At 41.7% G+C, this 56,609-nt stretch carries 70 protein-coding genes and 2 other annotated features (1 of these 72 running past the window's edge); of the genes, 68 read left to right on the plus strand and 2 right to left on the minus strand.

What is annotated here, in order from left to right:
• Positions 1–638: 638 nt before the first annotated feature.
• The 64 genes from ABRT01_RS09780 (at position 639) to rpsI (ending at position 52,135) form a co-directional block, all read left to right on the plus strand.
• The gene (locus ABRT01_RS09780) at positions 639–1,106 is read left to right on the plus strand and encodes a CtsR family transcriptional regulator (RefSeq protein ID WP_269410853.1); all 468 of its coding nucleotides are present in this window, start codon (positions 639–641) and stop codon (positions 1,104–1,106) included.
• A gap of 119 nt (positions 1,107–1,225) precedes the next feature.
• Entirely contained in the window at positions 1,226–1,768 is a 543-nt protein-coding gene (gene mcsA, locus ABRT01_RS09785; RefSeq protein ID WP_367746947.1) for a protein-arginine kinase activator protein McsA, read from the plus strand.
• Positions 1,765–2,832, plus strand: a complete 1,068-nt coding sequence (mcsB, locus tag ABRT01_RS09790; protein WP_367746949.1) for a protein-arginine kinase McsB — start codon at positions 1,765–1,767, stop codon at positions 2,830–2,832. The genes mcsA and mcsB overlap by 4 nt, the downstream gene beginning before the upstream one ends.
• A 12-nt stretch (positions 2,833–2,844) precedes the next feature.
• Positions 2,845–5,271: an ATP-dependent protease ATP-binding subunit ClpC gene (gene clpC / locus ABRT01_RS09795; RefSeq protein WP_269410856.1), complete on the plus strand. Its 2,427-nt coding sequence runs from the start codon at positions 2,845–2,847 to the stop codon at positions 5,269–5,271.
• Positions 5,272–5,640: 369 nt separating this feature from the next.
• On the plus strand, positions 5,641–7,014 hold the full coding sequence (radA, locus tag ABRT01_RS09800) for a DNA repair protein RadA (protein ID WP_367747000.1): 1,374 nt from the start codon (positions 5,641–5,643) through the stop codon (positions 7,012–7,014).
• A 178-nt stretch (positions 7,015–7,192) separates the two neighbouring features.
• Positions 7,193–8,290: a PIN/TRAM domain-containing protein gene (locus tag ABRT01_RS09805; protein ID WP_269410857.1), complete on the plus strand. Its 1,098-nt coding sequence runs from the start codon at positions 7,193–7,195 to the stop codon at positions 8,288–8,290.
• A 212-nt stretch (positions 8,291–8,502) separates the two neighbouring features.
• Positions 8,503–9,972, plus strand: a complete 1,470-nt coding sequence (gene gltX, locus ABRT01_RS09810) for a glutamate--tRNA ligase (RefSeq protein ID WP_367746951.1) — start codon at positions 8,503–8,505, stop codon at positions 9,970–9,972.
• 52 nt (positions 9,973–10,024) lie between these two features.
• Positions 10,025–10,238, plus strand: a binding site (T-box leader).
• Positions 10,239–10,292: 54 nt separating this feature from the next.
• Complete coding sequence (gene cysE, locus ABRT01_RS09815; RefSeq protein ID WP_269410858.1) at positions 10,293–10,961, plus strand: serine O-acetyltransferase; 669 nt, start codon at positions 10,293–10,295, stop codon at positions 10,959–10,961.
• A complete protein-coding gene (cysS, locus tag ABRT01_RS09820) occupies positions 10,942–12,342 on the plus strand; it encodes a cysteine--tRNA ligase (RefSeq protein ID WP_367746954.1) in 1,401 nt (466 codons plus the stop codon). Before cysE ends, cysS begins: the two co-directional genes overlap by 20 nt.
• Before the next feature lie 2 nt (positions 12,343–12,344).
• Positions 12,345–12,740 carry a Mini-ribonuclease 3 gene (locus ABRT01_RS09825; RefSeq protein WP_367746956.1) on the plus strand — a complete coding sequence of 132 codons (396 nt, stop codon included), beginning with the start codon at positions 12,345–12,347 and terminating at the stop codon, positions 12,738–12,740.
• Positions 12,741–12,746: 6 nt separating this feature from the next.
• Positions 12,747–13,490 carry a 23S rRNA (guanosine(2251)-2'-O)-methyltransferase RlmB gene (gene rlmB / locus ABRT01_RS09830; RefSeq protein ID WP_367746957.1) on the plus strand — a complete coding sequence of 248 codons (744 nt, stop codon included), beginning with the start codon at positions 12,747–12,749 and terminating at the stop codon, positions 13,488–13,490.
• Positions 13,491–13,493: 3 nt separating this feature from the next.
• On the plus strand, positions 13,494–14,003 hold the full coding sequence (locus ABRT01_RS09835) for an NYN domain-containing protein (protein WP_367746959.1): 510 nt from the start codon (positions 13,494–13,496) through the stop codon (positions 14,001–14,003).
• Positions 14,004–14,113: 110 nt separating this feature from the next.
• On the plus strand, positions 14,114–14,764 hold the full coding sequence (sigH, locus tag ABRT01_RS09840; protein WP_269410863.1) for an RNA polymerase sporulation sigma factor SigH: 651 nt from the start codon (positions 14,114–14,116) through the stop codon (positions 14,762–14,764).
• Positions 14,765–15,057: 293 nt separating this feature from the next.
• Positions 15,058–15,207, plus strand: coding sequence for a 50S ribosomal protein L33 (gene rpmG / locus ABRT01_RS09845; RefSeq protein ID WP_269412413.1), 150 nt, complete (start codon positions 15,058–15,060; stop codon positions 15,205–15,207).
• A gap of 101 nt (positions 15,208–15,308) precedes the next feature.
• Positions 15,309–15,482, plus strand: coding sequence for a preprotein translocase subunit SecE (gene secE, locus ABRT01_RS09850; RefSeq protein ID WP_269410864.1), 174 nt, complete (start codon positions 15,309–15,311; stop codon positions 15,480–15,482).
• A 205-nt stretch (positions 15,483–15,687) separates the two neighbouring features.
• Positions 15,688–16,221, plus strand: a complete 534-nt coding sequence (nusG, locus tag ABRT01_RS09855; RefSeq protein ID WP_367746962.1) for a transcription termination/antitermination protein NusG — start codon at positions 15,688–15,690, stop codon at positions 16,219–16,221.
• Positions 16,222–16,366: 145 nt separating this feature from the next.
• On the plus strand, positions 16,367–16,792 hold the full coding sequence (rplK, locus tag ABRT01_RS09860) for a 50S ribosomal protein L11 (RefSeq protein WP_269410866.1): 426 nt from the start codon (positions 16,367–16,369) through the stop codon (positions 16,790–16,792).
• Positions 16,793–17,050: 258 nt separating this feature from the next.
• Positions 17,051–17,743, plus strand: coding sequence for a 50S ribosomal protein L1 (gene rplA, locus ABRT01_RS09865; RefSeq protein ID WP_269410867.1), 693 nt, complete (start codon positions 17,051–17,053; stop codon positions 17,741–17,743).
• Positions 17,744–17,792: 49 nt separating this feature from the next.
• Positions 17,793–17,940 (plus strand) — a sequence feature (ribosomal protein L10 leader region).
• Positions 17,941–17,974: 34 nt separating this feature from the next.
• The gene (gene rplJ, locus ABRT01_RS09870; RefSeq protein WP_269410868.1) at positions 17,975–18,481 is read left to right on the plus strand and encodes a 50S ribosomal protein L10; all 507 of its coding nucleotides are present in this window, start codon (positions 17,975–17,977) and stop codon (positions 18,479–18,481) included.
• A 55-nt stretch (positions 18,482–18,536) separates the two neighbouring features.
• A complete protein-coding gene (gene rplL / locus ABRT01_RS09875; protein ID WP_269410869.1) occupies positions 18,537–18,902 on the plus strand; it encodes a 50S ribosomal protein L7/L12 in 366 nt (121 codons plus the stop codon).
• A gap of 149 nt (positions 18,903–19,051) precedes the next feature.
• Complete coding sequence (locus ABRT01_RS09880) at positions 19,052–19,651, plus strand: class I SAM-dependent methyltransferase (RefSeq protein ID WP_269410870.1); 600 nt, start codon at positions 19,052–19,054, stop codon at positions 19,649–19,651.
• A 477-nt stretch (positions 19,652–20,128) separates the two neighbouring features.
• Positions 20,129–23,665, plus strand: a complete 3,537-nt coding sequence (gene rpoB, locus ABRT01_RS09885; protein WP_269410871.1) for a DNA-directed RNA polymerase subunit beta — start codon at positions 20,129–20,131, stop codon at positions 23,663–23,665.
• A gap of 91 nt (positions 23,666–23,756) precedes the next feature.
• Positions 23,757–27,356 (plus strand): DNA-directed RNA polymerase subunit beta', encoded by a 3,600-nt coding sequence (gene rpoC / locus ABRT01_RS09890; protein ID WP_269410872.1) that lies wholly within the window; start codon positions 23,757–23,759, stop codon positions 27,354–27,356.
• 158 nt (positions 27,357–27,514) lie between these two features.
• A complete protein-coding gene (locus tag ABRT01_RS09895) occupies positions 27,515–27,769 on the plus strand; it encodes a 50S ribosomal protein L7ae-like protein (protein WP_367746967.1) in 255 nt (84 codons plus the stop codon).
• Between the two features lie 139 nt (positions 27,770–27,908).
• Positions 27,909–28,319 carry a 30S ribosomal protein S12 gene (gene rpsL / locus ABRT01_RS09900; protein ID WP_269410874.1) on the plus strand — a complete coding sequence of 137 codons (411 nt, stop codon included), beginning with the start codon at positions 27,909–27,911 and terminating at the stop codon, positions 28,317–28,319.
• 102 nt (positions 28,320–28,421) lie between these two features.
• On the plus strand, positions 28,422–28,892 hold the full coding sequence (rpsG, locus tag ABRT01_RS09905; protein WP_269410875.1) for a 30S ribosomal protein S7: 471 nt from the start codon (positions 28,422–28,424) through the stop codon (positions 28,890–28,892).
• A 160-nt stretch (positions 28,893–29,052) separates the two neighbouring features.
• The gene (fusA, locus tag ABRT01_RS09910) at positions 29,053–31,131 is read left to right on the plus strand and encodes an elongation factor G (RefSeq protein WP_367746970.1); all 2,079 of its coding nucleotides are present in this window, start codon (positions 29,053–29,055) and stop codon (positions 31,129–31,131) included.
• Between the two features lie 117 nt (positions 31,132–31,248).
• Positions 31,249–32,439 (plus strand): elongation factor Tu, encoded by a 1,191-nt coding sequence (tuf, locus tag ABRT01_RS09915; protein ID WP_269410877.1) that lies wholly within the window; start codon positions 31,249–31,251, stop codon positions 32,437–32,439.
• 462 nt (positions 32,440–32,901) lie between these two features.
• On the plus strand, positions 32,902–33,210 hold the full coding sequence (gene rpsJ, locus ABRT01_RS09920) for a 30S ribosomal protein S10 (protein ID WP_269410878.1): 309 nt from the start codon (positions 32,902–32,904) through the stop codon (positions 33,208–33,210).
• Positions 33,211–33,241: 31 nt separating this feature from the next.
• Positions 33,242–33,871: a 50S ribosomal protein L3 gene (gene rplC, locus ABRT01_RS09925; RefSeq protein WP_269410879.1), complete on the plus strand. Its 630-nt coding sequence runs from the start codon at positions 33,242–33,244 to the stop codon at positions 33,869–33,871.
• A 26-nt stretch (positions 33,872–33,897) separates the two neighbouring features.
• Entirely contained in the window at positions 33,898–34,521 is a 624-nt protein-coding gene (rplD, locus tag ABRT01_RS09930; RefSeq protein WP_367746974.1) for a 50S ribosomal protein L4, read from the plus strand.
• Complete coding sequence (gene rplW, locus ABRT01_RS09935) at positions 34,521–34,808, plus strand: 50S ribosomal protein L23 (RefSeq protein WP_269410881.1); 288 nt, start codon at positions 34,521–34,523, stop codon at positions 34,806–34,808. The genes rplD and rplW overlap by 1 nt, the downstream gene beginning before the upstream one ends.
• A gap of 27 nt (positions 34,809–34,835) precedes the next feature.
• Positions 34,836–35,666: a 50S ribosomal protein L2 gene (rplB, locus tag ABRT01_RS09940; protein ID WP_269410882.1), complete on the plus strand. Its 831-nt coding sequence runs from the start codon at positions 34,836–34,838 to the stop codon at positions 35,664–35,666.
• A gap of 52 nt (positions 35,667–35,718) precedes the next feature.
• The gene (rpsS, locus tag ABRT01_RS09945; protein WP_269410883.1) at positions 35,719–35,997 is read left to right on the plus strand and encodes a 30S ribosomal protein S19; all 279 of its coding nucleotides are present in this window, start codon (positions 35,719–35,721) and stop codon (positions 35,995–35,997) included.
• Positions 35,998–36,015: 18 nt separating this feature from the next.
• The gene (rplV, locus tag ABRT01_RS09950; RefSeq protein WP_269410884.1) at positions 36,016–36,357 is read left to right on the plus strand and encodes a 50S ribosomal protein L22; all 342 of its coding nucleotides are present in this window, start codon (positions 36,016–36,018) and stop codon (positions 36,355–36,357) included.
• A gap of 3 nt (positions 36,358–36,360) precedes the next feature.
• Positions 36,361–37,002 carry a 30S ribosomal protein S3 gene (gene rpsC, locus ABRT01_RS09955; protein ID WP_269410885.1) on the plus strand — a complete coding sequence of 214 codons (642 nt, stop codon included), beginning with the start codon at positions 36,361–36,363 and terminating at the stop codon, positions 37,000–37,002.
• An 18-nt stretch (positions 37,003–37,020) separates the two neighbouring features.
• On the plus strand, positions 37,021–37,455 hold the full coding sequence (gene rplP, locus ABRT01_RS09960; RefSeq protein ID WP_269410886.1) for a 50S ribosomal protein L16: 435 nt from the start codon (positions 37,021–37,023) through the stop codon (positions 37,453–37,455).
• Positions 37,445–37,645, plus strand: a complete 201-nt coding sequence (gene rpmC, locus ABRT01_RS09965) for a 50S ribosomal protein L29 (protein WP_269410887.1) — start codon at positions 37,445–37,447, stop codon at positions 37,643–37,645. Before rplP ends, rpmC begins: the two co-directional genes overlap by 11 nt.
• Positions 37,646–37,674: 29 nt before the next feature.
• Complete coding sequence (gene rpsQ, locus ABRT01_RS09970) at positions 37,675–37,938, plus strand: 30S ribosomal protein S17 (RefSeq protein WP_269410888.1); 264 nt, start codon at positions 37,675–37,677, stop codon at positions 37,936–37,938.
• A gap of 41 nt (positions 37,939–37,979) precedes the next feature.
• Positions 37,980–38,348: a 50S ribosomal protein L14 gene (gene rplN, locus ABRT01_RS09975; RefSeq protein WP_269410889.1), complete on the plus strand. Its 369-nt coding sequence runs from the start codon at positions 37,980–37,982 to the stop codon at positions 38,346–38,348.
• Between the two features lie 38 nt (positions 38,349–38,386).
• On the plus strand, positions 38,387–38,698 hold the full coding sequence (gene rplX / locus ABRT01_RS09980) for a 50S ribosomal protein L24 (protein ID WP_269410890.1): 312 nt from the start codon (positions 38,387–38,389) through the stop codon (positions 38,696–38,698).
• 26 nt (positions 38,699–38,724) lie between these two features.
• Positions 38,725–39,264, plus strand: a complete 540-nt coding sequence (gene rplE / locus ABRT01_RS09985) for a 50S ribosomal protein L5 (protein WP_269410891.1) — start codon at positions 38,725–38,727, stop codon at positions 39,262–39,264.
• A gap of 42 nt (positions 39,265–39,306) precedes the next feature.
• Positions 39,307–39,492, plus strand: coding sequence for a type Z 30S ribosomal protein S14 (locus tag ABRT01_RS09990; protein WP_019375521.1), 186 nt, complete (start codon positions 39,307–39,309; stop codon positions 39,490–39,492).
• Positions 39,493–39,521: 29 nt separating this feature from the next.
• Entirely contained in the window at positions 39,522–39,920 is a 399-nt protein-coding gene (gene rpsH, locus ABRT01_RS09995; protein WP_269410892.1) for a 30S ribosomal protein S8, read from the plus strand.
• 31 nt (positions 39,921–39,951) lie between these two features.
• Positions 39,952–40,488, plus strand: coding sequence for a 50S ribosomal protein L6 (rplF, locus tag ABRT01_RS10000; RefSeq protein ID WP_269410893.1), 537 nt, complete (start codon positions 39,952–39,954; stop codon positions 40,486–40,488).
• 30 nt (positions 40,489–40,518) lie between these two features.
• Positions 40,519–40,881: a 50S ribosomal protein L18 gene (rplR, locus tag ABRT01_RS10005; protein ID WP_269410894.1), complete on the plus strand. Its 363-nt coding sequence runs from the start codon at positions 40,519–40,521 to the stop codon at positions 40,879–40,881.
• Positions 40,882–40,901: 20 nt separating this feature from the next.
• On the plus strand, positions 40,902–41,405 hold the full coding sequence (rpsE, locus tag ABRT01_RS10010; protein WP_269410895.1) for a 30S ribosomal protein S5: 504 nt from the start codon (positions 40,902–40,904) through the stop codon (positions 41,403–41,405).
• A gap of 13 nt (positions 41,406–41,418) precedes the next feature.
• Entirely contained in the window at positions 41,419–41,601 is a 183-nt protein-coding gene (rpmD, locus tag ABRT01_RS10015) for a 50S ribosomal protein L30 (protein WP_367746982.1), read from the plus strand.
• A 30-nt stretch (positions 41,602–41,631) separates the two neighbouring features.
• Complete coding sequence (gene rplO, locus ABRT01_RS10020; RefSeq protein WP_269410897.1) at positions 41,632–42,072, plus strand: 50S ribosomal protein L15; 441 nt, start codon at positions 41,632–41,634, stop codon at positions 42,070–42,072.
• On the plus strand, positions 42,072–43,364 hold the full coding sequence (gene secY, locus ABRT01_RS10025) for a preprotein translocase subunit SecY (RefSeq protein WP_367746984.1): 1,293 nt from the start codon (positions 42,072–42,074) through the stop codon (positions 43,362–43,364). Before rplO ends, secY begins: the two co-directional genes overlap by 1 nt.
• Before the next feature lie 36 nt (positions 43,365–43,400).
• Positions 43,401–44,045, plus strand: a complete 645-nt coding sequence (locus ABRT01_RS10030; RefSeq protein WP_269410899.1) for an adenylate kinase — start codon at positions 43,401–43,403, stop codon at positions 44,043–44,045.
• A 179-nt stretch (positions 44,046–44,224) separates the two neighbouring features.
• Positions 44,225–44,560 (plus strand): KOW domain-containing RNA-binding protein, encoded by a 336-nt coding sequence (locus ABRT01_RS10035; protein ID WP_269412414.1) that lies wholly within the window; start codon positions 44,225–44,227, stop codon positions 44,558–44,560.
• Positions 44,538–44,756 (plus strand): translation initiation factor IF-1, encoded by a 219-nt coding sequence (gene infA, locus ABRT01_RS10040; RefSeq protein WP_010095735.1) that lies wholly within the window; start codon positions 44,538–44,540, stop codon positions 44,754–44,756. The genes ABRT01_RS10035 and infA overlap by 23 nt, the downstream gene beginning before the upstream one ends.
• A 33-nt stretch (positions 44,757–44,789) precedes the next feature.
• Complete coding sequence (gene rpmJ / locus ABRT01_RS10045; RefSeq protein ID WP_010095733.1) at positions 44,790–44,903, plus strand: 50S ribosomal protein L36; 114 nt, start codon at positions 44,790–44,792, stop codon at positions 44,901–44,903.
• Positions 44,904–44,948: 45 nt separating this feature from the next.
• The gene (rpsM, locus tag ABRT01_RS10050) at positions 44,949–45,314 is read left to right on the plus strand and encodes a 30S ribosomal protein S13 (protein WP_269410900.1); all 366 of its coding nucleotides are present in this window, start codon (positions 44,949–44,951) and stop codon (positions 45,312–45,314) included.
• A gap of 19 nt (positions 45,315–45,333) precedes the next feature.
• Positions 45,334–45,723, plus strand: a complete 390-nt coding sequence (gene rpsK / locus ABRT01_RS10055; protein ID WP_269410901.1) for a 30S ribosomal protein S11 — start codon at positions 45,334–45,336, stop codon at positions 45,721–45,723.
• Positions 45,724–45,942: 219 nt separating this feature from the next.
• Positions 45,943–46,887 carry a DNA-directed RNA polymerase subunit alpha gene (locus tag ABRT01_RS10060; protein ID WP_269410902.1) on the plus strand — a complete coding sequence of 315 codons (945 nt, stop codon included), beginning with the start codon at positions 45,943–45,945 and terminating at the stop codon, positions 46,885–46,887.
• 107 nt (positions 46,888–46,994) lie between these two features.
• A complete protein-coding gene (gene rplQ / locus ABRT01_RS10065) occupies positions 46,995–47,348 on the plus strand; it encodes a 50S ribosomal protein L17 (protein WP_269410903.1) in 354 nt (117 codons plus the stop codon).
• Between the two features lie 530 nt (positions 47,349–47,878).
• Positions 47,879–48,721: an energy-coupling factor ABC transporter ATP-binding protein gene (locus ABRT01_RS10070; RefSeq protein ID WP_367746989.1), complete on the plus strand. Its 843-nt coding sequence runs from the start codon at positions 47,879–47,881 to the stop codon at positions 48,719–48,721.
• Positions 48,697–49,572, plus strand: coding sequence for an energy-coupling factor ABC transporter ATP-binding protein (locus ABRT01_RS10075; protein WP_367746991.1), 876 nt, complete (start codon positions 48,697–48,699; stop codon positions 49,570–49,572). The genes ABRT01_RS10070 and ABRT01_RS10075 overlap by 25 nt, the downstream gene beginning before the upstream one ends.
• Positions 49,565–50,368 carry an energy-coupling factor transporter transmembrane component T family protein gene (locus ABRT01_RS10080; RefSeq protein ID WP_269410906.1) on the plus strand — a complete coding sequence of 268 codons (804 nt, stop codon included), beginning with the start codon at positions 49,565–49,567 and terminating at the stop codon, positions 50,366–50,368. The genes ABRT01_RS10075 and ABRT01_RS10080 overlap by 8 nt, the downstream gene beginning before the upstream one ends.
• A 16-nt stretch (positions 50,369–50,384) precedes the next feature.
• A complete protein-coding gene (gene truA, locus ABRT01_RS10085) occupies positions 50,385–51,131 on the plus strand; it encodes a tRNA pseudouridine(38-40) synthase TruA (RefSeq protein WP_269410907.1) in 747 nt (248 codons plus the stop codon).
• A gap of 154 nt (positions 51,132–51,285) precedes the next feature.
• Positions 51,286–51,723: a 50S ribosomal protein L13 gene (gene rplM, locus ABRT01_RS10090; protein ID WP_269410908.1), complete on the plus strand. Its 438-nt coding sequence runs from the start codon at positions 51,286–51,288 to the stop codon at positions 51,721–51,723.
• Between the two features lie 19 nt (positions 51,724–51,742).
• Positions 51,743–52,135, plus strand: coding sequence for a 30S ribosomal protein S9 (gene rpsI / locus ABRT01_RS10095; protein WP_269410909.1), 393 nt, complete (start codon positions 51,743–51,745; stop codon positions 52,133–52,135).
• Between the two features lie 36 nt (positions 52,136–52,171).
• Here rpsI and ABRT01_RS10100 read toward each other — a convergent pair whose 3' ends face one another.
• Positions 52,172–52,333 (minus strand): hypothetical protein, encoded by a 162-nt coding sequence (locus ABRT01_RS10100; RefSeq protein WP_269410910.1) that lies wholly within the window; start codon positions 52,331–52,333, stop codon positions 52,172–52,174.
• Between the two features lie 60 nt (positions 52,334–52,393).
• Positions 52,394–52,906, minus strand: coding sequence for a protease complex subunit PrcB family protein (locus ABRT01_RS10105; RefSeq protein WP_269410911.1), 513 nt, complete (start codon positions 52,904–52,906; stop codon positions 52,394–52,396).
• A 341-nt stretch (positions 52,907–53,247) separates the two neighbouring features.
• Between ABRT01_RS10105 and ABRT01_RS10110 the strand changes: the two genes are divergently transcribed.
• From ABRT01_RS10110 to cwlD, 4 genes are all read left to right on the plus strand, one after another.
• Positions 53,248–53,814 (plus strand): NADPH-dependent FMN reductase, encoded by a 567-nt coding sequence (locus tag ABRT01_RS10110; RefSeq protein ID WP_269410912.1) that lies wholly within the window; start codon positions 53,248–53,250, stop codon positions 53,812–53,814.
• A gap of 274 nt (positions 53,815–54,088) precedes the next feature.
• A complete protein-coding gene (locus ABRT01_RS10115) occupies positions 54,089–54,763 on the plus strand; it encodes a hypothetical protein (RefSeq protein ID WP_269410913.1) in 675 nt (224 codons plus the stop codon).
• Positions 54,760–56,019, plus strand: coding sequence for an efflux RND transporter periplasmic adaptor subunit (locus ABRT01_RS10120; RefSeq protein WP_269410914.1), 1,260 nt, complete (start codon positions 54,760–54,762; stop codon positions 56,017–56,019). Before ABRT01_RS10115 ends, ABRT01_RS10120 begins: the two co-directional genes overlap by 4 nt.
• Before the next feature lie 123 nt (positions 56,020–56,142).
• On the plus strand, positions 56,143–56,609 hold the 5' portion of the coding sequence (gene cwlD / locus ABRT01_RS10125) for an N-acetylmuramoyl-L-alanine amidase CwlD (protein WP_269410915.1). 256 nt of this gene lie beyond the right edge of the window; only the first 467 of its 723 coding nucleotides appear in the window; the start codon lies at positions 56,143–56,145; its stop codon lies off the right edge, out of view.

Below are 56,609 nucleotides of genomic sequence, written 5' to 3' on the forward strand. Positions count from 1 at the left end.
CAGTTAAGCTCTCCAGCGCCGATGGTAGTTGGGGCTTTGCCCCTGCAAGAGTAGGACGCCGCCGGGCAATATATCAAACACCATGATACAGTTTCGTATCGTGGTGTTTTTTCATTGGCATACCTAGCAAACCTGTAAGGTCTATTGCAAATACATTGGCATAGGCCTAGAAAACAGTCAAATCCAAAAATGGGAATAGATAAGTATCAATCCATGATATTGTTGGCTACTATGTGGAATTAGGTTTATTGAAACTTTTACAACGAACGAAGGGAATTAATTACATACCGAGGAATGATAAGTGGACTTTATCCAATAAAAAACGAATGGCAAAATGTTTTTTAATATTTTCCGTACATTATCATAAATTTGTAAATACCCCTATAAAATGAAGAATTTGGTATAAGGTTTGAATTTTTCCTAGGCGATGGTTTATCAAAAAGTTGGCGACACCATAAGGATAATCACCATTGTTTAAATTTTGCTGGTAATGTGTTTTGTTTTACGTTAATATTGTCTACAATAAATAGCAAAGATGTATTTGCATCTCTTCCAATTTGTCGTATAATAGAGGTAAAGTCAAAGATAGTCAAAGTCAAAATGAAACGCTGTAGTGCGTTGACTGGAGGAGGGAGCTTATGAGTAACATCTCTGACGTCATCGAGCAGTACTTGAAAAAAATTCTCGAGCAGGCAGCACAAGATGCGATTGAAATTAAGCGTAGTGAGATTGCTGATCAATTTCAATGTGTTCCGTCCCAGATAAATTACGTTATCAATACAAGATTTACAATAGAGAAAGGATATATTGTCGAGAGCAAGCGTGGTGGCGGTGGGTATATTCGAATTATCCGGGTTAAGCATCAGGAGAAGTCCGAGTTAATTGATGAAATCATCGAAATGATTAATCCAACGGTGACCCAACAGGCTGCTGTTGATGTTTTAGAGCGGTTGTTGGAGGAAAAATTAATTACAGCGCGTGAGGCAAAAATTATGTTAAGTGCGATTGGCAGAAATACGCTGGCATTTCAACTGCCGCTTCGTGATGAAGTTCGCGCACGTGTGCTAACAGCCATGCTGACAACTTTAAAATATTTAAATAAATAGTTCGCATTTCAAAAAGGAGGTTAAAAAGGATCGTAGTCGAATAACCCTATGCAAAGGTTATTTTTACCGTGCTTTTCGAACATTCTTTAAATAGTTTGTGTATAAAGGGAGGGAAACAAATGGAGTGCCAGGAATGCCATAAACGACCTGCAACATTACATTTTACCCAGGTTGTTAACGGGAAAAAAATAGAAGTTCATGTCTGTGAAGTGTGTGCGAAGGAAAAGGGATATATGACGTATCCAGAAGACAGTTTTTCCTTTCAAAATTTGTTGACGAGTTTATTTAATGTTGAATCGTCGCCATTGGGGAATAACGGTAATTCTAATTCTGTATTTACACCAGCTGAAGACATCCAATGCGAACAATGCGGGATGACCTTTTCTGAGTTTAAACGGATTGGTAAATTTGGCTGTGCGTCTTGTTATCATACATTTTCGGACCACCTGGATCCCATTTTTCGCCGGGTTCATAGCGGAAATACCAAACATCATGGAAAAATCCCGAAGCGGCAAGGTGGCGATTTACATGCCAAGCGACAATTGGAAGAGTATAAATTAAAGTTAAAAGAATTGATTGATCAGGAGGCATTTGAAGAGGCTGCCAATGTTCGTGATCAAATTAAAGCACTGGAAACAAAAATGCGGGGTGATGATAAATGACCTTACAACATTTCGTTGACGAGGCAACAAGCCCTTGGATGCGTGACGAAGGGCCTGACAATGATATTGTTTTAAGTTGTCGGATACGATTAGCACGTAACTTTGCCAATGTGTCTTTTCCGCTTGCCGCCGAAGAAGGTGAGCTGGAAAAGATTATGCAGTTTTTTCAGCAAGAATATACGCATCAGTCATTTCAGGATTTTCAAGATTTGGAGTTTGTTCCAATCGAGGAGCTTACACCGACAGAAAAGCGTGTATTGGTTGAAAAACATTTGATCAGTCCTCATTTGGCAAAATATACGAAGGCTGCTGCCGCTGTTATCTCGAAAAATGAGCAAGTTTCTGTCATGATTAACGAAGAAGACCATATCCGTATTCAACTATATTTCCCTGGTTTGCAATTGGATAAAGCGTTAAATAAAGCATTTGAATTTGACGATTGGCTGGAAGAGAAAGTTAATTATGCATTTGATGAATCCCGTGGGTATTTAACCAGCTGTCCAACGAATGTGGGTACGGGAATGCGGGCTTCTGTTATGATGCATTTACCATCATTAGTATTAACCAGACAAATAAACCGAATGATTCCGGCAATTAATCAGCTTGGTTTAGTCGTTCGTGGGATTTATGGGGAAGGAAGCGAAGCAATCGGCAACATCTTCCAAATATCCAACCAGATTACATTGGGTAAATCCGAAGAAGATATTGTAGAAGATTTACAAAGTGTTGTAAAACAGTTGATTGAACAAGAGCGCAAAGCACGAACCCGATTAATGGAACAGTCAGGTATGCGTCTTGAGGATCGGGTTTATCGTTCATACGGAGTGTTAAAATACAGCCGGATCATTGAATCAAAAGAAGCTGCCAACTGTTTGTCAAATGTGCGATTAGGGATTGATTTGGGAATGATTGAACATGTTCCAAGAAGCATTTTAAATGAACTAATAATACTGACCCAACCAGGCTTTTTACAGCAATACGCAAAGAAAAACTTAACCGCCAATGAACGGGATGTATTAAGGGCATCACTTATTCGGGAACGGTTAAAATTAGAAAACGAGTAGGAGGACAACAATATGATGTTTGGACGTTTTACAGAACGAGCGCAAAAAGTTTTGGCGCTGTCTCAAGAAGAAGCGGTCAGACTTGGCCATAACAATATTGGTACAGAACATATTCTCTTGGGACTTGTTCGTGAAGGTGATGGTATTGCTGCCAAAGCATTGCAATCCTTAGGCCTTGAGGTAGAGAAGATCCAGCAGGAAGTAGAGGAATTAATTGGTGTTGGCAAGCAGGCCATGCAAACGATACATTATACACCACGTGCCAAAAAGGTAGTTGAGTTATCACAAGATGAAGCAAGAAAGTTAGGTCATTCCTATGTTGGTACGGAACATATTCTATTAGGATTGATTCGGGAAGGGGAAGGTGTCGCTGCACGGGTGTTAAATAACCTGGGAGTCAGCTTGAATAAAGCGCGTCAGCAGGTACTTCAACTGCTCGGTAGTAATGAATCACAAGCGGGCAGACAAGGCCGTGGCCAGTCGGCTAATGCTAATACCCCGACACTGGATTCATTGGCAAGGGATCTTACGGCAACAGCCAAGGACGGCAATGTTGACCCTGTAATTGGCCGTAGTAAAGAAATTGAACGTGTGATTCAAGTACTAAGCAGACGGACCAAGAATAATCCGGTATTAATCGGTGAGCCTGGTGTTGGGAAAACCGCTGTTGCGGAAGGTCTGGCCCAGCAAATCGTTGATAATGAGGTTCCGGAAACATTGCGCGATAAACGGGTGATGACGCTTGACATGGGGACCGTTGTTGCTGGTACCAAATACCGCGGAGAGTTTGAAGATCGCCTCAAGAAGGTGATGGAGGAAATCCGCCAGGCAGGCAATATTATTTTATTTATTGATGAATTGCATACATTAATCGGGGCCGGTGGTGCAGAAGGTGCGATCGATGCATCAAATATCTTGAAACCATCCCTGTCCCGCGGTGAATTGCAGTGCATTGGTGCGACAACTTTAGATGAATATCGTAAATATATTGAAAAGGATGCCGCGCTTGAACGCCGATTCCAGCCAATTCAGGTGGATGAACCAACATTGGAGGAAACGGTCTTGATCTTAAAGGGGCTTCGCGATCGTTATGAAGCACATCACCGGGTAACGATTACTGATGAGGCGATTGATGCGGCCGCAAATTTATCTGATCGCTACATATCAGATCGGTTTCTCCCGGATAAGGCGATTGATTTGATTGATGAGGCTGGATCCAAGGTGCGCCTGCGTTCATATACAGTTCCACCAGATCTAAAGCAATTGGAACAAAAATTGGAAGAAGTACGTAAGGAAAAAGATGCGGCAGTGCAAAGTCAGGAGTTTGAAAAGGCAGCATCTTTACGTGACTCCGAACAACGGTTGCGGGAAGAACTGGAGACAACGAAAAACCAGTGGAAAGAAAAACAGGGGCAAGAGAGTTCCGAAGTCACTGTAGAAGATATTGCCAACGTTGTATCCATCTGGACTGGTGTTCCAGTTGCAAGGCTTACCAAAGATGAGAGCGAACGGTTATTGAACATGGAAGAAATCTTACATGATCGGGTGATTGGCCAGCAAGAAGCAGTAAATGCAGTTGCCAAAGCGATTCGCCGGGCTCGTGCCGGATTGAAGGATCCAAAGCGTCCGATTGGTTCATTTATCTTTCTTGGACCTACAGGGGTTGGAAAAACGGAATTAGCGCGTGCTTTGGCCGAAGTCATGTTTGCCGATGAAGATGCGATGATTCGTATTGATATGTCGGAATACATGGAAAAACATGCAACATCAAGGTTGGTAGGTTCACCTCCAGGATATGTCGGCTATGAAGAAGGCGGGCAGCTAACAGAAAAAGTACGTAGAAAACCATATTCGGTAGTATTGCTTGATGAAATCGAAAAGGCACACCCGGAAGTTTTTAATATTTTGTTGCAAGTACTGGAAGATGGACGGTTAACTGACTCTAAAGGCAGGGTGGTTGACTTTCGTAATACCGTATTAATTATGACTTCAAACGTTGGTGCCAGCGAGTTAAAGCGTAACAAGTATGTTGGCTTTAATCTTGGTGATGAAACCAGTGAATATAAAGATATGAAGTCGAAGGTAATGAATGAGTTGAAAAAAGCTTTCCGTCCTGAGTTTTTAAACAGGATCGATGAAACAATCGTCTTCCATTCATTGGAGAAAAAACATATGCGCAATATTGTCGAACTAATGGTTAAACAATTGCAGCAACGCCTATCTGAACAGGAAATTAATTTCTCACTAACGGATAAGGCACTTGACAAAATTGCCAATGAAGGTTTTGATCCCGAATACGGGGCTCGGCCGTTACGCCGGTCAATCCAAAAAAACGTGGAAGACTTGCTTTCAGAGGAATTATTGAAAGAAACGATAGCCAAGGGACAAAAGGTAAAAATCGGTTTAAACAATAAAGGTGAATTTATTGTATTGACGTAAGGTAAAGATAAAAGAGCCAGTAGGGATACCTGCTGGCTTAAATATTAAAAAGTTAAGTGGTATAAAAATCCAGCCTCTATTCAGCATATGCCAGAATAGGCTCCGTCCGGCTCCAGCGCCCAGCTGCTAGTGTGCTTCCTTTATCTCCTGCGGTAGGAATGTTCGGTTAAAACCGCTGCTTTGCGCAGCAACACCGAACCACCCGTGTTGCACGGGCGCAGCACATACGCCGCTAACCGGGCGCTTGCGCCTTTGCTCTTTGTATGTGGCATTTTTATGGAATGGGAACTGGGGAATTGATAGATTGTTGTAACCTGAAAGATAGGTTTTTCGTGTACAATAGAGGAGAAGCGGAAAGGAATGGATAGTGTGGCAAAACGCAAGACGAAATTTGTGTGTCAGGCGTGCGGCTATGAATCAGCAAAGTGGATGGGGAAATGTCCGGGCTGTAATAGCTGGAATACGCTTGTGGAGGAAGTCGAAATAACCGGCGGCAAAAATGGACATCAAACAGGGCTGGATACCAAACAGGCAAGTAAACCGGAAAGGATAACGACGATTGCATCACAAAAGGAACCACGGGTGACAACATCGTTAAAAGAATTCAACCGGGTATTGGGTGGCGGGATTGTTCCGGGTTCGCTTGTATTGATTGGTGGTGACCCAGGTATTGGCAAGTCCACATTGCTATTACAAATTTCCGCACAGCTTGCTGAAAAAGACCTTCAAGTGCTTTATATCTCTGGAGAAGAATCGGCCAGACAGACAAAACTTCGTGCCGATCGTCTGGGAATAACGGCCGATTCATTATACGTTTTGTCTGAAACCAATTTATTCGATATTTCCAATCAGATTGAGAAAATCAGTCCATCACTTGTTGTTATTGATTCAATTCAGACGATTTTTCGCGAAGAAGTTACCAGTGCACCCGGTAGTGTATCACAGGTCCGGGAATGTACAAGTGAATTGATGAAAATCGCTAAAACCAGTAGCATACCGATATTTATTGTTGGCCATGTAACCAAAGAAGGTGCCATCGCCGGGCCAAGGATGCTGGAGCATATGGTTGATGCTGTACTTTATTTTGAAGGGGAACGCCATCACACATACCGCATTTTGCGTAGTGTGAAAAATCGTTTTGGCAGTACCAATGAAATGGGAATCTTTGAAATGAAGGAGGCCGGTCTGCGTGAAGTGTTAAATCCATCAGAAATCTTTTTGGAAGAACGATCACGTGGGGCATCCGGATCAACTGTTGTAGCCTCGATGGAAGGAACAAGACCTGTGCTTGTGGAGATTCAGGCATTGATATCACCCTCCAGTTTTGGAAATCCACGTCGAATGGCAACAGGAGTGGATGCTAACCGGGTTCCGTTATTAATGGCCGTATTGGAAAAACGGGTTGGATTAATGTTACAGAACCAGGATGCATATATTAAAGTTGCAGGTGGAGTGAAATTGGATGAACCGGCAATTGATTTGGCAATAGCAGTTGCGATTGCTTCCAGTTTTCGGGATCAGTCGACAAAGCCCGATGATATTTTTATTGGTGAGGTAGGATTAACAGGTGAAGTCAGACGTGTGTCCAGAATTGAACAACGTGTCAGAGAGGCAGCCAAGCTTGGTTTTAAACGTGTGATCTGTCCTGACAATAATTTGGACGGGTGGACGGCACCATCGTCCATTGAAGTAATTGGTGTGAAATCGGTGGAAGAGACACTGGAAGTGGGGCTTAAGTACTAAAACAGTCTGTGAATCTAGTTATTTTGGATTGACTTTATTTTCATTTTGTGATAAAATTTTAAATTTATTCAATTGACTCACAGCTGTGCTATTCTATATAATGTTAGTAGCTATAATTTTATTTTCTCGGTTAATTTTTGAAAGAACAGGTAATACTATTGGTTAGGAGGTGACAGTGATGCTGAAAAAAATTGTACATCTATTTTTCATTCTTACAGGTGGTACCATTGGGTATTTATATATACCGGATATCATTAAGTTATTAGATTTTACTAGTGCGAAATGGATCACATCCCCATACCTGGGCTTAATAATTGGTGCAGTAATTTTATTTATTTTCTCCTATTTGGTGGCAGATTATATTGTTAACTTCTTAAGATGGATAGAAGATGCATTGATTAGGATTCCCGTTGGAGATTTGTTGTTTGGAAGTTTAGGATTGATTGCCGGGCTGGTTGTTGCCTATCTTATCAACATTCCATTAAGGTATATTGAGATTAGCCTGGTTTCACAGTTTGTTCCGTTATTTGTAACAATCTTGCTGGGCTACTTCGGTTTTCAAATTGGTTTTAGGCGCAGGGAAGAATTAATGAACCTGTTTAATTTTAACAGAAAAGAAAAGAAGTCGGTGACGCCCCAGAATGAAAAGGCGGCGGAGCAACAGCAGCCAAAAGCAAAGATACTTGATACAAGTGTTATTATTGATGGTCGGATTGCCGATATATGCCAAACGAAATTTTTAGAAGGAACTATTGTGATTCCACAATTTGTTTTAGGGGAGTTGCAGCATATTGCTGATTCATCGGATGCATTGAAGCGAAATCGGGGAAGACGTGGACTTGATGTACTGAACCGTATTCAAAAAGAATTGCCTGTAAAGGTTGAAATCTATGAAGGTGATTTTGAGGACATTCAAGAGGTCGATAGTAAACTGATTAAACTTGCCAAGGTTATTAACGGAATTGTAGTAACGAACGATTTTAACTTGAACAAGGTATGTGATCTGCAAGGTGTACGCGTTCTGAATATTAATGACCTGGCAAATGCAGTCAAGCCGGTTGTACTCCCGGGTGAGGAATTGGTTGTGCAGGTGATTAAGGATGGCAAAGAGCAGAATCAGGGCATCGCTTATTTGGATGATGGTACAATGATAGTTGTAGAAGAAGGGCGTAATTATATCGGCAAAACAATCGAAGTATTGATAACCAGTGTTTTGCAAACATCTGCAGGCCGCATGATTTTCGCCAAACCAAAATTACTTGAAAAAGCATTGTAAAAGAGGTATAACTTATTAAGAGTAGAAAAAGTGATAACATAAGTATAATGTTATCACTTTTTAATTTAAGGTTGTTTTCCAAAAGATATTGCTTCGGAATGAGGGAAAAACCTTTTGGATGCGCTGGCTAAAGAAAAAAGCGAGCATTAGGGTAAGACGTGCTCATACGAGTTAATGGGAATAATGAAGATGTAAAGGAAGGGGTACCATTCATGACCAATCAAGTACGTGTCCGTTATGCGCCAAGCCCAACCGGCCATTTGCATATTGGGAACGCAAGAACGGCACTTTTTAATTATTTATATGCAAAACATTTCGATGGCAAGTTTATTGTTCGTACAGAAGACACGGACGAAAAGCGGAATGTCGAAGGTGGCGAAGAGAGCCAATTTTATTATTTGAAATGGCTTGGTATCGAGTGGGATGAAGGTGCTGATGTTGGCGGCGAATATGGTCCATATCGGCAAATGGAGCGGCTGGATATTTATCAAAAGTATATTGATGAGTTGCTGGAAAGAGGCCTTGCATATAAATGCTATATGACCGAAGAAGAGCTTGATGCAGAACGTGAGGAACAACGGGCAAAAGGACAAGCACCAAAGTACTCCGGGGCGCATCGCGATTTAACTGCGGAACAAATTGCGGCCTATGAAGCCGAGGGTCGCAAACCAAGTATTCGTTTCCGTGTTCCGGATAACAAAACCTATACGTTCCCGGATATTGTTCGAGGAAATATTACCTTTGAATCAAGTGATTTTGGTGACTGGGTGATTGTTAAAAAGAACGGCATACCAACTTATAATTTTGCGGTGGCAATTGATGATCATTTGATGCAAATCTCCCATATACTACGTGGGGAAGAGCATATTTCCAACACACCAAAACAAATGATGATTTATGAAGCGTTTGGCTGGGAGCCGCCACAATTTGGACATATGACCCTGATCTTGAATGAAGACCGGAAAAAGCTGAGTAAACGTGATGAACATATTGTCCAATTTATTGAGCAATATCGTAATCTGGGGTATTTGCCGGAAACTTTATTCAACTTTATTACATTACTCGGCTGGTCACCGGTTGGCGAGGAAGAAATCTTTACAAAGGATCAATTGATAGAGATATTTGACCCGGATCGGTTGTCTACCTCCGCTGCTGTTTTCGACCCGCAAAAGCTAAAATGGATGAACAATGAATATATTAAGGCATTGGATATGGAGACGTTTATTGACCTGACCTTACCGTATTTAGTTAAAGAAGGCAAAATACCGGCTGATATGGATGAAGATACAAGAGTGTGGGCGGAAAAGGTAGTTGCCTTGTACAAGGAACAGTTACGATATGGTGCAGAAATCGTAGAACTAACCGAATTGTTCTTCAGGAAACATATTGACTATGATGAGGCCTGCATGAAAGTATTACGGGAGGAACAGGTTCCGGAAGTACTTCAGGTATTTACCGATAAACTGATTCATCTGGACGATTTTAATAAAGACACGATCAAAGCACAAATTAAAGCTACCCAAAAAGAAACGAAACATCGGGGTAAAAAGTTGTTTATGCCGATTCGCGTAGCAACTACCGGCCAAATGCATGGTCCGGAGTTGCCAATGGCTATTGAGCTATTGGGAAAAGAAGTGGTGCTGGCCCGTCTGGATAAAATTCTTACACAGCTTGGGGCGTAATGTGTTCACATTTAGGTGAAAATATAATATAGTAAAGGTAAGTATAACAAAATATTGAACGTGGATAAGGAGAAGTAAAAAACGTCTTTTTACTCAGAGAGAATCACCATTGGCTGCGAGTGATTTTAAAAACCGTTTTCGAAATGCACCTTGGAGTCCGTTGTGGGGAGACAATCAACATGGCGGCGGTACCTTGCCGTTATCTGGATAGAAGTTGGGAGAGTATATCTCCAAGCAGAGTGGGACCGCGCATTGGCGTCTCTGTGTAGTCGTTTTACACAGAGGCGCCTTTTTATTAGAAAATTAAGGGGGTCGCTCGAATGGGAATTTTTAAACGAATGAAAGAAGATATGGACGTTGTTTTTGAACAGGATCCTGCTGCACGCACTTATTTTGAGGTTTTTCTGACATATTCCGGCTTGCATGCCATCTGGTCCCATCGGATTGCCCATGCCTTATATAAGCGGAATTTAAGGTTTCTTGCTCGGGCGATTTCGCAATTAAGCCGGTTCTTCACCGGAATAGAAATCCATCCAGGCGCAAAAATTGGCCGGCGTTTTTTCATTGACCATGGCATGGGGGTTGTCATTGGTGAGACGTGTGAAATCGGAGATAACGTGACAGTATTTCAGGGCGTCACGTTAGGTGGTACAGGAAAGGAAAAAGGCAAACGCCATCCAACAGTAAAAGATAATGCCTTGATCTCCACGGGTGCCAAGGTGCTGGGGTCCATTACGATTGGTGAAAGTGCTAAAGTGGGCGGCGGATCGGTAGTGTTACATGATGTTCCCGATCATGCAACGGTGGTCGGTATCCCCGGGAAAGTCGTTAAACAAAATGGGGAGAAGGTACGCCGTGATTTAGACCATCATAAAATGCCGGATCCCATTACTGATCGGTGTCAACAATTGCAGGAGGAAATCGACTCATTGCGAAAAGAACTAGCAGAATTGAAGGAAGGGAAACAACATGTCAATAACTCTTTATAATACACTGACACGCAAAAAGGAGACATTTGAACCGCTGGTGCCGGGAAAGGTAAGCATGTATGTTTGCGGGCCGACCGTTTACAATTATATTCATATCGGGAATGCCAGGCCGGCGATTGTTTTTGATACGGTAAGAAGATATCTGGAATATAGCGGGTATGATGTCGACTATATATTAAATTTCACCGATGTGGATGATAAGATTATTAAAGCAGCGAAAGAGGCAGGTGAAGATGTCCCGGAATTGGCAGATCGCTTTATTCAAGCATATTTGCAAGATGTCGGTGCATTGGGCGTAAAACAGGCAACATTGAATCCGCGCGTAACCGAAACAATGGACGATATTATCGATTTTATCGCCACATTAATAGATAAAGGCTATGCCTATAGTGTGGATGGGGATGTGTATTTTAAACCACGTGCATTTGCCGGTTATGGAAAACTATCGCATCAATCCATCGATGAGCTCAGATCCGGTGCCAGAATTCAAATCGGCGAGAAAAAGACTGATCCTCTTGATTTTGCTTTATGGAAAAAGGCAAAATCCGATGAAATTGCCTGGGAAGCTCCCTGGGGGAAAGGGCGCCCTGGCTGGCATATAGAATGTTCGGCAATGGCGAGAAAGTATCTGGGTAACACAATCGATATCCATGCAGGCGGACAGGATCTGACTTTCCCGCATCATGAAAATGAAATCGCCCAGTCGGAGGCATTGACGGGGGAGCCATTTGCGAGATATTGGATGCATAATGGCTATATCAACATTGATAATGAAAAAATGTCCAAATCACTCGGGAACTTTGTTTTAACCAGAGAATTAATTGAGCAGCATGATCCACAGGTTATCCGTTTCTTTATGCTAAGTGTCCATTACCGTAATCCGATTAATTTTAGTGCGGAATTGCTGGAGAGCGCCAAAAACAGTCTGGAACGAATCAAGACCGCCTATCATAACCTTGGATATCGCAAACAAACAAGTATGAATTTAAAACAGGATACAGATCAATGGTTGTTGAAAATAAACGATCTAAGGAAACAGTTTGAAACAGAAATGAATGATGATTTTAATACGGCGAATGCAATTTCGGTATTATTTGACCTGACGAAAGAAGCAAATGTTTATTTGGAATCCAGTCAAACCTCAACAATGGTTATTGATGCTTTTCAAACAACAATAAAAGATTTACTTGGCGTTCTGGGCTTAACAATTGAGGAAGAGGAGGAGCTCCTGGATAATGAGATTGACGCACTTATTCAGGAACGGTCTCAGGCAAGGTTGGATCGCAATTTTAAACGAGCCGACGAAATTCGTGAGACGTTAAAGGCGAAACAGATTATTCTGGAAGATACCCCGCAAGGAACACGCTGGAAAAGGGGCTAATCATGGAGCTTGAAGTAAAACAGTTGAAAAGTTTGGCCCTTGCCTATATGGGTGACGCAGTTTATGAGATGCATATTCGGGAACACCTGCTTCGTTCGGGACAGGTGAAACCGAATCAACTGCATCGCCAAGCGGTCACCTTTGTTTCAGCGAAGGCACAGGCAGCGATTATTTTACATTGGCTGGACATTAAATTGTTGACCGTAGAAGAAGAACGGGTTGTTGCTCGGGGACGTAATGCAAAGTCGGGTTCCACTCCGAAAAACACCAACGTCCAGACTTATCGATACAGCACAGCATTTGAGGCATTAATTGGCTATCAATATTTACTGGAAAACAAGGAACGGCTGCATGAACTGTTATCAAGAGCTGTATTGTTTATCGAGGGAGGGAGCTAAAAATAGATGGGACAGGAAATCATTATTGGTAAAAATCCAGTTATTGAAGCATTGAAGTCTGGCAGACCCGTGAATAAATTATTGCTTTCTGAGCAATTGAATGCAAATCTCCAGGGAAAATTACAGCATCTTGCCAAACAAGCCGATACCATGGTGCAAAAGGTACCGAAAAGCAAACTGGACAAGCTGGTAAATGGCAACCACCAGGGAGTGATCGCCTATGTCGCCGCTTACCAATACGCATCAATCGATGACTTATTCGCCAAGGCTGACAAACAAAATGAAGTACCTTTTTTTATTGTTTTGGATGAACTGGAAGACCCGCACAATCTTGGTTCGATACTAAGGACGGCAGATGCGGCTGGTGCCCATGGTGTGATTATCCCGAAACGGCGTTCTGTTGGTTTGACCGCGGTGGTAGCAAAAACCGCCGCCGGTGCACTGGAGCATGTACCGGTTGCCAGGGTAACCAATATTGCCACAACGATTGAATCATTAAAAGCTAAAAACGTTTGGGTTGTGGGAACTGCGGCAGAGGGGACGGAAGATTATCGTTTGCTTGAAGGTTCGTTACCAATTGCGATTGTCATAGGCAATGAAGGTAAGGGTATGAGCCGTCTGGTGAAAGAAAAATGTGACTGGACCGTCAGTCTGCCAATGACAGGACATGTCTCTTCCTTGAATGCATCTGTTGCTTGCGGCCTGCTTTTGTATGAAGTGTTCAGGAAACGGTATCCGCTCGGTGATTGACCAATGAATGTAATTGTTGTTGATGGCTATAACGTTATCGGCGCCTGGGAAGAACTTAAGCGGTTAAAGGAAAAGGATATGTCACAAGCCAGAGATCGTTTAATCGAAAAGATGGCGGAGTATCAATCATTTACGAATCAGCGGGTCATTGTTGTATTCGATGCTTACTTTGTAAAAGGTCTTGCCAATAAATATAATGAATCCAAAGTTGAAGTTATTTATACAAAGGAGAAGGAAACAGCGGATGAATGTATTGAGCGAATTGTTAAGGATTTAAAGAATGTCGACAATCAGGTATATGTGGCAACCTCTGATTATGCTGAACAACGTACGATTTTTGGACGGGGTGCGTTACGTAAATCAGCCAGGGAGCTGTTTATTGAATTGAAAAATATCGAAATGGAAATTGAGGAAAGTATTGACCAATATATGAAGGAAAAGCCGCAACGAAAAATACTGCTTGAAAAGGATATACTGGAAACATTTGAAAAATGGCGGCGCGGGGATAAATGATCAACGCGTCGTTTTAACTAAACATTCGCTTTCACTTTTCTGTTGAACTCTGCAAGCGGTTACGATATACTAATTTTATATGGACTGTTCAGTCGAGGAGGTCGTACTTGGTGAGTGTCAAGCTAAAAGAAACGTATTATAGCAAACTAGAGATGCTTGATGATGATGCGATCATCCAATTGATCCAGGGTGGAAATGGCCATGCACTTGATTATTTGATTCACAAGTACCGAAGTTTTGTACGCGCAAAGGCACGTACCTATTTTTTAATTGGCGCAGATAAGGAAGATATTGTACAAGAAGGAATGATTGGCCTGTATAAGGCAATTCGGGATTATGATGGGGAAAAACTGTCATCGTTCAAAGGGTTTGCAGAGCTTTGTATAACCCGGCAAATCATTACCGCGGTTAAAACAGCAACAAGGCAAAAGCATATTCCGCTCAATTCCTATGTATCCCTGGACAAGCCAATCTATGATGAAGAATCCGATCGCACCCTGCTTGATGTGATCGCAGGCTCAAAAGCGATTGATCCGCAAGAATTGTTAGTGAATAGAGAACGGTATGGTGATATGGAAGATAAATTATCTGAATTGCTAAGCAGCTTGGAACAGCAGGTATTAAATTTATATTTGGACGGACAAACCTATCAGGAAATTTCAGTGGAATTAAAACGACATGTGAAGTCAATCGACAATGCGCTGCAACGGATAAAACGTAAACTTGAACATTTACTTGACTCAAGTGAACTTAGTTTATAAGTAGTGTTCAAAAGGAGGATAAAAAGGACCGAGGTTTTAGCAGAAGATCCTTTTCCTGGTACATGAGGAGCGAAAAAGCAAGCCAACGAATTTTTTCAAAGGAGGCCGACTAAAAACGGGCTTGCGCTCAGGCGTCGGCATACCCCTTTTGCAGGGGCACGTCATTTTTACCGGGCTTTTTGAACATCCTCTATGAGCAAACATTGACATTGTTTATTAACAGTGCTACATTATTGTGAGGACTTTGTTGCGGGTTTAACAATGTTCCATATCCCTCTGACAGAGGTGAGATGATGAATAAAAAGGTAACATTGGCATGTGCAATATGTTCAAGTCGAAATTATACAACGAGTAAGAATCCATCCGCTCAACCCTTACGCTTGGAAGTACGGAAATATTGCAAAACATGCGGAAAACATACATTACACCGTGAAACGAAGTAAGCTGGAGCCGGACGTGACTTACTTTGGCGCAATCGGAATAGAGAGTGACTTTTTATACTTTCTTCTTTTTTAACGATAGGGATAATTTGGGGGACAAGCACATGAAAATCTTTACTTTTTTTAAAAATGTGACCCGGGAAATGAAAAAGGTTAGCTGGCCAAAAGGAAATGAATTATCAAGCTATACAATAACAGTTGTAGCGACAGTTGTTTTTGTCACTGTTTTCCTTACATTGGTCGATCTTGGGGTAACACAAATACTAGAATTGTTTTAACTGAATAATAATGACATTTTTATGTTATAATGAAAATAAACAGAATAAAGATTCTTTCTTGGAAACCCGGGATTAACGGGTTTTTTAATATTGATTGATAATGGTTTAAAAGTTTCGCCTGGTTTGGGGTGAGGAATGAGTCTTGCCTCCTGCTAATCTATGACAACTAAAAAGGAGGGAAGGACAAGCGGTTTGTCCGGTTCTGATGGAGAAAAAATGGTATGTTGTTCATACGTATTCAGGGTATGAAAATAAGGTAAAAACGAATTTGGAAAAACGTGTAGAATCAATGGGTATGGAAGATAACATTTTTCGTGTAATTGTTCCTGAGGATGAAGAAACAGAAATTAAAAATGGCAAGAAGAAAGTAATGAAGAAGAAATTTTTCCCGGGGTATGTATTAACCGAAATGATTATGACCGATGATTCATGGTATGTTGTGAGAAATACGCCTGGTGTCACCGGGTTTGTTGGTTCAAGTGGTCATGGATCAAAACCAACGCCATTGTTGCCTGATGAGGTTGATGCAGTGTTAAAACGAATGGGGATGGCTGATTCTGCCGCGCAGGTTGATTTTGAAATCAAGGAAAATGTGACAGTTACCGAAGGGCCATTTGAGAACTTTACCGGCACAATTGAGCAAATCGATGCCGATAAACAGAAAGTGAAGGTGCATGTCAATATGTTTGGCAGAGAAACACCGGTTGAATTAGACTTCTCCCAGATCCAAAAACTGTAGAATTGAAAGAATAAGCCTTGCATTATTTGCTGTTTCATGCTAAAATTCTTTTGTTATTCATGACCTCCGTGTTTCATTGGAGGGCGATATGAGTGGGAGGGGAAATCCCTATTACCACATCACGGACTTTAAGGAGGTGTGTCTCGTGGCTAAAAAAGTAATCAAATTAGTAAAATTGCAAATCCCGGCTGGAAAAGCAAACCCAGCACCACCGGTAGGACCGGCATTAGGTCAAGCGGGTGTAAACATTATGGGATTTTGTAAGGAATTTAATGCACGTACGCAAGATCAAGCTGGTATGATTATTCCGGTTGAAATCACGGTTTTTGAGGACCGTTCATTTACATTTGTTACAAAAACTCCCCCTGCAGCTGTTCTGCTGAAAAAAGCAGCTGGAATAGATACTGCATCAGGTGAGCCGAATCGTAATAAAGTCGCCACAGTAAAACGCGACAAAGTAAAAGAAATTGCGGAAACCAAAATGCCTGACTTAAATGCTGCTGATGTAGATGCAGCGATGCGTATGGTTGAAGGAACAGCCAAAAGCATGGGCATTGCGATAGAAGACTAATACAAAAAGCGTAAACGGCCGCTGGAGCTAGACTAACACAAAAAGTTGAATGCTCATCATTTGATAGTACAGGTTGCGATAACGGGTGTTGTTTTGCCCTCGCAGCCTTTTTCGTGAAAGACAGGCATCGTACGGTAAGCCAAGGATAAGGGTCTCAATCAGATGGATCTGGTCTTGGCAAGCGGGGGAACAGGAAGGGTTGTTTTCCCAAGTGGGAGGTATAACCGCTATAAACCACAAACCATAGGAGGAAATAAAATGGCTAAAAAAAGTAAAAGGTATCAAGAAGCAGTAAAGCTTGTTGATCGTTCAAAATCATATGAACCACAAGAAGCGATTGCATTAGTAAAACAAACGGCTAAGGCCAACTTTGATGAAACGGTTGAAGCTGCATTTCGTTTGGGTGTAGATCCGAAGAAAGCTGACCAGCAAATTCGTGGTGCTATGGTACTACCACACGGAACCGGTAAAACACAACGTGTACTGGTTTTTGCAAAAGGTGACAAAGCAAAAGAGGCAGAGGCCGCTGGTGCAGATTATGTAGGAGATCAGGATCTCATCAATAAAATCAACCAAGGATGGTTTGATTTTGATGTTATTGTTGCAACACCAGACATGATGGCTGAGGTTGGTAAATTGGGACGTGTGCTTGGACCAAAAGGTTTAATGCCTAACCCTAAAACTGGTACAGTTACTTTTGAAGTGGAAAAAGCCGTTAACGAAATTAAAGCTGGTAAAGTAGAATACCGTGTTGATAAATCAGCAAACATTCATGTACCAATCGGCAAAATTTCATTTGATAATGAAAAATTGGTTGATAATTTCGCGGCAATCACCGAACAACTGATCAAGGTTAAGCCACAGGCAGCAAAAGGTGTTTATATGCGTAATGCCAGTGTAACATCAACAATGGGTCCTGGAGTTCGCGTAGATATCTCCAGTTATCGTTAAATCGAGGATTGACTTTTTGTTTGCAAAACGTTATACTAAGTTGCGTTATTAAATCGAATACGTTATACCGTAGACAGCAGGTGCGAGATAATCGCTTAATTTCCCGCCGAGGTGGTTAAAGACAAATATATTATCATTGATAACTATTTTTGTTGGAAAAGCCTTCATGTCTACATGAAGGCTTTTCCTTTGATGTCCGGTATGATGGAGAACATTACAGGAGGTGGAATAATGGCAAACACAAATGTTATTGAGCAAAAGAAACAACTTGTCCAAGATATAGCTGACAAATTTAGTGCCAGTCAATCAACGGTATTAGTTGATTATCGCGGCCTTGATGTTGCTGAAGTGACCGAGTTACGTAAACAACTTCGCGATGCAAACGTTGAATTTAAAGTTTACAAGAACTCCATGGCCCGCCGTGCTGTTGAATCTGCGGAACTTGGAGAACTAACTGATGTACTGGTTGGTCCGACCGCCATTGCATTTAGTAATGAAGATGTTATTGCACCAGCCAAAATTTTGAATAGCTTTGCCAAGGAACATGACGCATTGGAAATCAAAGGCGGCGTTATTGAAGGCGAAATTGCCACGCTTGAACAAATCAGCGAACTTGGTAACCTGCCAAACTACGAAGGTATGGTCGCTATGTTGCTTAGTGTATTACAAGCTCCGATCCGCAACTTTGCATATGCTGCAAAATCGGTTGCTGATCAAAAAGAAGAACAAGGTGCTTAAACCACAACCTATTCTGGAATAAACGAATAATTAAATGAAATTAGGAGGAAAAATCATGACAAAAGAGCAAATTATTGATGCTATTAAAGAAATGTCAGTTCTAGACTTGAACGATCTTGTTAAAGCAATTGAAGAAGAATTTGGAGTAACAGCTGCAGCACCAGTTGCAGTAGCAGGTGGCGCTGGCGGCGGAGAAGCTGCTGAGGAGCAAACAGAATTTGATGTTGTACTTGAAAGTGCCGGAGATTCTAAAATTAAAGTTGTTAAAGCAGTTAAAGAAATCACTGGCCTTGGCTTGAAAGATGCAAAAGATTTAGTAGATAACGCTCCAAAAGCTATTAAAGAAGCTGTATCTAAAGATGAAGCTGAAGAATTAAAAGGTAAACTTGAAGAAGTTGGAGCAACTGTTGAACTGAAGTAGTTAGATAAGAAAGCCTGCTGGATTCCAGTGGGCTTTCCATCTGTTTGGTAAAGCGAGGATGCCGGATCCAGACATTGAACATCCTCTAAAGTGATTCTTTTGGTTTCACTTTTTCTTCCTTAGTACACTATAAACAAAGTGGGTGCAAAATGGCCGAGCAATACTTTTCACAACAACCCCAATCTGAAAGTTCACCCAAGACATGGAGCTATCAATTAAAAGGCAAATTGTATACATTCACAAGTGATCATGGCGTATTTTCGAAAAACGAGGTTGATTTTGGTTCGCGGTTATTGATCGAGGAATTTAAAGAACCGGATCAACATGGAGATTTGCTCGATCTTGGCTGCGGATACGGACCAATCGGTATTTGCGTTGCCGACCATTTATCAAATCGGCGTGTAGTAATGACTGACATTAATGAACGTGCCTTAAAATTGGCTCGTGAGAATGCGGCTATGAACCATGTTAATAATGTAGAGCTTTTCCACAGTGATCGATTTGCCAATTTATTGGATCGAAAATTCGCTGCCATCCTTACTAATCCACCGATAAGGGCCGGCAAAAAAACCGTTCATGCCATGTTGGAAGAAAGCAAACTCGCCTTATTAGACCAAGGTGAATTATGGGTAGTCATGCAAAAGAAGCAAGGAGCACCATCAACGAAAGACAAATTACAAACATTATTTGGAAATGTAGAGGTGGTCGCGCGTTCGAAAGGCTATTATATTATGCGCGCTAAAAATTAGAGTAATGTTATTACCATGCTTGATTAAATCTAAAGTGTAACGTTTGACCTTGTATTTCTACTATGGTATTATAATAAAATGCTAACATGGAAATGCTTTGTCAAGGGGAATTTTTGTGGAAATCAAACGTATATTTCATTGGTGAACGGAGACAATGATAAAATGGGAAACTTATCTAATTAGAGAAGCCGCACGTTTTTTATTTTAATGCTTCTCGCTATAGGCTCCCTGTTGATGGTTTATGCAGCGGTTAAGTTTTGTTGATATCCGCTCATCACGAATTGATTTTATCATTCCATCAAGACCACCTTACATTTATAGTAGCATGTTTAGCAGATTTTAGTAAGAGTTTATTTTATGTTTATGATTCGAGGAACAGAACCGAAATGGCAAATCGTTTTGGTTATGTTTTTCTAATATAATAGTTGTTTTTCAAGTTTGTGTGATGAAAAATGATGGATTTGAGAGGTGAAGCAGTTGACAGGTCAATTAGTTCAATATGGACGGCACCGCCAACGCAGGAGCTATGCGCGCATTAGTGAGGTTTTGGAACTACCTAACCTAATCGAAATCCAAACCGCTTCTTATCAATGGTTTTTAGAAGAAGGATTGCGGGAAATGTTTCAGGACATTTCACCGATTGAGGATTTTACTGGAAACCTATCATTGGAATTTGTCGATTATAGTTTAGGTGAACCCAAATACCCTGTCGATGAATCGAAGGAACGAGATGTTACGTATAATGCTCCGCTTCGTGTGAAGGTTCGTTTAATTAATAATGAAACCGGTGAAGTAAAAGAGCAGGAAGTATTTATGGGTGACTTCCCGCTTATGACTGATACAGGCACATTTATTATCAATGGAGCCGAGCGTGTTATCGTGTCACAGCTTGTTCGCTCTCCAAGTGTCTATTACAACGAAAAAATTGATAAAAATGGGAAAAGGGGCATCACTGCAACAGTCATCCCAAATCGTGGGGCATGGTTGGAGTTTGAAACAGATGCAAAAGATGTTGCCTATGTCCGGATTGACCGAACACGTAAACTGCCAATTACCGTGTTATTACGTGCGCTTGGATTTGGAACAGATCAGGAAATCATTGACCTGATCGGTGAAAATGAATACTTGAAAAATACATTAGATAAAGATAATACAGAAACAACGGAAAAGGCACTCCTTGAAATTTATGAGCGTTTACGTCCTGGTGAACCACCAACCGTAGACAACGCCAAAAGTCTATTAATTTCCCGTTTTTTTGATCCTAAACGGTATGATTTAGCACATGTTGGCCGATACAAGATGAACAAGAAACTGCACATAAAAAATCGTTTGTTTAATCAGGTCCTGGCTGAACCGGTTGTTGATCAGGAGACTGGAGAAGTGTTGGCGCAAAAAGGGGATCGACTAGAACGGAAATTACTAAACAAACTGCTCCCTTATTTGGAAAAAGACGAAGAAATGCTGGGCGAACAAATCCTTGAACCACATGACGGTGTGTTGGAAGAGCCGATTCGGATTCAGTCGATTAAAATTATGGATCCAACTGACCCTAGTGGAGAACGGGAATTAACAGTTATCGGTAACGCAGGGATTGAAAACAGTGCGAAAAACATCATGCCTGCAGATATATTATCAGCAATTAGTTATTTCTTTAACCTGCTGTACAAAGTTGGCGATACGGATGATATCGACCATCTTGGTAACAGAAGGTTGCGTTCCGTTGGTGAATTGCTGCAAAACCAATTTCGCATTGGGCTATCCCGTATGGAACGTGTTGTGCGTGAAAGGATGTCTATTCAGGACACATCCAGTATTACACCACAGCAACTAATTAATATTCGCCCGGTAATTGCTTCTATCAAAGAATTTTTTGGCAGTTCGCAGCTGTCACAATTTATGGATCAAACCAACCCACTGGCAGAGCTTACTCATAAGCGGCGTTTATCTGCATTAGGACCTGGTGGATTAACGCGGGAACGTGCCGGAATGGAAGTTCGTGACGTACACTATTCACACTACGGTCGTATGTGTCCGATTGAAACTCCTGAAGGTCCTAATATTGGTTTGATTAACTCGTTATCCAGTTATGCCAAAGTAAATAAGTTCGGCTTTATCGAAACACCATATCGTCGGGTTGACCCGGATACTGGCAGAGTAACTGCACAAATTGATTATCTGACCGCTGATGAAGAGGATAATTATGTTGTTGCTCAGGCAAACGCACCTTTAAACGAGGATGGAAGCTTTAGTGAGGAAGAGGTTATTGCTCGTTTCCGCGGGGAGAACACAGCCGTACCGAGAGAACGTATTGATTATATGGACGTATCACCAAAACAAGTTGTTTCGGCAGCGACAGCATGTATTCCGTTCTTGGAAAATGACGACTCCAATCGTGCGTTGATGGGTGCGAACATGCAACGTCAAGCGGTGCCATTGATGAATCCGGAAGCACCGATCGTCGGAACAGGCATGGAGTATGTTTCCGGAAAAGACTCCGGTGCAGCAATTATCTGTCGTCACGCCGGCATTGTGGAACATGTAGAAGCCAAAGAAGTACACGTGCGCCGAATTGCAGAAGTTGACGGAAAAGAAGTTAAAGGTGACCTGGATCGTTATAAATTGCAGAAATATATCCGTTCCAATCAGGGGACATGTTACAACCAGCGTCCAATTGTCAGTGCTGGAGACCGGGTAACTAAAGGTGAGATCCTTGCTGATGGTCCTTCGATGGAAAAAGGTGAGCTGGCACTTGGAAGAAATCCGCTCGTTGCCTTTATGACCTGGGAAGGATATAACTATGAAGATGCGATCATTATGAGTGAGCGTCTTGTAAAAGATGATGTTTATACATCCATTCACGTGGAGGAATATGAATCAGAGTCGCGGGATACCAAGCTCGGACCGGAAGAGATTACAAGGGATATTCCGAACGTTGGTGAAGATGCCTTAAAGAATCTCAACGAACAAGGGATCATCCGTATTGGCGCTGAAGTTACTGATGGCGATATTTTGGTCGGGAAAGTAACACCAAAAGGCGTCACAGAGCTATCCGCAGAAGAACGTCTGCTTCATGCCATTTTTGGTGAAAAAGCGCGTGAAGTTCGTGATACATCACTACGGGTACCGCATGGCGCTGGTGGAATTGTTCTGGATGTCAAGATCTTTAACCGTGAAGACGGCGATGAACTGCCTCCTGGAGTAAATCAGCTTGTACGTGTTTATATTGTACAAAAACGTAAAATTCATGAAGGCGACAAAATGGCAGGCCGCCACGGTAACAAAGGGGTTATCTCGAAAATCTTGCCAGAAGAGGATATGCCGTTTTTACCAGATGGTACCCCAGTTGATATTATGCTTAACCCATTAGGTGTTCCGTCACGAATGAATATTGGACAGGTGTTCGAATTGCACTTGGGTATTGCAGCAAGACGATTAGGTATTCATGTGGCAACACCGGTATTTGATGGTGCAAGGGAAGAAGACGTGTGGGAAACCCTGGAAGAGTCCGGTATGCCGCGGGATGCTAAAACAATACTGTATGATGGCAGAACCGGGGAACCGTTTGATAACCGTGTTTCTGTTGGGGTCATGTATATGATCAAACTGGCACACATGGTTGACGATAAGTTACATGCCCGTTCAACCGGGCCATATTCACTCGTTACACAACAACCGCTCGGTGGTAAAGCACAATTTGGCGGTCAGCGCTTTGGTGAAATGGAAGTTTGGGCGCTTGAAGCATATGGTGCTGCCTATACCTTGCAAGAAATTCTTACTGTTAAATCAGATGATGTTGTTGGTCGTGTGAAAACGTACGAATCGATCGTCAAAGGTGATAATGTACCTGAACCTGGTGTACCAGAGTCATTTAAAGTATTAATTAAAGAACTACAAAGTCTTGGGTTAGACGTCAAGGTTCTATCAAGTGACGAAGAAGAAATTGAAATGCGGGAAATCGAGGAAGAGGATACCGAATCTGCAAGCAAACTTAACCTGGAAGTTGAACAAAGTTAATTACAACCAAAGATGTTGGCATGGAACTTGCCAACATCTTTAGGTTTTAGCATAATGAGGAAATCGGACACTAAAAAGGGAGGTAGGCCCCTTGCTAGATGTAAACAACTTTGAGTATATGAAAATTGGTTTAGCATCATCAGAGAAAATCCGCTCATGGTCATATGGTGAGGTTAAAAAGCCGGAAACGATTAATTATCGTACATTAAAGCCGGAGAAGGATGGGCTTTTTTGTGAGCGTATTTTTGGACCCACGAAGGATTGGGAATGTCATTGCGGAAAGTATAAACGAGTGCGCTACAAGGGTGTTGTATGTGACCGTTGTGGTGTGGAGGTAACCAAGGCAAAAGTTCGTCGTGAGCGGATGGGACATATTGAGCTTGCCGCACCAGTTTCACATATTTGGTATTTTAAAGGAATCCCGAGCAGAATGGGACTCGTACTGGATATGTCACCACGTGCATTGGAAGAGGTTATTTATTTCGCGGCATATATTGTCACTGATCCCGGCAGTACGCCATTGGAGAGGAAGCAATTATTATCCGAGAAAGAATACCGTGCCTATTATGATAAATATGGGAAAACGTTCAAGGCACAAATGGGCGCCGAGGCAATTCGCAAACTTCTTGAGGATATTGACCTCGACAAAGAGGCGGATATACTAAAAGAAGAACTCAAAACGGCGCATGGTCAACGACGCACCCGTGCAATTAAACGATTGGAAGTACTGGAGGCATTCCGTCATTCCGGTAATGAACCGTCCTGGATGGTTATGGATGTGTTGCCGGTTATCCCGCCGGAAATCAGGCCGATGGTTCAATTGGACGGCGGACGTTTTGCAACCTCTGATTTAAATGATTTATATCGTCGCGTTATTAACCGCAATAATCGTTTGAAGCGCCTCCTGGATCTTGGTGCACCAAGTATTATTGTGCAAAATGAGAAACGAATGCTGCAGGAAGCAGTCGATGCTTTAATCGATAACGGTCGCCGCGGCCGCCCAGTAACCGGTCCAGGTAACCGGCCGTTAAAATCATTGTCACATATGCTAAAGGGAAAACAAGGTCGCTTCCGTCAAAACTTATTGGGTAAGCGGGTTGATTATTCCGGCCGTTCTGTTATCGTTGTTGGACCACACTTGAAAATGTACCAGTGTGGCTTGCCAAAGGAAATGGCTTTGGAACTGTTTAAACCGTTTATCATGAAAGAACTTGTGGAAAAGGGATTGGCGCATAACATTAAATCAGCCAAACGTAAAATTGAGCGGGTTCATCCTGAGGTTTGGGATGTTTTAGAAGATGTTATTAAAGAACATCCGGTATTGCTTAACCGGGCTCCAACCTTACACCGACTTGGGATTCAGGCTTTTGAACCGACATTGGTTGAAGGTCGTGCGATTCGTTTGCATCCACTTGTTTGTACAGCATACAATGCCGATTTTGATGGAGACCAAATGGCGGTACACGTACCGTTGTCAGCTGAAGCGCAGGCGGAAGCACGAATTTTAATGCTTGCTGCCCAGAACATCTTGAACCCGAAAGATGGCAAACCAGTTGTTACGCCGTCTCAGGACATGGTGTTGGGAAACTATTATTTAACGCTTGAACGGGAGAATGCAATTGGTGAAGGCTCTGTTTTTAACGATATCAATGAAGCGTTAATTGCTTACCAAAATGGTTATGTACATTTGCACACACGAATAGCTGTTAAGGCATCTAGTGTAAACAATGAGACCTTTACCGAAAAACAGCAAAATCAATTGTTACTAACAACGGTAGGGAAATTAATATTTAATGAGATTTTATCTGATTCGTTCCCATATATTAATGAACCAACCAAGACCAATCTTGAGGTTCGCACACCGGAGAAATATTTCGTGGAAAACGGAACGAATATAAAAGAGGAAATTGAAAAACGTGAGCTGATCAAACCATTCAAAAAAGGGTTTTTGGGCGATATTATTGCGGAAGTATTCAAGAAATTTAAAGTCAGTGAAACTTCCAAAATGCTTGACCGCATGAAGGACCTTGGCTACAGCTTTTCTACCAAGGCTGGTATGACAGTTGGGGTATCCGATATTGTGGTATTGAAAGAAAAAGAGGATATTCTGGAAGATGCACAGCAAAAAGTAGATAAGGTATTGAAACAATTTCGTCGTGGTTTAATCACGGAGGAAGAACGCTATGACCGTGTTATTGCGGTATGGTCACAAGCGAAGGATACCATTCAGGATAAATTGATGGGGTCGCTGAATGCTCGTAACCCAATTTTCATGATGAGCGATTCCGGAGCACGTGGTAATGCTTCCAACTTCACGCAGCTTGCTGGTATGCGCGGTCTAATGGCTAACCCATCTGGACGTATTATTGAGTTACCGATTAAATCAAGCTTCCGTGAAGGGCTAACTGTATTGGAATACTTTATTTCCACACACGGAGCCAGAAAAGGATTAGCCGACACGGCATTGAAGACAGCTGACTCTGGTTACTTAACGCGTCGTCTTGTTGATGTTGCTCAAGATGTTATTGTCAGGGAAAACGATTGTGGAACAGATCGAGGCTTAACTGTTGAGGCGTTAACAGATGGTACTGAAGTGATCGAACCGCTTGTGGACCGACTCATTGGCCGGACCGCATTTGAAACAGTGCGTCATCCGGAAACAGGTGATACAATCGCTGAATTTAACACGTTAATCACGGAAGATCAGGCAAAACAAATCGTTGAAGCAGGTATTGAGCAGGTTACTATTCGTTCCGCATTTACATGTAACACGAAACACGGGGTATGTAAGAAATGTTATGGCCGTAACCTGGCAACTGGTGATGAGGTTGAAGTTGGTGAGGCAGTTGGAATCATCGCAGCCCAATCAATTGGTGAACCTGGTACACAGTTAACTATGCGTACTTTCCATACAGGCGGAGTTGCTGGTGATGATATCACACAAGGTCTCCCTCGTATTCAGGAATTGTTTGAGGCGCGTAATCCAAAAGGTCAGGCCGTAATCACAGAAATTTTTGGAACGGTTAAAGAGATTAAAGAAGTAAAAGACAAACAGGAAATTGTCATCCAGGGTGACGTAGAAGAGAAGTCATACGCTGTTCCGTACAATGCACGGCTTAAAGTATCACTTGATGATCAAGTCATTGCCGGACAGGAATTGACTGAGGGTTCTGTGGATCCGAAAGAATTACTGCGCGTACAAGGTGTAGATGGCGTACAGAATTACCTCCTGCGTGAAGTGCAGCGTGTATATCGCATGCAGGGTGTTGAAATTGGCGATAAACACGTGGAGGTTATGGTACGACAAATGCTTCGTAAAATCCGCATTATGGATGGCGGTGATACGGATGTTCTGCCTGGTTCATTACTGGAAATACACCAGTTTAAAGAAGCCAATCAGGAAGTCCTTCATGAAGAAAGACAGCCGGCTGTTGGCAAACCGGTATTACTCGGTATCACAAAAGCATCGTTGGAAACAGATTCATTCCTGTCTGCTGCGTCCTTCCAAGAAACAACGCGTGTCTTAACGGATGCTGCTATAAAAGGAAAACGGGATGAGCTGCTTGGTTTGAAAGAAAACGTCATTATTGGTAAGCTGGTACCTGCTGGAACAGGTATTGACAGGTACCGGAAAATTGAAGCAGCTATTGATGAGCCACAGGAAGATGAACAAGAAGAAGTAGTGCAATAAACAGCAAAAAAAGAAGTAGAGATAAAGAAAAAGTATAGTAAGTAATCGGAAGCACCTTATATGAGTTTCATCTAAATTTGTGTTGACATTAAAAAAAGACAATGGTACTATATTCAAGGTGCTTCCGATTATACTTGTTTGCTTTGGAGGATATTACGATGTCTTATGAAAAAGTAACTCAGGTTCGCTCACGATTAATAATCGGTATAAAGCAGACGCTTAAAGCCATGGAAAAAGGCGTCATCAGTGAAGTAGTTGTTGCGAACGATGCAGATCAACAAATGATTGAAGAGGTAGTGCGTTTGGCTGATGAACTAAATATTTCCATAGATCGTGTTGATTCAATGAAAAAGCTTGGCGCAGCTTGTGGAATAGATGTTGGTGCATCAACTGTAGCAATTAAACATGATTAGTTTTGGCGAGGGCCCTCGTGAAAGCTTTGTTTTTTGTTTAAAAATGAACCACCTGGGTACGTGGTATTACAAATTGCTGTGGCACCAGGTGGTACAAGACGATATTTTTACAGTTTATACTTGAAGGGAGGATAATAAAGTGCCTACAATTAACCAACTTGTACGTAAAGGCCGTGTCAGCAAAACAAAACAATCTGACTCACCTGCATTAAACAAAGGGTACAATAGTTTTAAAAAATCATTCACCGATCTTTCATCTCCGCAAAAACGTGGTGTTTGTACCCGTGTAGGAACATTGACACCGAAGAAGCCTAACTCGGCACTTCGTAAGTATGCCCGTGTTCGTTTGTCAAACAACATTGAGGTAACAGCTTATATTCCTGGTATTGGCCACAACTTGCAAGAACATAGTGTTGTGCTTATCCGCGGCGGACGTGTAAAAGACCTGCCGGGGGTACGGTACCATATTGTTCGCGGTGCACTTGACACAGCCGGTGTTGAAGGACGTGCACAAGGACGTTCAAAATATGGAACAAAGAAAAAGAAATAATAACAGCCAGGTATAAAGCGTTCAAAAAGGCAATTAAAGGGAATCGTTCTTTTTTCGTGCCTTTTGAACTTCAACCAAGATTCTGAGAAAGGAGGGGGACATATGCCACGAAAAGGACCAGTACCTAAACGCGATGTCTTACCGGATCCATTATACAATTCAAAATTAGTAACTCGTTTAATCAATCAAATCATGGTTGACGGCAAACGAGGCAAAGCACAAAAAATTCTTTATAAAGCATTTGAACTTGTTGGCGAACGAAGCGGTCAAAACGCAATGGAAGTTTTTGAACAAGCAATGAAAAATGTTATGCCAGTACTTGAGGTGCGTGCCCGCCGTGTTGGTGGATCAAACTACCAGGTACCAATGGAAGTGAGACCTGAACGACGTCAAGCATTGGGGCTTCGTTACATTGTTAACTATTCTCGACTCCGCGGAGAGAAAACAATGGAAGAACGCCTTGCAAACGAAATTCTGGACGCATCAAACAACACAGGTGCATCTGTTAAAAAACGCGAAGAAATGCACAAGATGGCAGAAGCAAACAAAGCATTTGCTCACTATCGTTGGTAAAATTTCAGGCGTGTTCAAAAGAAAAATAAAAGAACCGGGGTCGGCTAAGATTTTTGTCGTTCTGTTGTAATGCCAATACTATATCCGAAATTCGGAGTTCATTTTATACTTTTTGAACAGCTTATACACTAAATGTTTTCACAAGAAAGGAGAAGAATACATGCCGAGAGAGTTCTCCTTGGAAAAGACGCGCAATATTGGTATTATGGCGCATATTGACGCAGGTAAAACCACTACAACTGAGCGTATTCTTTTCTATACAGGACGTATTCATAAGATTGGTGAAACACATGAAGGTGCCTCTCAAATGGACTGGATGGAGCAAGAGCAGGAACGCGGAATTACGATTACTTCCGCTGCAACGACTGCCCAATGGAAGAACCATCGTATTAACATCATTGACACACCGGGCCACGTAGACTTCACAGTTGAGGTGGAACGTTCATTGCGTGTCCTTGATGGTGCTGTAACAGTCCTTGATGCACAGTCGGGTGTTGAACCACAAACAGAAACAGTGTGGCGCCAAGCAACCACATATGGCGTGCCACGTATTGTGTTTATTAACAAAATGGATAAGATCGGTGCTGACTTCATGTATGCGACCGGTACACTAAAACAACGGTTAGGTGCCAATGCCCATCCGGTTCAATTGCCAATTGGTGCAGAGGATAATTTTGAAGGTCTCATTGATCTAGTCACGATGGAAGCTTATTACTATGAGGACGATTTAGGAACTCGTGCAGATGCCCGGGAAATTCCTGATGAGTATAAAGACAAAGCTCAAGAAATGCGCGATTCATTAGTTGAAGCTGTTGCCGAACTTGATGAAGATTTGATGATGAAATATTTGGAAGGCGAAGAGATTTCCGAAGAGGAACTAAAAGCCGCCATTCGTCAGGCAACATTGAATGTTGAATTCTACCCAGTGTTTGGTGGATCAGCATTTAAGAACAAAGGTGTTCAATTAATGCTTGATGGTGTTATTGATTACCTTCCAGCACCAACGGATGTACCGCCAATCGAAGGTATCCTGCCAGATTCTGAAGAGAAAGTGACACGGCCGTCAGATGACGATGCACCATTTTCAGCACTGGCATTTAAAGTAATGACAGACCCGTATGTTGGTAAACTGACATTCTTCCGCGTTTATTCCGGAACATTGGACTCCGGTTCATATGTGAAGAACTCAGTAAAAGACAAACGGGAACGGGTTGGACGGATTCTGCAAATGCACGCCAATCACCGTCAGGAAATTTCCACTGTTTATTCTGGTGAAATCGCTGCTGCAGTAGGATTGAAGGATACCGGAACCGGTGATACGCTATGTGCTGAAAAAGACACGGTCATCCTGGAATCCATGGAATTCCCGGAACCGGTTATTTCCGTAGCGATTGAACCAAAAACCAAAGCTGACCAGGATAAAATGGGCATTGCATTAGGGAAGCTTGCGGAAGAAGATCCAACATTTAAAACGGAAACAAACGTTGAGACTGGTCAAACAATCATTTCCGGTATGGGTGAACTTCACCTGGATGTCATTGTTGACCGCCTGAAACGCGAATTCAAAGTAGAAGCCAATGTTGGTGCGCCACAAGTTGCGTACCGTGAAACTTTCCGTTCTTCTGCTGAGGTTGAAGGTAAATTCATTCGTCAATCTGGCGGACGTGGACAATATGGTCACGTTTGGGTTAAATTTGAACCTAATGAAGAAGGAGCAGGCTTTGAGTTTGAAAACAAAATTGTTGGCGGAGTTGTTCCACGTGAATACATTCCCGCTATCGAAGCAGGCATTAAAGAATCCATGGAAAATGGTGTGTTAGCCGGTTATCCGTTAATTGATGTCAAAGCTACATTATTTGATGGCAGCTACCATGATGTTGACTCTAATGAAATGGCATTTAAGATTGCTGCATCAATGGCGTTGAAGGCAGCGAAAAACAAATGTAACCCAGTACTGCTTGAACCAATTGAGAAGGTTGAAATCACCATTCCTGAAGAATATATGGGTGACATTATGGGAGATGTAACCTCCCGTCGCGGACGTGTAGAAGGCATGGAAGCACGTGGCCCAGCACAAATGATCAAAGCATTTGTACCCCTTTCGGAAATGTTTGGTTATGCAACTGCATTGCGTTCAAACACACAAGGACGTGGACAATATACGATGCATTTTGATCACTATGAAGAAGTGCCAAAAAGCATCTCTGAAGAAATTATCAAAAAAAATGCTGGTGAATAATTGATTTTTTGATAAATCTAAAGTATAACTTTAATGAAGGTAAGGAAAATAACCCAAATAAGTTATTTTCCTACCATCATAATATACATGTTCATTTAATTAAAGGAGGAAATATAAATGGGTAAAGAAAAATTCGATCGCTCGAAAAGTCACGTAAACATTGGAACAATCGGTCACGTTGACCATGGTAAAACAACATTAACTGCAGCAATTACCACTACATTGCATAAGAAATCAGGTAAAGGTACTGCAATGGCATACGATCAAATCGACGGTGCTCCAGAAGAAAAAGAACGTGGAATCACGATTGCAACTTCACACGTTGAGTATGAAACGGATTCCCGTCACTATGCGCACGTTGACTGCCCAGGCCACGCTGACTATGTTAAAAACATGATCACTGGTGCAGCACAAATGGACGGTGCGATTCTGGTAGTATCTGCTGCTGATGGCCCAATGCCGCAAACTCGTGAACATATCCTGTTGTCACGTAACGTTGGTGTACCTGCTATCGTTGTTTTCCTGAACAAATGTGACATGGTTGATGACGAAGAGCTATTAGAATTGGTAGAAATGGAAGTTCGCGATCTATTAACTGAATACGACTTCCCTGGTGACGATGTACCAGTAATCAAAGGTTCTGCATTAAAAGCACTTGAAGGTGACGCTGACTATGAAGCTAAAATCTTTGAATTGATGGATGCAGTTGACGAATACATTCCAACACCAGAACGTGATCATGAAAAAGCATTCATGATGCCTGTTGAGGACGTATTCTCTATCACTGGCCGTGGTACAGTTGCTACTGGTCGTGTAGAACGTGGAACTGTTAAAGTTGGTGATGAAGTTGAAATCATCGGCCTTAACGAAAAACCAGGAAAAACTACTGTTACTGGTGTAGAAATGTTCCGTAAGTTGCTTGACTATGCAGAAGCTGGTGATAACATCGGTGCATTACTTCGTGGTGTAGCCCGTGAAGATATCAATCGTGGTCAAGTGTTGGCTAAACCAGGCTCAATCACACCACACACGAACTTTAAAGCTGAAGTTTATGTATTGTCAAAAGAAGAAGGTGGACGTCATACACCATTCTTTGCTAACTATCGTCCACAATTCTATTTCCGTACAACGGATGTGACTGGTGTTATTACACTACCAGAAGGAGTAGAAATGGTAATGCCTGGCGATAACATTGAAATGACTGTTGAACTCATTTCACCAATCGCTATTGAAGATGGTACCCGCTTCTCTATCCGTGAAGGTGGACGTACTGTTGGATCAGGCGTTGTAACAACTATTGAAAAATAATTGTTGATAAAATAAGCTAGCTTGAAATGTTAGACAGGCGGTGTGACGACACCGTCTGTTTTTTGGTTTATGGAAGCTGCGTGTGATGGGTATTTGTTGTTGGGGAGTTTAGCTCCTGTTGTGAGTTCGGCACGTACGTCGCCAACCGGGCGCTAACTTGTTTAAAAAAACTCCCGTCATCCCTTGCATTCCGTGTAAAAAGTAAGTATAATACATAAATGTGCAATCTAATGGGTACAAGTGTTAAATTAGGCTTATGACCATACATGATGACGGTTATACTTATATTAATCAGAAAAAAAGGGTTGCATTGACCATCATGATTCTATATAATTGAAATGTTGGTCACAAGGCGATGAAGTGGAAGGTTGTTGGCACACCCGGCCCCTTTGCCATGGCGGGTGGTCAAGAAATTTTCACGGAGAATGTCTATTATAAAATGGGCGTAAAGGAGGGAAAATAATGGCAAAAGAAAAGATTAGAATCCGTTTAAAAGCGTACGATCATCGAATTTTGGATCAGTCCTCAGAAAAAATTGTAGATACTGCAAAGCGATCTGGAGCAGCCGTTTCCGGTCCAATCCCGTTACCTACAGAGAAATCTGTTTATACGGTGTTGCGTGCAGTGCACAAATACAAAGATGCACGTGAGCAATTCGAAATGCGCACACATAAACGGTTGATAGATATTGTTAATCCAACACCACAAACGGTGGATTCATTAATGCGTCTTGATTTACCATCCGGTGTGGATATTGAAATTAAACTTTAATAAATTTTGTACCAAATAGGAGGTGTAACGGATGACGAAAGGAATCTTAGGTCGTAAAATCGGCATGACACAGCTTTTTTCTGAGAACGGAGAATTGCTTCCTGTTACAGTTATTCAAGCTGAGCCAAACGTAGTCCTGCAGAAACGGACGATGGAGAATGACGGCTATGAAGCTATTCAAATTGGATTTGCTGATGAAAAGGAATCTCGCACGAATAAAGCAGAAAAAGGGCATGCTGAAAAAGCAAACACAACCCCTAAGCGCTACGTTCGTGAAATCCGTAACGCAAATCTTGATGAATATGAAGTAGGTCAGGAAATTAGCGTTGAAGTATTTCAAGCTGGAGACAAAATTGATGTAACTGGAACATCAAAAGGGAAAGGTTTCCAAGGTGCAATCAAACGGCACAATCAGCAGCGCGGACCAATGGGACACGGGTCACACTTCCATCGTGCACCTGGTGCAATGGGTGATATTGATCCAATGCGTGTCTTCAAAGGAAAAAGTCTGCCAGGTCAAATGGGCGGCGAACAGGTTACGATCCAAAACCTTGAAGTAGTTAATGTAGATGCACAGCGCAATCTAATTCTTGTCAAAGGTAATGTACCTGGTGCGAAAAAGTCATACGTAAAAGTCACAAGTGCAATCAAGGCTAACTAATTATACAAACGAAGGGAGGATATGTCATGCCTAAAGTAGCACTATTTAAACAAGATGGTTCACAAGCAGGAGATATGGAGTTGACCGATTCCGTTTTTGGCATTGAACCGAATACCCATGTATTACATGAAGCTGTTGTTATGCAACAGGCATCATTGCGTCAAGGCACCCATGATGTGAAAAATCGTTCAGAAGTACGTGGCGGTGGTCGCAAACCATGGCGTCAAAAAGGTACCGGCCGTGCTCGTCAAGGTTCCATTCGTGCTCCACAATGGGTAGGCGGCGGAACAGTTTTTGGTCCAACACCACGGAGTTACAGCTACAAATTGCCGAAAAAGGTACGTCGTCTGGCACTTAAATCAGCGCTATCTTCCAAAGTAAATGAAGAAAATCTGGTTGTTCTTGACGGTATAACAATCGATGCCCCAAAAACAAAAGAAATTGTCAACATGCTTCAAGCTTTGAACGTGGATAACAAGGCATTAATTGTTACAGCGGAAAAAGATGAAACGGTAATCCGTTCAGCAAACAACCTTCAAACAGTAAAAGTACTTACTGTAGAAGAAGTGAATGTAGTTGATTTACTCACGCATGACAAGCTGATTCTGACGAAGGATGCGGCTGAAAAAGCAGGGGAGGTGCTTGCATAATGGAAGGTTCAAGAGATATTATTAAGCGCCCTGTCATTACAGAGAACTCTGCCGAATTAATGGCAGATAAGAAATATACGTTCGAAGTAAGCCCCAAAGCGAATAAAACACAAATCAAAGATGCTGTGGAAGATGTCTTTGGTGTGAAAGTAATTAAAGTAAATACGTTAAATGTAAAAGGTAAATTCAAACGAATGGGTCGGTATGGCGGTTATCGCTCAGATCGTAAAAAGGCTATCGTCCAGCTTTCGGAAGACAGTAAAGAACTGGATTTCTTTGAAGGCTAAAAGTTAATGTGAAGGAGGGAAAACAAGATGGCGATTAAAAAATTCAGACCAACTTCAAATGGTCGACGTAATATGTCGATATCTGATTTTGCGGAGATTACAACAGATCAACCAGAAAAATCCCTGTTAAGCCCGATATATAAACGTGGCGGCCGCAATAACCAGGGAAAATTAACTGTTCGTCATCAAGGTGGTGGACATAAGCGTCAATACCGGATGATCGATTTCAGACGGAATAAAGATGGTATACCTGGACGCGTTGCTACTATTGAGTATGATCCTAACCGCACAGCAAATATTGCTTTAATTCATTATGCAGACGGTGAAAAACGCTATATATTAGCACCAAAAGGACTCAAAGTAGGCCAGCAAATTGAATCTGGCGAGAATGCCGATATTAAACTAGGTAATGCACTGGCACTAAAAGATATTCCGGTTGGTACAGTTGTTCATAACATTGAATTAAAACCGGGGAATGGTGGCCAATTAGCCAGATCTGCTGGTGCTGAGGCGCAAATTCTTGGTCGCGAAGGAAAATATAGTTTGGTACGTTTAGGTTCTGGAGAGGTTCGGTTAGTTTTATCAACTTGCCGTGCAACAATTGGCCAGGTTGGTAACGTGGAACATGAACTTATTCGTGTTGGTAAAGCGGGCCGCACGCGTTGGTTAGGCAAGCGCCCAACCGTACGTGGATCTGTTATGAACCCTAATGATCACCCACATGGTGGTGGTGAAGGACGCGCACCAATCGGACGCAAATCACCAATGTCACCTTGGGGTAAACCTACACTTGGATACAAAACACGTCAACGCAATAAGCAAACAGATAAGTATATCGTGCGTTCACGTAAAAAATAACGGTATAGACGGGAAGTTCCCCCCGTATCTAACTTTGAAAGGAGGTTTATCCATGGGTCGCAGTTTGAAAAAAGGACCTTTTGCAGATGACCATCTAATGAAGAAGATAGAGAAATTAAATGAAGACGACAAGAAACAGGTTGTAAAAACGTGGTCTCGTCGTTCAACTATATTCCCTCAATTTATTGGTCACACTGTGGCTGTTTATGACGGGCGCAAACATGTGCCAGTTTATATTACGGAAGACATGGTCGGACATAAATTAGGTGAATTCGCGCCAACCCGGACGTTTAAAGGGCACGCAGGCGATGATAAGAAAACAAAACGCTAATGAGAGGAGGCGCTCTATATGCAAGCTAAAGCCGTTGCTAAATCCGTTCGTATTGCTCCTCGTAAAGTTCGCTTAGTAATAGATTTAATTCGAGGAAAAAACGTTGGTGAGGCTATTGCCATTTTACGCCATACCCGACGTGGTGCTTCTCCAGTCGTAGAAAAGGTGCTCAACTCAGCAATCGCAAATGCCGAACACAACTACGAAATGGATACAGACAGTTTGGTTATATCAGAAGCATTTGTAAATGAAGGTGCTACGCTGAAACGTTTTCGTCCACGGGCACAAGGACGTGCAAGTAAAATCAACAAACGCACAAGCCACATTACAGTGGTTGTCACAGAAAAGAAGGAGGGATAGTCAGTGGGTCAAAAGGTAAATCCTCAAGGTCTGCGTGTCGGTATAATTCGTGACTGGGAGTCAAAATGGTACGCAGGCAAAGACTATGCAGACTTACTACATGAAGATATTAAAATCAGAGAATATCTTGAAAACCGTCTACGTATTGCTGCTGTGTCTTCTATTGAAATTGAACGTGCAGCAAACCGTGTTAACATCACCATTCATACTGGTAAGCCAGGTATGGTAATTGGTAAAGGCGGTTCAGAAGTAGAAGCTTTACGTAAATCATTAAACAGCTTGACTGGCAAACGTGTCCATATTAATATTGTTGAGATCAAAAAAGTGGATTTGAATGCTACATTAGTTGCTGAAAATATTGCTCGTCAATTAGAGAATCGTATCTCTTTCCGCCGTGCGCAAAAGCAGGCTATTCAACGTGCTATTCGTGGAGGCGCAAAGGGAATAAAAACACAAGTATCCGGACGTCTGGGTGGAGCGGATATCGCCCGTGCGGAGCATTATAGTGAAGGAACAGTACCATTGCACACATTGCGCGCTGACATTGATTATGGAACAGCTGAAGCAGACACCACTTATGGTAAATTGGGTGTTAAAGTGTGGATCTATCGTGGTGAAATCCTTCCAACAAAAACTGATAACTAAGGAAGGGGGCAATGCATTATGTTAATGCCAAAACGTGTAAAATATCGTAGACAACACCGTGGCCGTATGAAAGGTCAAGCAAAAGGTGGTAAAACAGTAGCATTTGGTGAGTACGGCCTGCAAGCAATTGATGCATCATGGATTACAAGTCGTCAAATTGAGGCTGCTCGTATTGCTATGACCCGTTACATGAAACGTGGCGGTAAAGTGTGGATTAAAATTTTCCCAGATAAACCTTATACCAAAAAACCTCTTGAAGTTCGTATGGGATCCGGTAAAGGGGCCCCTGAAGGATGGGTCGCTGTTATAAAACCTGGGAAAATCATGTTTGAAATCGCCGGTGTATCCGAGGAAGTCGCACGTGAAGCATTGCGTCTTGCTTCTCATAAACTGCCGATTCGAACCAAATTCGTAAAACGTGAAGAAATTGGTGGTGAAATCAATGAAGGCTAATGAGATTAGAGAGCTAACCACTGCCGAAATTGAACAAAAGGTCAAAACGTTAAAGGAAGAACTATTTAATTTGCGCTTTCAGTTAGCAACTGGACAATTGGAAAATACGGCACGAATTCGTGAAGTTAAGAAATCAATTGCACGTATGAAAACAGTTGTACGTCAACGTGAAATAAGTGTGAATAACTAACGTAAATAAGAGAGGAGGTTAGCCTCAAAATGACTGAACGTAATAATCGTAAAGTATATACCGGCCGTGTAGTATCAGATAAAATGGACAAAACGATCACAGTTTTGGTTGAAACCTATAAGTTCCATAAATTATACGGTAAACGTGTAAAATACTCGAAAAAATTTAAAACACATGATGAAAACAATCAAGCAAAAATTGGTGATATCGTACGCATCATGGAAACACGCCCGCTTTCAGCCACTAAGCGTTTCCGTTTGATTGATGTTGTTGAAGAAGCGGTCATTATTTAATAAAAGTTCGCTCAGGAAGATCCGAAGGGAGGTCACTCTTTATGATTCAACAGGAAACTAGTTTAAAAGTTGCAGACAACTCTGGTGCCCGTGAAGTACTAGCAATTAAAGTATTAGGCGGATCTGGACGTAAAACAGCTAATATTGGTGATGTCATTGTTTGTTCGGTGAAACATGCAACACCAGGAGGCGTTGTCAAAAAAGGTGAAGTTGTTAAAGCTGTTATTGTACGCAGCAAATCCGGAATGCGCCGTAAAGATGGATCGTATATTCGTTTTGATGAAAATGCTGCCGTAATTATCCGTGATGACAAAAGTCCAAGAGGTACACGTATCTTCGGACCAGTTGCTCGGGAATTGCGTGATGCAAAGTTCATGAAAATCGTATCTCTAGCTCCAGAAGTTTTATAAACCAAATGTTTAGACCTTGCCAAGGAGGTGCGTAAAGCATGCATGTAAAAAAAGGTGATAAAGTCAAAGTTATTTCCGGAAAAGATCGTGGCAAACAAGGGACTATTTTAGAAGCATATCCTAAAAAAGAACGTGTCATTGTCGAAGGAATCAACATGGTGAAAAAGCACGCCAAGCCTTCACAAGATAATCCTCAGGGTGGAATTCTCGATCAGGAAGCTGCTATTCATGTTTCCAATGTAATGCCAATTGACCCGAAATCAGGTGAACCAACTCGTGTTGGGTATGAAGTACGGGACGGCAAAAAGGTTCGTATCGCGAAAAAATCCGGTGAAGCATTAGATAAGTAATTTTCGGCGAAAGGAGGGCGCTCGTGATGAATCAACTTAAACAAAAATATCAAGATGAGATTTTGCCATCTTTGATGAATAAATTCAATTATGAATCTGTTATGCAAGTGCCAGCAATCGAAAAAATTGTTATCAATATGGGTGTTGGCGATGCAGTTTCAAACTCAAAAGCATTGGATAGTGCAGTTGAAGAACTAGCTTTAATTTCTGGGCAAAAACCAATGATAACCCGCGCAAAGAAATCTATTGCAGGTTTCCGTTTGCGTGAAGGAATGCCAATTGGAACTAAAGTTACGCTTCGTGGTGAACGCATGTATGAATTCCTGCAGAAACTTATTTCCGTTTCATTACCACGGGTTCGTGACTTCCGCGGAATTTCAAAAAAGGCTTTTGATGGCCGCGGTAATTACACATTAGGTATTAAAGAACAACTGATTTTCCCGGAAATTAATTATGATAAAGTAAACAAAGTGCGTGGTATGGACGTTGTTGTTGTAACAACATCAAATACTGATGAAGAAGCGCGTGAGTTGTTGGCTCAGCTAGGCATGCCTTTCCAAAAGTAAGAGAGGTCGTTATGAAGAGAGCTAATACAAGGAGGGAAAATTGTGGCTAAGAAATCAATGATTGCGAAACAAAAACGCCCACAAAAATATCAAGTTCGTGAATATACACGTTGTGAACGTTGTGGTCGTCCACATTCTGTAATCCGCAAATTTAAATTATGCCGTATTTGTTTCCGTGAACTTGCCTATAAAGGTCAAATTCCTGGTGTCAAAAAAGCAAGCTGGTAAAACCCGTTTCGGGAAGGAGGTAATGATTAATGGTTATGACAGATCCAATTGCAGATATGCTAACTCGTATTCGTAATGCTAATATGGTAAAACACGATAAGCTTGAGCTTCCTGCATCTAAAATCAAAAAAGAGATCGCTGATATCTTGAAACGTGAAGGATTCGTACGTGATTATGAATTCATTGAGGATGCCAAGCAAGGTGTTTTGCGTATATTCCTTAAGTACGGTGCAAATAGTCAACGAGTAATTACAGGTATCAAACGAATTAGTAAACCAGGTTTGCGTGTTTATGCAAAAGCCGATGAGGTACCACGAGTGCTAAACGGTCTGGGTATTGCAATCGTATCAACATCCAAAGGTGTGTTATCCGATAAAGAAGCACGCTCACAAGCTGTAGGCGGCGAAGTTCTTGCCTATGTCTGGTAATTAACATTTTCAAATTGAGGAGGTGCGTAAAATGTCTCGTATAGGATTTAAGCCAATACAAATTCCTGAAGGTGTCGAAATTAATCTTGACGGAACTCACATGACTGTAAAGGGCCCAAAAGGTGAATTATCCAGAAGCTTAAATGGTGAAATGAAAGTTGTCATTGAAGATAATGTTATCACTGTTGAACGCCCTAGTGATAATAAGGAACATCGTGCAATGCATGGTACTACCCGCAGCCTGATTGCCAATATGGTTGAAGGTGTCTCAAAAGGATTTGAAAAAGGTCTGGAAATCATTGGTGTCGGTTATCGGGCACAAAAGCAGGGGAATAAAGTAGTTATCAATGCCGGGTATTCCCATCCAGTCGAAATTGAACCACAAGATGGCATTGAAATTGAAGTTCCGAAAAACACGCAATTGGTCGTTAAAGGAATTGACAAAGAACTAGTTGGTGCGATTGCGTCAAAGATTAGAGCGATTAGACCGCCTGAACCATATAAAGGAAAAGGTATTCGCTATGTAAATGAATATGTACGTCGTAAAGAAGGTAAGACGGCGAAGTAAGCAGGTAGGGTAGAGAAAGGAGTGACTTAAATGATCACAAAGCCTGACAAAAATGCAGTACGCAAAAAAAGACATGTACGCGTTCGTAAAAACCTTTATGGAACAGAACAACGCCCACGTTTGAATGTATATCGTTCAAATAAACACATTTACGCACAATTAATTGATGATATTAATGGTACGACATTAACAAGTGCATCTACAAACGATAAAGAATTGCAAATACAAGCAACTGGCAATGTTGAGGCAGCCAAACAAGTCGGTGAACTGATCGCAAAACGTGCCCAGGATAAAGGTTGCAAATCGGTTGTATTTGACCGCGGAGGCTATCTTTATCATGGTCGTGTAAAAGCTTTGGCAGATGCTGCAAGAGATGCAGGTCTTGAATTTTAATCGATAAAGGAGGGACATACATGCATAATAGTATTGATCCAAACAAATTAGATCTTGAAGAACGCGTTGTTACAATTAACCGTGTTGCAAAAGTAGTAAAAGGTGGACGTCGTTTCCGTTTTGCTGCATTGGTGGTAGTTGGCGATAAAAACGGGCATGTAGGGTTTGGTACTGGTAAGGCGCAAGAAGTACCGGAAGCAATCAAAAAAGCAGTTGACGATGCGAAGAAAAACTTGATTGAGGTACCTATTGTCGGCACAACGATCCCACATGAAATCAATGGACGCTTTGGCTCTGGTAATGTATTAATGAAACCAGCTTATGAAGGTACTGGAGTTATTTCCGGTGGTCCGGTTCGTGCCGTGTTGGAACTTGCCGGCGTTGGTGACATTTTAACAAAATCACTTGGAGCAAACACACCTATCAATATGATTCGTGCTACTTTAAATGGATTAACAAACTTAAAACGCGCAGAAGAAGTTGCAAAACTACGCGGAAAGTCTGTAGAAGAACTGTTAGGATAAGGAGGGAAATACTATGTCTAATAAGTTAGAAATCACCCTCAAGCGCAGTGTTATTGGTCGAACAGAAGTGCAAAAGCAAACTGTTCAAGCATTAGGACTTAAAAAAATCAGGTCAACTGTTACCCGTGAGGATACACCGTCAGTTAGAGGCATGATTAATAAAGTATCCCATCTTGTAACGGTTAAAGAGGTTTAATAAAACATTAGCGTAAAGGGAGGTGCTCGCATGAAACTTCATGAATTGAAGGCATCAGAAGGAACTCGCAAAAATAGGAACCGTGTTGGTCGAGGCATGTCATCTGGAAATGGTAAGACTTCAGGAAGAGGACATAAAGGACAAAAGGCACGTTCCGGCGGTGGTACTCGTCTAGGCTTTGAAGGTGGTCAAATGCCATTATTCCAAAGCTTGCCAAAACGTGGCTTTACGAACATTAACCGTAAAGATTTTGCTATTGTGAATCTGGATGCATTAAATCGTTTTGCAGACGGTACAGAAGTTACACCTGAGCTATTACTTGAAGAAGGTGTCGTTAGCAGAGTGAAATCCGGCATTAAAGTGCTTGGAAATGGTGCTATCGAGAAGAAACTTACGGTAAAAGCTCACAAGTTCTCTGCTTCGGCTAAAGAAGCTATAGAAGCAGCGGGCGGTCAAACCGAGGTGATTTAATGTTTCGTACAATCTCCAATTTTATGCGCATAGGTGATATCAGACGGAAGATTATTTTTACATTGTTGATGTTAATTATATTCCGTCTTGGTACATTTATTCCTGTGCCATACACAAATAAAGAAGCGATTGACTTTATGAACCAGCAGAATGTGTTTGGATTCTTAAACACGTTTGGTGGTGGGGCATTACAGAACTTCTCTATTTTTGCAATGGGAATTATGCCCTACATTACAGCTTCGATTATTATGCAATTACTGCAAATGGATGTTGTACCGAAATTTGCTGAATGGAAAAAGCAAGGTGAAATGGGCCGCAAAAAACTTGCGCAAATCACCCGTTATGGAACTGTGGTGCTTGCTTTTATTCAGGCAATAGCAATGTCGATCGGATTTAATGCCATGGCCGGCGGGCAGTTGATATCGAACCCCGGCATTCCGACATTCCTGGTGATTGCAGTTGTCTTGACGAGTGGAACAACCTTTTTGATGTGGCTTGGTGAGCAAATTACTGCAAATGGAGTCGGAAATGGGATTTCGATTATCATCTTTGCCGGTATCGTCGCAGCCATACCTAATGGTGTAAAACAGTTGTATATTCAGTATTTTGATAAGCCAGGTGACGAATTGTTTATTAATATCGTCATTGTTGCATTAATTATTTTGGTTGTTCTGGCAGTTACTGTTGGTGTTATTTTTATTCAGCAAGCACTGCGGAAAATCCCAATCCAATATGCCAAAAAGCTTGTTAATCGTTCGCCAGTCGGTGGTCATTCCACCCACTTGCCACTTAAAGTAAATGCTGCAGGGGTTATTCCGGTAATTTTTGCGATCGCATTTATTATGGCACCAAGAACGGTAGCAGGACTGTTTGAAGGCAATAAGGTTGCGGCTACAATTGAAAATATCTTTGATTATACAAAACCAGCTGGGATGGCCATTTATGTTGTATTAATCATTGCGTTCACATTTTTCTACTCATTTGTTCAGGTTAATCCCGAACAAATGGCAGAGAATTTGCAGAAACAAGGTGGGTACATCCCGGGAATTCGGCCTGGTAAGAAGACGCAAAACTATCTTACCCGGGTGTTATATCGTCTTACAACGGTAGGATCGATCTTCTTGGCAGCTGTTGCAGTTTTACCTATGATCTTAGGTAAAATTGGAAATCTGCCTACATCAGTACAAATCGGCGGTACGAGTTTACTGATTGTTGTTGGTGTCGCATTGCAAACCATGAAAAAATTGGAGAGTCAGCTTGTCAAACGGCACTACAAGGGCTTTATCAAGTAAAACTCGGTCCTAGGCTTGAGAGCGAGGGGAAAGTTGTTGAATTTAATCTTAATGGGTCTTCCTGGTGCTGGTAAGGGTACCCAGGCAGAAAAAATAGTTGAAAAATATCACATCCCTCATATTTCTACAGGAGATATGTTCCGATTAGCAATTAAAGAAGGAACAGAGCTTGGTAAAAAGGCAAAAGAATTTATGGATCAAGGTGCACTTGTGCCGGATGAGGTAACAACAGGCATTGTTGACGAACGTTTGCAAAAAAGCGATTGTCAAAATGGGTTTTTACTAGACGGTTTTCCGCGGACAATTGCACAAGCTAAAAGCTTACAATCCATATTAGCCAATATGAACAAAGCAATTGATTATGTCCTGCACATTAAAGTTCCGGAGAAGAAATTGGTTGAGCGTCTGACCGGGCGCAGAATCTGTCCGACATGTGGGGCTACCTATCATGTGGTGTATAATCCTCCGAAACAAGACGGCATCTGCGATAAAGATGGGTCTCCATTAATCCAGCGGGATGATGATAAAGCTGAAACAGTAAAGAATCGATTGGCTGTTAATATTGATCAGATGCAGCCGATGCTGGATTTCTATGAGGAGAAAGGATACTTGGTAACGGTAGACGGTGATCAGGAAATTGAACAAGTATTCCAGGATATTCAATCAAAAATAGAAAAATAAGCATTCTGCTGTATAGGGGTGCATTTCTGTCTGTTAAAATGTATAATATAACAGTGTGTAATTTGGGTAGCACATTGATTACTTGATATAGCAGTGACACAGGTAGTAACACATGATAACTTTAAAACCTTCAAGAGAAGGGATTTATTATAACTATAGCCTAAGTGAAGGTGATCGTTGTGGAGGAAGCTGATTCGGTTCCGCAAATAGGTCAAGTTGTTCGAATTATGCAGGGACGCGAGACTGGCCAATATGCAGTAGTCATAAAAATAGTTGACGAACGGTATGTCTTACTAGCAGATGGGGAAAAACGTAAATATGATCGGCCAAAGAAAAAGAATTTACATCATATTGAAATTACGGATTATATATCCCCAGAAGTCCAAAACAGCCTTCTAGAAACTGGTCGTGTCACAAATGGGAAATTACGGTTTGCCGTAACTAAATTTGTCAATGAGGTTGTGACTGATTTGAAGAAGGGAGATCAACACGATGGCGAAAGACGATGTAATTGAAGTGGAAGGTACCGTAACGGAAACATTGCCAAATGCAATGTTTAATGTCGAGCTTGAAAATGGTCATACCGTTTTGGCTCATGTGTCTGGTAAAATTCGTATGCATTTCATTCGTATCTTACCCGGTGATAAAGTAACGGTAGAACTTTCACCATATGATTTAACCAGGGGACGGATTACGTACCGTTACAAGTAATAAGGAGCTCCGATATAAAAGGAGGTAAAGATGATGAAAGTAAGAGCATCTGTTAAACCAATTTGCGAGAAATGTAAAGTTATCAAACGCAAAGGTAAAGTAATGGTGATTTGTGAAAATCCTAAGCATAAACAAAAGCAAGGCTAACAGAGGTTAGATAGGATTAAAAAATTATAGGAGGTGCTAATTTTTATGGCACGTATTGCAGGTATAGATATCCCACGTGAAAAACGTGTAGTTATCGCGTTAACCTATATTTATGGTGTTGGGAAAACAACCGCAAAGGAAGTCCTTAAAGAAGCAGGCGTTTCAGAAGACACTCGTGTACGTGATCTTACAGAAGATGAGTTGGGACGAATTCGTAAAGCAATAGACGGATATACAATTGAAGGTGATCTTCGCCGTGAAGTTTCCCTGAACGTAAAACGTTTGATTGAAATCGGATCTTACCGGGGAATTCGTCATCGCCGTGGTTTGCCAGTACGCGGACAAAAAACGAAAAATAATTCCCGTACTCGTAAAGGCCCACGTCGTACAATTGCAAACAAGAAAAAATAAGTGAAGGAGGGTAATAGCAATGGCTCGTAAAACAAATACACGTAAACGTCGTGTGAAAAAGAATATTGATACGGGTGTGGCACATATCCGTTCGACATTTAATAATACAATTGTAACGATTACCGACGCCCAAGGTAATGCAATTGGCTGGAGTTCTGCAGGTGCTTTGGGTTTTAAAGGTTCTCGAAAATCAACACCATTCGCCGCTCAAATGGCAGCTGAAACGGCTGCAAAATCTGCTGTGGAAAATGGTATGAAAACACTGGAAGTAACGGTGAAAGGTCCAGGTGCAGGACGTGAAGCTGCAATCCGTTCACTTCAGGCAGCAGGATTAGAAGTTACAGCAATTCGCGATGTAACACCAGTTCCTCATAATGGCTGTCGCCCGCCAAAACGTCGTCGTGTGTAAATTTTACCGTATATAATTTGTCACCCTGTCTATAATGGGTTATGATGGCTAAAAGTGTAAGGATTCTTTTTATGAACTACCTTAACTGACAGCATCTCAGTTGACAAGAAGATACGAATAAGATAATAGTGCAGAAACGCCAACTGCCTATTTGAGGAATTTCGGTTAGACAGTGGAGTCTAACCGGGGTTTCGACGTTTTGAAGGAGGGTTTTATAGAATGATCGAAATTGAAAAACCAAAAATTGAAACGGTAGAGATCAGCGATGATGCCAAATTTGGAAAATTCGTCGTCGAACCGCTTGAACGTGGATATGGTACTACTCTAGGAAACTCCTTGCGTCGTATCCTATTATCCTCACTTCCAGGCGCTGCTGTAACGTCAGTTCAAATTGATGGTGCACTACACGAATTTTCAACAATCGATGGAGTTGTTGAAGATGTGACCACTATCATTTTGAATTTAAAAAAGCTTGCTTTAAAGATTTACTCTGACGATGAGAAGACATTAGAGATTGACGTGCAGGGAGAAGGAACAGTAACGGCTGCAGATCTGACATATGATAGTGATGTAGAAGTATTAAACCCGGATCTTCCTATTGCTACGGTAAGCAGTAAAGGGAACCTGCATATGAAAATCACTGCTGAACGTGGTCGAGGCTATCGGCCGGCAGACGCAAATAAACGTGATGATCAGCCGATTGGGGTTATTCCAATTGATTCGATCTTCACACCAGTATCACGCATCACATATCAAGTTGAAAATACCCGAGTAGGACAAGTTGCAAACTACGATAAATTAACACTGGATGTATCAACAGATGGAAGTATTCGCCCTGAAGAGGCTGTTTCATTGGGTGCCAAAATATTTACAGAGCATCTCAATATTTTTGTAGGATTAACTGATGAAGCACAAAATGCCGAGATCATGGTTGAAAAAGAGGAAGATCAGAAGGAAAAAGTAATGGAAATGACCATTGAAGAGCTTGATCTTTCTGTTCGATCCTATAACTGTTTGAAACGTGCCGGAATTAATACAGTCCAGGAGCTTGCAAATAAATCGGAAGAAGATATGATGAAAGTCCGTAACCTTGGTCGTAAATCACTGGAGGAAGTAAAAGTAAAACTAAGTGATTTAGGCTTGGGATTACGTAATGATGACTAATAGATAGGACATTTTTAGATTGGCATGTAGTTCTATGCAAAATGCTTACCTATCTATAGTTACCGGATATTAGTAGTTCCTAGCAACAGGAAAGGGAGGGATAGTCCATGGCTAGAAAACTAGGTCGCACAACAGACCATCGCATGGCATTACTTCGCAACCTTGCATCTGATTTAATTATTCATGAACGGATTGAAACAACGGAAGCAAAAGCGAAGGAATTAAAGTCAGTAGTTGAAAAAATGATTACACTCGGAAAACGCGGTGATCTTCATGCACGTCGCCAAGCTGCGGCATTTTTATACAATCAGGAAGCAAACGAAAGCGAAAATGTTGTTCAAAAACTTTTTGATGACGTAGCTGCACGTTACGAAGATCGCCAAGGTGGATATACACGCGTTCTTAAACTTGGTGAACGTCAAGGTGATGGCGCCAAAATGGCAATCATTGAACTTGTTTAATGCAAAATAAGAACGCTAAGGGCAGGACTGAATCTCTTCCACGAGGTGAATCCAAGCCCTTTTTTATTAGGAAAAGTGCAGCGGGCTTGCCCAGCGACGTATGGCATAGGCAAGAGACCGTAAAGCGCCCGGTTTTTGGCGCTTGGAGTGTCTATTACCTATGGCAGTAGTCGCTAGCCCACGCGCAACTAGATCATAAAAGGGCAGCGGGGCCGTTTAGCAACGGAGGGCAGGCAGCTATCGACCAAAACTAATGGATATCAACCTTAATAGGGCGAGTATCAACCGAATTTCTTCAATATTGACCCTGTGGTGCGAATATCAACCCAAATCATCAAGTCATCGACTGAATTGGACGAGATATCAACCAGATACCAATAAATATCAACATAGTTGGGTAAACATGATCAAAGTTTCCAAGGCGGAGATTACCCTTGTGTACAAAAATAAAATTAAATCAATAATAGATTGATCCTTCTATACATCTCCACTTACATTCCACAGATATATTATAGAGGAGGAGCCACATCATGGAGCGCCAGAGGATGATTGAGTTTAAAAATGTTTCCTTCCGATATGGGGAAGATGAACCATGGGTCTTAAAGAATTGCTCGTTCGTTGTTTATGAAAATGAGTGGCTGGCAATTATCGGGCATAATGGCTCGGGAAAATCAACGATCGCCAAATTAATGAATGGACTGTTATTTCCTCAAGAAGGAGAAATTGTTATTCATGGTAAGCCGGTAAATGAGGAAACCATTTGGGATATTCGAAAAGATGTTGGGATGGTTTTTCAAAATCCGGATAATCAATTTGTTGGGACAACTGTACAGGATGATGTAGCGTTTGGCATGGAAAACCGCGGGATACCGAGGGAAGAGATGGTAAAGCGGATTGATCGAAGTTTAACCGCTGTCGGGATGCAGGATTATCGCATGACGGAGCCACATCGCTTGTCAGGCGGGCAAAAGCAGCGGGTGGCAATTGCCGGAGTCTTGGCAGTTTCACCCAAGGCACTTATTTTGGATGAGGCTACGGCAATGCTTGATCCTCGGGGACGTAAAGAGATTATGAAGACTGTTTCAGCGGTTATGCGGGAAAATAAACTCTCCTTGATCACGATTACTCATGATTTACAGGAGGTAGTACAGGCTGAACGGGTCATTGTAATGAATCATGGCGTGATCTGGGATGAAACGACACCGCGGGAGATTTTTACAAAGCAGAAAGCATTACGGGAAATTGGACTGGATGTGCCATTTGTTGCTATATTAACAGATGAACTGAAGAAAAATGGAATGAACGTGACAAATGAACCCTTAAACCAAGAAGAACTGTTGGAGGAACTATGGACATTACATTCGAAAACGTAAGCTATATCTATCAAGAAGACAGTCCGTTTGCCCATAAGGCGATTGACGATTTATCATTTCATATTCCCTCGGGTTCATTTGTAGCCATTATCGGACATACCGGTTCTGGCAAATCAACGTTAATTCAGCACTTAAATGGATTGATTTTGCCAAGCGCCGGAACGGTAACGATAGGGGACTACCAGCTTACCCATGAGGAAAAGCCGAAAAACATCAAGCAATTGCGCAGTAAAGTTGGTGTAGTCTTTCAATACCCGGAACACCAATTATTTGAAGAAACAGTGGAAAAGGACATTGCTTTTGGGCCAAAGAATTTTGGTGTTTCAGAAGCAGAGGTCAGTCAGCGAATCAAGGAGATTGTTCCGGAGGTAGGTATACCTGAACCGTTGCTGAAGCGATCCCCGTTTGATTTAAGTGGTGGGCAAATGCGGAGAGTGGCGATTGCTGGTGTATTGGCCATGAAACCGGATGTGTTAGTCTTGGACGAACCGACAGCTGGTCTGGATCCGCGCGGGCAAAAAGAGATCATGAACATGTTTTATCAGCTGCATCAGCGTGCCGGGCTGTCAACGGTGCTTGTAACACATAGTATGGAAGATGCGGTCACATATGCCGATCATGTCATAATATTAAATAAAGGAAAGAAGTATATGGAGGGAAAACCAGAAGACGTCTTAACCCGGCAAACGGCATTGAATCGTGTACAGCTGGATGTTCCAGAAGCGGTACAATTTCTGAAACGCTTTTCGGATCGATTTGGTGTAGTGATTCCATTTCACCGGCAAACAACGGAAGAAATTGCTCAAGCCGTAGCACGCCATCTCAAAGGGGGACAAGTGTTAAATGAGTGATAAGTTAATTATTGGTCAATATGTCCCGGGAGATTCTCTTATTCACCGTTTGGATCCACGTACAAAAATTACGGTGATTTTTTTCTTTGTTATTATCGTATTTTTCGCAAATTCATTATACAGTTATTTGCTGCTTACGGCATTTGCGCTGGCTAGTGTTATCACAACCCGGATTCCGGTCAAGTTTATTATAAAGGGTTTAACGCCAGTCTGGTTCTTAATTATCTTTACGTTTCTGCTGCATTTATTTATCACGAAGGAAGGGACCGTTTTATTACAAATTTTTTCTTTCAAACTTTATTCAGGGGCGATTATCCAGGGAATTGCCATTTCAATGCGGTTCTTCTTGCTGATATTGGTAACATCATTATTAACATTGACAACAACACCGATTGAAATCACCGATGCAATTGAGGAGATGCTCCATCCGTTGAAAAAAATCAAATTCCCGGTTCATGAGCTAGCATTAATGATGTCGATCTCATTGCGATTTATTCCGACATTGATGCAGGAAACGGAAAAAATTTCACGTGCACAGGCATCGCGTGGGGTGGACTTTCGGACAGGTCCTGTAAAAGACCGTATTAAAGCAGTTGTTCCGCTGTTGGTGCCATTGTTTGTTAGTGCTTTTAAACGTGCAGAAGAACTGGCAATGGCGATGGAAGCACGCGGCTATCAAGGTGGAGAAGGCCGGACAAAATTGCGGGAATTAAGCATAAAACGGCGAGATATAGCTATTTATTTTTTATTTATTTGTGTGATTGCCGGATTATTTTTGACCAGAAATTATTCATAAGGGGGGCTGGATTCAGTTGAAAAAGCTTAAATGTACAATCAGTTATGATGGCAGTCATTTCAATGGTTTTCAAATCCAGCCAAACCAACGAACCATCCAAGGTGAGGTGGAACGGGTATTAACAAAGATACATAAAGGAAAACAGACCCGGTTGTATGCATCAGGACGAACCGATAAAGGGGTTCATGCCAAAGGGCAAACGATTCATTTTGAAACACCGCTGACAATTCCGGAAGCCAACTGGAAGCATGCGCTTAATACACTGCTGCCACAGGATATTTATGTGCGTGATGTCGAGACAGTGCCGGCGTCATTCCATGCTCGTTTTGATGTTGTGGGCAAGGAGTACCGCTATTATATTTTGAACGAACAGGAAACAGATGTTTTCAAGCGTAACTATGTTTATCAATATCCTTATGCGCTGGATATAGAAGCGATGCAGCAGGCTTGTGAATATTTTGAAGGGGAACATGACTTTACAACGTTTTCATCGGCAAAAGCTACCGCAAAAGGAAGTAAGGTACGTACGCTATATCAAGTGTTATGCACAAAGCATGTAAGCGAGATTGAATTTATTTTTCGGGGAAGCGGTTTTTTATATAATATGGTACGGATCCTGGTCGGAGTCTTGCTGGAAGTTGGCAGGGGAAGACTTCGCGCCGATGCTATACCGTATCTAATGGAACAAAGAGATCGCCGGCTTGCAGCAGATACGGTGCCGCCTCAGGGTTTGTATTTGTGGCAAGTGAAATACGGGGAATAAAATGGGGAAAAGCTTCACAGGGCTTGACATTCACCATGAGATTGGTATACTATGAGTTATGGCATTTTATTTCTAAAACCATGATTAGCCCCGGAAACTAATTATGTTAGATATAGGAATAACGGAAAACAATGAATTATGGAGGGAAACCATCATGCGCACAACTTTCATGGCGAATGAGAATAATATCGAACGCAAATGGCTTGTTGTGGATGCTGAAGGAGAGCGGTTAGGTCGCTTAGCTAGTGAAGTTGCTGCAATTCTTCGAGGAAAGCATAAACCAACTTACACGCCACATGCAGATACAGGTGACAATGTCATCATTATCAATGCGGAAAAAATAGAACTTACCGGTAACAAAATTACCGACAAAAAATATTACAATCACTCAGGTTATGTCGGTGGATTAAGAGAACGTAATGCATACGAAATGCGTACTAAATACCCTGAGCAAATGATCGAGCTGGCTGTTAAAGGTATGTTACCTAAAGGTTCGCTTGGCCGCAAAATGGGTAAAAAACTGCACGTATACAAAGGTTCTGAACACAAACACCAAGCACAAAAACCGGAAGAATACAAGCTTCGTGGATAATTAAGAGGAGGTTAATCAATTGGCACAAGTACAATACTATGGCACAGGACGTCGTAAGAAATCAACTGCACGTGTACGTTTAGTTCCAGGAACCGGCCGTGTTGTGATTAACGATCGTGATGCTAAAGACTATTTTCCATATGAAACACAATTATTAATTCTGAACCAACCACTTGTGGCTACGGAAACACAAGGCACATACGATGTGATGGTAAACGTTCATGGCGGTGGATTTACCGGTCAAGCTGGTGCTATCCGCCACGGTGTCGCCCGTGCACTTTTAAAGGCGGATCCGGAATACCGTAAATCATTGAAAGAAGAAGGATATCTTACTCGTGACCCACGTGCTAAAGAACGTAAAAAATACGGTCTTAAGAAAGCTCGTCGTGCACCACAATTTTCAAAACGTTAATCAATGTATATATGGAATTACAGCCCATTTTCTCTATCATGGAAATGGGCTGTTTTGCATTTCGTATTGGATATGTCCATGGTCGATATTATACGAATTCGGCTGATGTTCAGGTACAGAGGTCGATAATACCGCGAATCCGGTTGATACCCACGTTCCAAGGTCGATGATGCTGCGAATTGGTTGATGTTCCTGCATCAAGGTTGATATTCCCCGATTATAGTGATTACCCGCACTCCTGTGTTTGATGGACCTGTACTATTCCTCAATCTCGCCGTTTTCGGTCAACTTTTGTGGATGAGCCAGCTTATCCTGCCCACACTTGTCAGTTTTACTTTTATGGTGTTCGTGAACAGCAGGATGAGATTTCGTTTCTTTAAGCTTATTTGGTTTCTTTATTTGTTTGAAACAGAAGTCGATATGATATTCCTTATTGAGTACGACGATAGCAACGGGATAGGTAAGCACCTGGATGTTGAAACTACCCTGTTTGGGTGCTTTCACTTGATAATGAACAAAGACTGTCTGGTTACCAGAGGATGGTTTCACAAGCTCGATTTGTTTGACGGAAACACGATAACCACCTGTTGACTTTTGCCCCAGCTGAACAATGACATATGTTTTCCCGTTTACGAGAAATACCTTGTTTACTTCCTTCGTGCGCTCTTTTTCAAGCCAATTTTGCACCTGCTTTGGTGAATCATCTGCATGGATGGTTTGGAAAGATAGATCCGTTACTTCATCACCTGTATTTCTTTCTTTTTCATGCATAAAATCACCCCCCATATCCTCTTGTTTACAATTGGACGGCATAATAGTTGTTAAAACAGCAACAAAGACGTCTTAGCAACCTGCCATCCTTCCTTTATTGTATATATTCCACAAAGACTGCAGTCGCAAGCAAGCGATTTTTATCATATTTTTATCATACCATGTTACAATGTAATAGTGGATTATTTAACGTTAATTGTTACGGGTCTTTGTAAATAGCAGTGAAATAAACGGTATAATGGGAACGTCTTCGCAAAATGAACCAGTAACGTTCCTTGATTGGAAAATGATGATTACCGGCTGGGAATGGGTAATCATCTAGTAATGGAGGGGGTTAAAAGGTGAACATTGTTGGGATTTCCGGGACCATTACCGGCTCCAAAACCAGGATAGCCATGGATTATGTCATGAATCGGATACATGAACAATATCCTGATGCAGAAACAATTTTATTGGATTTGAAGGATCTGTCCATTGTGTTTAGCGATGGACGTAATTATATGGATTATGAGGGTGACACCAAATATGTGGCTGAAGCGATCATGGCAGCGGATGTATTGATCATTGGTACGCCAACTTTTCAGGCATCTATACCTGGTACATTGAAGAATGTGTTTGATTTATTGCCGTCCAATGCCTTTTTGGGCAAGGTTATCGGGATGGTGGTCACTGCAGGTTCGCCAAAACATTTTTTGATGTCCGAACAGCAGCTAAAACCAATTTTAGCCTATATGAAAGCAACCATCGTATCAACTTATGTCTTTATCGAGGAACAGGACTACCATCGCAAACAAATTATTAATGATGACGTTCTGTTTCGTCTGAATGATTTGGTAGATGATACAGTTGAAACGTTTCAGGCTATGGAAATCGTCAGGAAAAAGAAAGAAGATGCATACGGTTTTTGATAATGGGCGCGTAATATCGAAAAGACGAAAATTGATCGGGACAAAGAAGTATGTAATCAATGATTGTCTACATCGGTTGAACGCGCTTTAACCTTGTCCGAAATTAATTCCATTCTTTATATATCATTGTTCTCTATTATTTATGCGATGTTTTTCTTTAAAATGCATTCATTGATACATAATTTTTCTGATAGCTTGAAAGTTGTAGAGTTTTGTTAAATCTTAGGTTAAAATGGATCTATCTAACATGTTTAAATAAAAAGGGATGTATATCATGGTCTATCATCAAAATCTGCTAAAATTTTTCTTTTCCATGGATGACCATCTATACCGGATTCGTAAAGCGGAAACGGTGAATCATGTACGGAAATGGTGTCTGCTATTATGTTTGTTCAGCATCATTATTTATGGATGGATGGCTTCTTTGGGGATAGGTTCCGATTTTATATCGAGTACTCGGACCGGATTAAGTATGCAAGAATATGAATCAAGCAAACTGGATTTTGTTATTGGGCGCTGCGTGTATGCGGTTTTGCTGACTGCTGTTATATTATTTCTTTCCGCTCTATTGTTTTATGCAGTATTCGACATACCTTTTTGGCGGCTTTTGATCATGCAGCAGGCTGTTTTGTTCATCATGCTTCTCGAACGGATCGTTTGGGTGCCATTGATGCTGATTTGGGGTTTGGACTGGTATGTTTCCCCGCTATCGTTTGGAATTATTGCATCTTATTTAACCGGGAATAACTGGATAATCTTTTTCTTTGGCGCAATATCCATTGTCCAATTATGGATTATTTGGTTTCAGGTAAAATATTTACGTTTTATGTCATCTTATGGCAAAGGTAGAGTTTGGCTAATGGTTATTTTGCTGCACCTTTTCTATTGGATCGTTGCTGCTACAGTGGCATCAGTTGATAACCATTTGTTGAGAGGGTGGTTTGGATGAAGTGGAGACGGATCATCGGTATCGTTATTCTATTATTTATCATCTGTAACTGTATCTTGCTGGTTGTTGATAAGGACGAAAAAGTTGAACGAACATCATACATAAAAAATTGGACGAAAACAGCGAGCGCCAATATGTATGAACAGATAGATAAAAAAGGTGTGCTTGCTGCTGTGAACCAACATCACATATACTTTGATGACACCATGGGAGCTTTCGAGGAATTTTTGGTCGACGAGGGTGCTGAGGTCCATGAAGGTGATGCATTGTATACCTATAAGGTTGCCGATTTTGATGATACGAAAGCAACATTGGAGGCGGAAACAGACACGATAAATGAGGAAATTTCCGCAATTGAACAGGCGATGTCAGCTGTTTCGGCTTACCAGTTGCAAAATCCTGGTACAATGCCAAATAACAGTAGCCGAACAGAAGAGGACAATCAAGCAGAAAACAAAGATTCAGCAGAAATGAATCAAATAAAAACTGCTTCCTCAGTGACAGAAGCTGATTATTTAAAAGAACAATATCTTGCCGAAAAGAAAAAAGAACTTGAACAAAAACAAGCACGGCTGAAAAGTGTTCAAACCCAGTTAACTGATTTGCAAGCGAGCGGGGATACGATTACAGTGGATAGCCCATATACAGGAAATGTCACAGAACTGTCCGATTCATTGGGAAATCCAGTGATGACAATCGCCTCGACTGATGTACATGTCGAAGGTGAATTAACGGAAACGGAACGGATGAAATTTGAAAAGGGTATGCCCGCAGAGATAGCTATTTCAGAAAATAAGAAGAAGCTAAAAGGGACGATTGAGGAGATTAATGACAATCCGAAAACAGTCTCGCTGCATGGAAAGAGCATTTATCCATTTTATGTTTCTTTTACAGATCAAGGGGATATGAAGGATTTGCTGCCTGGGTATCATACAAAAGTATCGATTACAACAGATGAATCAAAAAATGCCACTGTTGTTCCAAATGATGCCTTATTTGGCCACGCGGTTTGGAAAATGACCCAGGGAGGGAAACTTGTCAAACAGCCAGTAACAACAGGCATTGAAATGAAGGGGAAAACTGAAGTAACAAAAGGTGCCAAACTTGGTGAATGGGTAGCGGGGGATCAACAGGCTCCGTTTCGTCATGGAACATCATTTATTACCCCATTACAACTGGATCAACTGAAATGGAAACAATTTGTTAAACAAAAAGATTGGAAAGAGGATTTCATTGCTGGATTGTTAACACGATAAAAACATATGATGTAAAAATAAGCCTTTATGGAAGAGGCTTATTTTTGTTTCCTGTCACCAGTCATAAATGCCAAACCTGTCCCATAAAATAGTCCAAGCAGAAGAATAAGGAGCGAATGAGATATGGGACGTGTTGGTAAAGTTGTGTGCTGGGGGGCAGGATTGGTACTGCTAGCCTTCTTAATTCAGTTTCCAATTCAAAAAACGGAAAACACCTGGAAAACATGGTCATTGCCCCTTGCCGGTAAAACGATTGTTATTGATCCTGGACATGGTGGCCCTGACGGAGGAGCCGAGGGGAAAGACAACACCCAGGAAAAAGATATTACCCTGAACGTCGCCAAAAAAGTGCGGAACTATTTGCAGCAATCAGGCGCACTTGTTTACCTAACCAGGGAAGAGGATATAGACCTGGCTGACAAGGGTACAAGTGGACTATCACGGAGGAAGTCGGAGGATATTCGCAAGCGGGTTGCTTTTATTCAGGAAAAACATGCCGACTTTTTTGTATCGATACATTTGAATGCCATCCCGTCATCCAGATGGCATGGTGCACAAACCTTTTACTACCCAAAATTTGAAGAGAGCAA

The sequence above is a fragment of the Lentibacillus sp. L22 genome (assembly GCF_040812445.1).
Classification (GTDB): Bacteria; Bacillota; Bacilli; order Bacillales; family Amphibacillaceae; genus Lentibacillus_C; species Lentibacillus_C daqui.

What these genes read in the sequence shown, in the direction of transcription:
- rpmC (WP_269410887.1), top strand. Translation starts at nt 37,445, where the DNA reads ATGAAGGCTAATGAGATTAGAGAGCTAACCACTGCCGAAATTGAACAA.
- rplB (WP_269410882.1), top strand. Translation starts at nt 34,836, where the DNA reads ATGGCGATTAAAAAATTCAGACCAACTTCAAATGGTCGACGTAATATG.
- ABRT01_RS10115 (WP_269410913.1), top strand. Translation starts at nt 54,089, where the DNA reads ATGGTCTATCATCAAAATCTGCTAAAATTTTTCTTTTCCATGGATGAC.
- ABRT01_RS10100 (WP_269410910.1), bottom strand. Translation starts at nt 52,333, where the DNA reads ATGCAGGAACATCAACCAATTCGCAGCATCATCGACCTTGGAACGTGG.
- ABRT01_RS10105 (WP_269410911.1), bottom strand. Translation starts at nt 52,906, where the DNA reads ATGCATGAAAAAGAAAGAAATACAGGTGATGAAGTAACGGATCTATCT.
- rpsG (WP_269410875.1), top strand. Translation starts at nt 28,422, where the DNA reads ATGCCACGAAAAGGACCAGTACCTAAACGCGATGTCTTACCGGATCCA.
- secY (WP_367746984.1), top strand. Translation starts at nt 42,072, where the DNA reads ATGTTTCGTACAATCTCCAATTTTATGCGCATAGGTGATATCAGACGG.
- ABRT01_RS09825 (WP_367746956.1), top strand. Translation starts at nt 12,345, where the DNA reads ATGGAGCTTGAAGTAAAACAGTTGAAAAGTTTGGCCCTTGCCTATATG.
- rplP (WP_269410886.1), top strand. Translation starts at nt 37,021, where the DNA reads ATGTTAATGCCAAAACGTGTAAAATATCGTAGACAACACCGTGGCCGT.
- rplX (WP_269410890.1), top strand. Translation starts at nt 38,387, where the DNA reads ATGCATGTAAAAAAAGGTGATAAAGTCAAAGTTATTTCCGGAAAAGAT.
- rpsE (WP_269410895.1), top strand. Translation starts at nt 40,902, where the DNA reads ATGCATAATAGTATTGATCCAAACAAATTAGATCTTGAAGAACGCGTT.
- rpsS (WP_269410883.1), top strand. Translation starts at nt 35,719, where the DNA reads ATGGGTCGCAGTTTGAAAAAAGGACCTTTTGCAGATGACCATCTAATG.
- gltX (WP_367746951.1), top strand. Translation starts at nt 8,503, where the DNA reads ATGACCAATCAAGTACGTGTCCGTTATGCGCCAAGCCCAACCGGCCAT.
- rpsM (WP_269410900.1), top strand. Translation starts at nt 44,949, where the DNA reads ATGGCACGTATTGCAGGTATAGATATCCCACGTGAAAAACGTGTAGTT.
- rplA (WP_269410867.1), top strand. Translation starts at nt 17,051, where the DNA reads ATGGCTAAAAAAAGTAAAAGGTATCAAGAAGCAGTAAAGCTTGTTGAT.
- rpsJ (WP_269410878.1), top strand. Translation starts at nt 32,902, where the DNA reads ATGGCAAAAGAAAAGATTAGAATCCGTTTAAAAGCGTACGATCATCGA.
- tuf (WP_269410877.1), top strand. Translation starts at nt 31,249, where the DNA reads ATGGGTAAAGAAAAATTCGATCGCTCGAAAAGTCACGTAAACATTGGA.
- rplV (WP_269410884.1), top strand. Translation starts at nt 36,016, where the DNA reads ATGCAAGCTAAAGCCGTTGCTAAATCCGTTCGTATTGCTCCTCGTAAA.
- ABRT01_RS10120 (WP_269410914.1), top strand. Translation starts at nt 54,760, where the DNA reads ATGAAGTGGAGACGGATCATCGGTATCGTTATTCTATTATTTATCATC.
- ABRT01_RS10060 (WP_269410902.1), top strand. Translation starts at nt 45,943, where the DNA reads ATGATCGAAATTGAAAAACCAAAAATTGAAACGGTAGAGATCAGCGAT.
- ABRT01_RS09895 (WP_367746967.1), top strand. Translation starts at nt 27,515, where the DNA reads ATGTCTTATGAAAAAGTAACTCAGGTTCGCTCACGATTAATAATCGGT.
- rplC (WP_269410879.1), top strand. Translation starts at nt 33,242, where the DNA reads ATGACGAAAGGAATCTTAGGTCGTAAAATCGGCATGACACAGCTTTTT.
- rplL (WP_269410869.1), top strand. Translation starts at nt 18,537, where the DNA reads ATGACAAAAGAGCAAATTATTGATGCTATTAAAGAAATGTCAGTTCTA.
- rpsK (WP_269410901.1), top strand. Translation starts at nt 45,334, where the DNA reads ATGGCTCGTAAAACAAATACACGTAAACGTCGTGTGAAAAAGAATATT.
- rplW (WP_269410881.1), top strand. Translation starts at nt 34,521, where the DNA reads ATGGAAGGTTCAAGAGATATTATTAAGCGCCCTGTCATTACAGAGAAC.
- rpsQ (WP_269410888.1), top strand. Translation starts at nt 37,675, where the DNA reads ATGACTGAACGTAATAATCGTAAAGTATATACCGGCCGTGTAGTATCA.
- rplQ (WP_269410903.1), top strand. Translation starts at nt 46,995, where the DNA reads ATGGCTAGAAAACTAGGTCGCACAACAGACCATCGCATGGCATTACTT.
- nusG (WP_367746962.1), top strand. Translation starts at nt 15,688, where the DNA reads ATGGAGAAAAAATGGTATGTTGTTCATACGTATTCAGGGTATGAAAAT.
- cysE (WP_269410858.1), top strand. Translation starts at nt 10,293, where the DNA reads ATGGGAATTTTTAAACGAATGAAAGAAGATATGGACGTTGTTTTTGAA.
- ABRT01_RS09880 (WP_269410870.1), top strand. Translation starts at nt 19,052, where the DNA reads ATGGCCGAGCAATACTTTTCACAACAACCCCAATCTGAAAGTTCACCC.
- rplO (WP_269410897.1), top strand. Translation starts at nt 41,632, where the DNA reads ATGAAACTTCATGAATTGAAGGCATCAGAAGGAACTCGCAAAAATAGG.
- rpmD (WP_367746982.1), top strand. Translation starts at nt 41,419, where the DNA reads ATGTCTAATAAGTTAGAAATCACCCTCAAGCGCAGTGTTATTGGTCGA.
- rplD (WP_367746974.1), top strand. Translation starts at nt 33,898, where the DNA reads ATGCCTAAAGTAGCACTATTTAAACAAGATGGTTCACAAGCAGGAGAT.
- ABRT01_RS09780 (WP_269410853.1), top strand. Translation starts at nt 639, where the DNA reads ATGAGTAACATCTCTGACGTCATCGAGCAGTACTTGAAAAAAATTCTC.
- mcsA (WP_367746947.1), top strand. Translation starts at nt 1,226, where the DNA reads ATGGAGTGCCAGGAATGCCATAAACGACCTGCAACATTACATTTTACC.
- clpC (WP_269410856.1), top strand. Translation starts at nt 2,845, where the DNA reads ATGATGTTTGGACGTTTTACAGAACGAGCGCAAAAAGTTTTGGCGCTG.
- rplR (WP_269410894.1), top strand. Translation starts at nt 40,519, where the DNA reads ATGATCACAAAGCCTGACAAAAATGCAGTACGCAAAAAAAGACATGTA.
- rpmG (WP_269412413.1), top strand. Translation starts at nt 15,058, where the DNA reads ATGAATAAAAAGGTAACATTGGCATGTGCAATATGTTCAAGTCGAAAT.
- infA (WP_010095735.1), top strand. Translation starts at nt 44,538, where the DNA reads ATGGCGAAAGACGATGTAATTGAAGTGGAAGGTACCGTAACGGAAACA.
- ABRT01_RS10075 (WP_367746991.1), top strand. Translation starts at nt 48,697, where the DNA reads ATGGACATTACATTCGAAAACGTAAGCTATATCTATCAAGAAGACAGT.
- rpsH (WP_269410892.1), top strand. Translation starts at nt 39,522, where the DNA reads ATGGTTATGACAGATCCAATTGCAGATATGCTAACTCGTATTCGTAAT.
- ABRT01_RS09805 (WP_269410857.1), top strand. Translation starts at nt 7,193, where the DNA reads ATGCTGAAAAAAATTGTACATCTATTTTTCATTCTTACAGGTGGTACC.
- rpmJ (WP_010095733.1), top strand. Translation starts at nt 44,790, where the DNA reads ATGAAAGTAAGAGCATCTGTTAAACCAATTTGCGAGAAATGTAAAGTT.
- ABRT01_RS10080 (WP_269410906.1), top strand. Translation starts at nt 49,565, where the DNA reads ATGAGTGATAAGTTAATTATTGGTCAATATGTCCCGGGAGATTCTCTT.
- cysS (WP_367746954.1), top strand. Translation starts at nt 10,942, where the DNA reads ATGTCAATAACTCTTTATAATACACTGACACGCAAAAAGGAGACATTT.
- rplE (WP_269410891.1), top strand. Translation starts at nt 38,725, where the DNA reads ATGAATCAACTTAAACAAAAATATCAAGATGAGATTTTGCCATCTTTG.
- rlmB (WP_367746957.1), top strand. Translation starts at nt 12,747, where the DNA reads ATGGGACAGGAAATCATTATTGGTAAAAATCCAGTTATTGAAGCATTG.
- rplF (WP_269410893.1), top strand. Translation starts at nt 39,952, where the DNA reads ATGTCTCGTATAGGATTTAAGCCAATACAAATTCCTGAAGGTGTCGAA.
- fusA (WP_367746970.1), top strand. Translation starts at nt 29,053, where the DNA reads ATGCCGAGAGAGTTCTCCTTGGAAAAGACGCGCAATATTGGTATTATG.
- ABRT01_RS09835 (WP_367746959.1), top strand. Translation starts at nt 13,494, where the DNA reads ATGAATGTAATTGTTGTTGATGGCTATAACGTTATCGGCGCCTGGGAA.
- mcsB (WP_367746949.1), top strand. Translation starts at nt 1,765, where the DNA reads ATGACCTTACAACATTTCGTTGACGAGGCAACAAGCCCTTGGATGCGT.
- rplM (WP_269410908.1), top strand. Translation starts at nt 51,286, where the DNA reads ATGCGCACAACTTTCATGGCGAATGAGAATAATATCGAACGCAAATGG.
- ABRT01_RS10070 (WP_367746989.1), top strand. Translation starts at nt 47,879, where the DNA reads ATGGAGCGCCAGAGGATGATTGAGTTTAAAAATGTTTCCTTCCGATAT.
- rplN (WP_269410889.1), top strand. Translation starts at nt 37,980, where the DNA reads ATGATTCAACAGGAAACTAGTTTAAAAGTTGCAGACAACTCTGGTGCC.
- secE (WP_269410864.1), top strand. Translation starts at nt 15,309, where the DNA reads ATGAAAATCTTTACTTTTTTTAAAAATGTGACCCGGGAAATGAAAAAG.
- rplJ (WP_269410868.1), top strand. Translation starts at nt 17,975, where the DNA reads ATGGCAAACACAAATGTTATTGAGCAAAAGAAACAACTTGTCCAAGAT.